Origin of the sequence: Clostridium lamae, from assembly GCF_033043255.1 — a bacterium.
In the GTDB taxonomy this organism is placed as follows: Bacteria; Bacillota; Clostridia; order Clostridiales; family Clostridiaceae; genus Clostridium; species Clostridium lamae.
The window spans coordinates 1-40,690 of sequence record NZ_JASCQJ010000031.1 but is presented as its reverse complement, the minus strand read 5'-3'; the positions used below and the strand labels follow the sequence as shown (position 1 = coordinate 40,690).

General features: G+C 28.7%; 40 protein-coding genes and 2 pseudogenes. 4 read left to right on the top strand and 38 right to left on the bottom strand.

Going from position 1 to position 40,690, the window contains the following annotated elements; genetic code table 11:
• From QK892_RS13540 to QK892_RS13395, 30 genes and pseudogenes are all read right to left on the bottom strand, one after another.
• On the bottom strand, window positions 1-643 hold a 643-nt coding region (locus tag QK892_RS13540), incomplete at its 3' end, for a PAS domain S-box protein (protein WP_317274072.1).
• 110 nt (window positions 644-753) lie between these two features.
• A complete protein-coding gene (locus QK892_RS13535; protein ID WP_317274071.1) occupies window positions 754-1,443 on the bottom strand; it encodes a pseudouridine synthase in 690 nt (229 codons plus the stop codon).
• Between the two features lie 168 nt (window positions 1,444-1,611).
• Window positions 1,612-2,022 (bottom strand): DUF4489 domain-containing protein, encoded by a 411-nt coding sequence (locus tag QK892_RS13530; RefSeq protein ID WP_317274070.1) that lies wholly within the window; start codon window positions 2,020-2,022, stop codon window positions 1,612-1,614.
• A gap of 129 nt (window positions 2,023-2,151) precedes the next feature.
• Window positions 2,152-2,430, bottom strand: coding sequence for an InlB B-repeat-containing protein (locus QK892_RS13525; RefSeq protein ID WP_317274069.1), 279 nt, complete (start codon window positions 2,428-2,430; stop codon window positions 2,152-2,154).
• A gap of 257 nt (window positions 2,431-2,687) precedes the next feature.
• Window positions 2,688-4,214, bottom strand: a pseudogene (locus QK892_RS13520) (leucine-rich repeat protein); the annotation flags it as partial.
• A gap of 192 nt (window positions 4,215-4,406) precedes the next feature.
• The gene (locus QK892_RS13515) at window positions 4,407-5,315 is read right to left on the bottom strand and encodes a macrolide 2'-phosphotransferase (RefSeq protein ID WP_317274067.1); all 909 of its coding nucleotides are present in this window, start codon (window positions 5,313-5,315) and stop codon (window positions 4,407-4,409) included.
• 42 nt (window positions 5,316-5,357) lie between these two features.
• Complete coding sequence (locus tag QK892_RS13510; protein ID WP_394855033.1) at window positions 5,358-6,017, bottom strand: MFS transporter; 660 nt, start codon at window positions 6,015-6,017, stop codon at window positions 5,358-5,360.
• Window positions 5,975-6,613 (bottom strand): MFS transporter, encoded by a 639-nt coding sequence (locus tag QK892_RS13505; protein ID WP_317274065.1) that lies wholly within the window; start codon window positions 6,611-6,613, stop codon window positions 5,975-5,977. Before QK892_RS13505 ends, QK892_RS13510 begins: the two co-directional genes overlap by 43 nt.
• 200 nt (window positions 6,614-6,813) lie before the next feature.
• Window positions 6,814-7,413, bottom strand: a complete 600-nt coding sequence (locus tag QK892_RS13500; RefSeq protein ID WP_317274064.1) for a TetR/AcrR family transcriptional regulator — start codon at window positions 7,411-7,413, stop codon at window positions 6,814-6,816.
• 246 nt (window positions 7,414-7,659) lie between these two features.
• A complete protein-coding gene (locus tag QK892_RS13495; protein ID WP_317274063.1) occupies window positions 7,660-8,145 on the bottom strand; it encodes an AmiS/UreI family transporter in 486 nt (161 codons plus the stop codon).
• Window positions 8,146-8,166: 21 nt separating this feature from the next.
• A complete protein-coding gene (locus QK892_RS13490; protein ID WP_317274062.1) occupies window positions 8,167-9,000 on the bottom strand; it encodes an urease accessory protein UreD in 834 nt (277 codons plus the stop codon).
• Window position 9,001: 1 nt separating this feature from the next.
• On the bottom strand, window positions 9,002-9,616 hold the full coding sequence (ureG, locus tag QK892_RS13485) for an urease accessory protein UreG (protein ID WP_317274061.1): 615 nt from the start codon (window positions 9,614-9,616) through the stop codon (window positions 9,002-9,004).
• 50 nt (window positions 9,617-9,666) lie between these two features.
• Complete coding sequence (locus QK892_RS13480; protein WP_317274060.1) at window positions 9,667-10,392, bottom strand: urease accessory protein UreF; 726 nt, start codon at window positions 10,390-10,392, stop codon at window positions 9,667-9,669.
• Window positions 10,367-10,819: an urease accessory protein UreE gene (locus QK892_RS13475; protein WP_317274059.1), complete on the bottom strand. Its 453-nt coding sequence runs from the start codon at window positions 10,817-10,819 to the stop codon at window positions 10,367-10,369. The genes QK892_RS13480 and QK892_RS13475 overlap by 26 nt, the downstream gene beginning before the upstream one ends.
• 133 nt (window positions 10,820-10,952) lie before the next feature.
• Window positions 10,953-12,668: an urease subunit alpha gene (gene ureC / locus QK892_RS13470; RefSeq protein ID WP_317274058.1), complete on the bottom strand. Its 1,716-nt coding sequence runs from the start codon at window positions 12,666-12,668 to the stop codon at window positions 10,953-10,955.
• The gene (gene ureB, locus QK892_RS13465) at window positions 12,668-12,994 is read right to left on the bottom strand and encodes an urease subunit beta (RefSeq protein ID WP_317274057.1); all 327 of its coding nucleotides are present in this window, start codon (window positions 12,992-12,994) and stop codon (window positions 12,668-12,670) included. The genes ureC and ureB overlap by 1 nt, the downstream gene beginning before the upstream one ends.
• 18 nt (window positions 12,995-13,012) lie before the next feature.
• Window positions 13,013-13,315: an urease subunit gamma gene (locus tag QK892_RS13460; protein ID WP_317274056.1), complete on the bottom strand. Its 303-nt coding sequence runs from the start codon at window positions 13,313-13,315 to the stop codon at window positions 13,013-13,015.
• A 111-nt stretch (window positions 13,316-13,426) separates the two neighbouring features.
• A complete protein-coding gene (locus QK892_RS13455) occupies window positions 13,427-14,167 on the bottom strand; it encodes an energy-coupling factor ABC transporter ATP-binding protein (RefSeq protein ID WP_317274055.1) in 741 nt (246 codons plus the stop codon).
• Window positions 14,168-14,200: 33 nt separating this feature from the next.
• Window positions 14,201-14,929, bottom strand: a complete 729-nt coding sequence (locus QK892_RS13450; protein ID WP_317274054.1) for an energy-coupling factor transporter transmembrane component T family protein — start codon at window positions 14,927-14,929, stop codon at window positions 14,201-14,203.
• A 1-nt stretch (window position 14,930) separates the two neighbouring features.
• Window positions 14,931-15,983 (bottom strand): energy-coupling factor ABC transporter permease, encoded by a 1,053-nt coding sequence (locus tag QK892_RS13445; RefSeq protein WP_317274053.1) that lies wholly within the window; start codon window positions 15,981-15,983, stop codon window positions 14,931-14,933.
• A 199-nt stretch (window positions 15,984-16,182) separates the two neighbouring features.
• Window positions 16,183-16,974 carry an SDR family oxidoreductase gene (locus tag QK892_RS13440; RefSeq protein ID WP_317274052.1) on the bottom strand — a complete coding sequence of 264 codons (792 nt, stop codon included), beginning with the start codon at window positions 16,972-16,974 and terminating at the stop codon, window positions 16,183-16,185.
• Between the two features lie 259 nt (window positions 16,975-17,233).
• Entirely contained in the window at window positions 17,234-19,087 is a 1,854-nt protein-coding gene (locus QK892_RS13435) for an ABC transporter ATP-binding protein (RefSeq protein WP_317274051.1), read from the bottom strand.
• Window positions 19,088-19,090: 3 nt separating this feature from the next.
• Window positions 19,091-20,809: an ABC transporter ATP-binding protein gene (locus QK892_RS13430; protein WP_317274050.1), complete on the bottom strand. Its 1,719-nt coding sequence runs from the start codon at window positions 20,807-20,809 to the stop codon at window positions 19,091-19,093.
• Between the two features lie 288 nt (window positions 20,810-21,097).
• The gene (locus tag QK892_RS13425; protein WP_317274049.1) at window positions 21,098-21,895 is read right to left on the bottom strand and encodes an ABC transporter ATP-binding protein; all 798 of its coding nucleotides are present in this window, start codon (window positions 21,893-21,895) and stop codon (window positions 21,098-21,100) included.
• Window positions 21,895-22,905 (bottom strand): FecCD family ABC transporter permease, encoded by a 1,011-nt coding sequence (locus tag QK892_RS13420; protein WP_317274048.1) that lies wholly within the window; start codon window positions 22,903-22,905, stop codon window positions 21,895-21,897. Before QK892_RS13420 ends, QK892_RS13425 begins: the two co-directional genes overlap by 1 nt.
• 18 nt (window positions 22,906-22,923) lie before the next feature.
• Window positions 22,924-24,066, bottom strand: a complete 1,143-nt coding sequence (locus QK892_RS13415; RefSeq protein ID WP_317274047.1) for an ABC transporter substrate-binding protein — start codon at window positions 24,064-24,066, stop codon at window positions 22,924-22,926.
• A gap of 73 nt (window positions 24,067-24,139) precedes the next feature.
• Window positions 24,140-25,270 carry an ABC transporter substrate-binding protein gene (locus QK892_RS13410; protein WP_317274046.1) on the bottom strand — a complete coding sequence of 377 codons (1,131 nt, stop codon included), beginning with the start codon at window positions 25,268-25,270 and terminating at the stop codon, window positions 24,140-24,142.
• Window positions 25,271-25,302: 32 nt separating this feature from the next.
• Window positions 25,303-26,481 (bottom strand): nitrogenase component 1, encoded by a 1,179-nt coding sequence (locus tag QK892_RS13405; protein WP_317274045.1) that lies wholly within the window; start codon window positions 26,479-26,481, stop codon window positions 25,303-25,305.
• Window positions 26,481-27,752, bottom strand: a complete 1,272-nt coding sequence (locus tag QK892_RS13400) for a nitrogenase component 1 (protein ID WP_317274044.1) — start codon at window positions 27,750-27,752, stop codon at window positions 26,481-26,483. The genes QK892_RS13405 and QK892_RS13400 overlap by 1 nt, the downstream gene beginning before the upstream one ends.
• Window positions 27,743-28,516, bottom strand: coding sequence for a nitrogenase iron protein NifH (locus QK892_RS13395; RefSeq protein WP_317274043.1), 774 nt, complete (start codon window positions 28,514-28,516; stop codon window positions 27,743-27,745). Before QK892_RS13395 ends, QK892_RS13400 begins: the two co-directional genes overlap by 10 nt.
• 207 nt (window positions 28,517-28,723) lie before the next feature.
• Here QK892_RS13395 and QK892_RS13390 point away from each other — a divergent pair, with 207 nt between their 5' ends.
• From QK892_RS13390 to QK892_RS13380, 3 genes are all read left to right on the top strand, one after another.
• Window positions 28,724-29,395, top strand: a complete 672-nt coding sequence (locus tag QK892_RS13390) for a Crp/Fnr family transcriptional regulator (RefSeq protein WP_317274042.1) — start codon at window positions 28,724-28,726, stop codon at window positions 29,393-29,395.
• Window positions 29,396-29,626: 231 nt separating this feature from the next.
• Window positions 29,627-30,238 (top strand): hypothetical protein, encoded by a 612-nt coding sequence (locus QK892_RS13385; protein ID WP_317274041.1) that lies wholly within the window; start codon window positions 29,627-29,629, stop codon window positions 30,236-30,238.
• A complete protein-coding gene (locus QK892_RS13380) occupies window positions 30,238-30,849 on the top strand; it encodes a hypothetical protein (protein ID WP_317274040.1) in 612 nt (203 codons plus the stop codon). The genes QK892_RS13385 and QK892_RS13380 overlap by 1 nt, the downstream gene beginning before the upstream one ends.
• Window positions 30,850-31,011: 162 nt before the next feature.
• On the opposite strand, the gene QK892_RS13375 is transcribed toward QK892_RS13380, so the two are convergent.
• The 5 genes from QK892_RS13375 to vanR form a co-directional block, all read right to left on the bottom strand.
• The gene (locus QK892_RS13375; protein WP_317274039.1) at window positions 31,012-32,820 is read right to left on the bottom strand and encodes an ABC transporter permease; all 1,809 of its coding nucleotides are present in this window, start codon (window positions 32,818-32,820) and stop codon (window positions 31,012-31,014) included.
• Between the two features lie 127 nt (window positions 32,821-32,947).
• Window positions 32,948-33,718: an ABC transporter ATP-binding protein gene (locus tag QK892_RS13370; RefSeq protein WP_317274038.1), complete on the bottom strand. Its 771-nt coding sequence runs from the start codon at window positions 33,716-33,718 to the stop codon at window positions 32,948-32,950.
• 80 nt (window positions 33,719-33,798) lie between these two features.
• Window positions 33,799-34,167, bottom strand: a complete 369-nt coding sequence (locus QK892_RS13365) for a YxeA family protein (protein WP_317274037.1) — start codon at window positions 34,165-34,167, stop codon at window positions 33,799-33,801.
• Between the two features lie 151 nt (window positions 34,168-34,318).
• A complete protein-coding gene (locus tag QK892_RS13360; RefSeq protein WP_394855034.1) occupies window positions 34,319-35,386 on the bottom strand; it encodes a sensor histidine kinase in 1,068 nt (355 codons plus the stop codon).
• A 7-nt stretch (window positions 35,387-35,393) separates the two neighbouring features.
• On the bottom strand, window positions 35,394-36,101 hold the full coding sequence (vanR, locus tag QK892_RS13355) for a VanR-ABDEGLN family response regulator transcription factor (RefSeq protein ID WP_317274035.1): 708 nt from the start codon (window positions 36,099-36,101) through the stop codon (window positions 35,394-35,396).
• 160 nt (window positions 36,102-36,261) lie between these two features.
• Between vanR and QK892_RS13350 the strand changes: the two are divergent.
• Window positions 36,262-36,417, top strand: a pseudogene (locus QK892_RS13350) (LAGLIDADG family homing endonuclease); the annotation flags it as partial.
• Window positions 36,418-36,598: 181 nt separating this feature from the next.
• Here QK892_RS13350 and QK892_RS13345 read toward each other — a convergent pair.
• From QK892_RS13345 to QK892_RS13335, 3 genes are all read right to left on the bottom strand, one after another.
• Window positions 36,599-37,756: a DUF262 domain-containing protein gene (locus QK892_RS13345; protein ID WP_317274034.1), complete on the bottom strand. Its 1,158-nt coding sequence runs from the start codon at window positions 37,754-37,756 to the stop codon at window positions 36,599-36,601.
• Between the two features lie 338 nt (window positions 37,757-38,094).
• A complete protein-coding gene (locus tag QK892_RS13340) occupies window positions 38,095-39,387 on the bottom strand; it encodes a hypothetical protein (protein WP_317274033.1) in 1,293 nt (430 codons plus the stop codon).
• A 157-nt stretch (window positions 39,388-39,544) separates the two neighbouring features.
• On the bottom strand, window positions 39,545-40,471 hold the full coding sequence (locus QK892_RS13335) for a hypothetical protein (RefSeq protein ID WP_317274032.1): 927 nt from the start codon (window positions 40,469-40,471) through the stop codon (window positions 39,545-39,547).
• Between the last annotated feature and the right edge of the window lie 219 nt (window positions 40,472-40,690).

Here is a 40,690-nt window from a genome sequence, read left to right as displayed (position 1 = left end):
ACTTTATTTTATTTTCTATATCTTCATTTATAGATACCTCTAAATTACCTTTAAATATACTATTATCTTCATTTTCACTTATATATGGATTAAATACTTTTCTACTTTCATCATATAAAAGAATGTCTATATTTTTACAATTAAGAACTTTTTTCAAGCTTACTAAAGCAGAATGTAGATATTTTTTAGAATCATCCTCTTCTTTACTTTTATTCAAACACTTAAAAAGATTACTTTCTAATTTTAATTGTAAATTTCTATCTAAACTTATTTCTTCAGCCATACCACATAAAATCTTTTCTTTATCTGTACTGCTATTTAATATGAATTTATGTACTTTATACCATATATCTTGTCCATCTATATTAATATGTTCTTCATTATATGTATCCTGATTTCTTTCCATAAGATTAGTATCTGTTTCCACACATTTTTTTGCCATATTATAATCTCTAATCTCATAATCAGACTTTCCTATTATATCTTCCTTAGGTAAGCCTATATTCTCAGCCCCTAATTTATTTATATATATGTGCTTTCCATCTTTGTCCTTCATCCATACTTGATAAGGTAATTTATCTAAAACTGCTTCTAAGTCTTCTATAGTATAACCTCTAGACGATTTATCCAGTTCTTTATCCACACTGCTTCCCCCTTGATGTCATTTACTAGAATTATAATAATATAAAAAAATTTAATTATCAAGAAAACATTTACTGTAAGCTTACTCTATCTTTTCATATTAAACTTTTTTTAAATTATCTCTATTGATTTTAATCCTTCTATTTCTTCTTTGGTTAATTCTCTCCACTTCCCAACTTTAATTCCTTTAGAAAGTATATTTACTATTCTAATTCGCTCTAACTTAATAACATTATATCCTAATGTTTTACACATTCGTCTTATTTGCCTGTTTAACCCTTGAGTTAAAATTATATTAAATGTATTATTATTTACTCTTGTTACTATACAAGGTCTTGTAACAGTATCTAGTATATTAACTCCTTTTGACATTTTATATATAAACTCATCATCAAAGTCTTTATCTACAGTTACTATATACTCTTTTTCATGATAATTTTCTGAGGATAATATCATATTTGCCAGATCTCCATCATTAGTCATTAATATTAACCCCTCTGAATCTTTATCTAATCTACCAACTGGAAAAACATACTCCTTATAATTTAAGAAATCAATTATATTATCTTTTATTTCTCTTGATGAAGTACAAACTATTCCTTTAGGCTTATTCAAGGCTATATATACTTTTTCTTTTTTCTGTACTTTTTCCCCATCTAATAATATATCATCACTTTCTTCAACCCACTGACCCTGCTCACATAGTTTTCCATTAACAATTATTCTTTTATCTTCAATTAATCTACTTACATCTTTTCTTGAGCAATATCCATAGTTGCTTAATAGTTTATTTATTCTCAAAACAAATATCCTTCCTATTGTGAAAATTATTATACTTATTTTCTTTAGTATCCTAATAATAATACATAATCAATTACATTTTTTCAATTAATACACAATAAATTCCTTTAAAATAAAATAACAAAAAAACCACACTAAAATATTTTAATGTGGTTAAAAGAGTTTCATTTATTTTATAGTTGCTACTACTGTATAGGTGCACCATCCATTATTACTGGAATCACTATCATAAACAAAAAAAGAAAATATTGCATTTGTTAATCCTGTTGTTGAAAAAATCCATTCTTCCCCAACAGGTATTGGACTAGATTGATTATTACAAAACTTAAACACCCTAAAATTTATATCTCTACTAAAATCTATAGAAAATATATTGCTTACAAAATCAATTTTAATAGATAAATTATTCAATGAAGAAGTATTTAAAGTAATGTTTCCAACAGTAAATGTAGTGCCGGACACCATATCTCCAGTAATTACAGCTAATTCAGGATGACCATCTTTTATAATTATTGAATAATCATTTTCTTTATTGTAATTATCACAATCATCATGATAATCACTTGATGATGGAGACATACACCAAGTCCTCCTTTTAATTAACTTATAAATAAATATTAAAATAATAAAAATATAATATCTCTATTATAATTAATATATGCGGTGCATAAGAAAGATTTACCCTTATAAAATTTCCTCACTTCTAATCTAGGTTAATATGGTTGTTGTTATTCTACCCCATATTATTAATTGTTCAAACCTCCACTGTGCATATAGTGTTATATTTTGATTACCCATTATAAAGGTTGAATCTGGATCATATTGTATTCCTGTTCCTGAAACTTCTGTATTCCATCCAATAAAAGCATAATTTACTTTTTTAAGGTTTCCCGTATTTTTTAATACTGTTACATTTTCTCCATTTTGATATAAGTTATTATCTACTGGTACTATGCCACTTGTATTGCCGTTACCATTATAAGTCACCTTATAAACTGGTGCCCACTCTACATATAGAATTACGTCTTGATTCCCAATTATAAAGCTAGTTCCTGGTTCATAGTGTATTCCATTACCATCTGCTTGAGTATTCCACCCAACAAAAGTGTAATTATCTTTTGAAGAAGACCAGTATTACCTAATACTGTGACATTTGTTCCACTTTCATATTGGTTACTATCTACTGGAACTGTTCCACTGTTATTTCCATTACCATTATAGGCTACCTTATAAACTGGTGCCCACTGTGCATATAGAGTTACGCTTTGATTTCCTATTACAAAGGTTCCACCTAGCTCATAGTGTGTTCCACTTCCATCGCTCCTTGTATTCCAACCTTTAAAAACATATCCTATTTTTTCAAGAGAGCCAGTATTATTTAGTACTGTTACATTATCTAGATTTTCATATTCATTACTATCTACTGGAACTGTACCGCTATCACTCCCATTACCATTATAAGTCACAGTATAGGGTGGCCATTGAACATATAAAACTATATTTTCATTTTGTATTATAATAATTTCTCCTGGTTCATAGTGTATTCCGGCTCCATCAGCCTGAGTATTCCAACCACCAAAAACATGACCTGACTTTTGAAGTCCTCCAGTATTGGCAGATACTGTTACACTTTCATTTAACTTATAGGTGTTGTTATCACTTGGTACTGAACCACTTGTATTTCCATTTCCATTATAGGTTACTGTATATAGTGCTTCTGCATTGTATCCATACCAAGGATCAGAAAATCCTGATTTACCATAAATATAGTAAATCTTAAGATCAGAAGCTGCCCCATCAAATACTTGTATATCCATCCCTGGTGCATCTCCTAAGAATTTTACTTCTGATAATTTATTACAATCAATAAAGCCACGATAGCCAATGCTATGCAAATTAATTCCCATAGTTATATTTTCTAAATTGCTGCAATAGGCAAAAGAATAACTTCCAATGGTATTTACACTACTACTCATATTTACACTTGTAAGATTTGTACAATAAGCAAAGGCATAGTCACCAATTGTTCTTACATTATTCCCCATAGTAATACTTGTTAAATTTGTACATCTCTCAAAGGCTGAAGTATTAATCAAATTAACACTATCTGGAATAGTAAATGGTCCTATTTTCCCAACAGGATAACATATTAATTTTGTTTGTAATTTATCATATAAAACCCCATCCAAACTAGAGTAATTTACATTTCCAACATCCACATCTATTGAATTTAGACTAGTACAATTATAAAATGCTGAAGTATCAATATTAGTTACACTACTTGGTATATATATGCTTATTAGGTTACTACAGTCACGAAAAGCATATATTCCAATACTATTTACACTGCTTGGGATGTTTATTTGGCTTATATGACTATAAGCAAAGGCCCAATTTAAAATAGTAGTAACAGTACTAGGAATAGTAAATGAGCCAGTTAATCCAGCAGGATTACTTATTAATATTGTTTGCGACTTATCATATAGAACACCAAAAGAACTATAATAATTAGGGTTGGAAGGATCAACATTTATTGCAAGTAGATTGCTACAATTACTAAAAGCATAACTTCCAATAGTTGTTATACTACTTGGAACAAATAGGCTAGTTATGGTAGTATTATTTTCAAATGCAGCATAACCAATATTACTTACAGGGTATCCCTCTATTGAAGTAGGAATTGATATATTACCTCCTAGACCTGTATAACCAGTAATCCAAGCATTACTACCTACAATTGTATACACATAACCATCCAAAGTTGTAGGCATTTTAATAAACCTCCTCTATTAAATACTTGAGAAGATAATAGTTATCTTAAACTTATAATTTAAAATATATAATCTCATAGGTATTTTATACAGGAGGTATTTATATGTTTCTTATTTCAATTCTAATTATTTACTTTCTTCTTTTATTGATACAATTTTATTTTTTGTAAAAAAATAATTAAACTAATATTTTTAAATATCCCTAACTTCTAATGATTCTTTTGCCATTTGTTCATATTCCTCAACCCCTGAAACTATAGCAAATTCTGCAATTTCAACTGGATATGCTGCAACTAATTCAATTATATGTTCCTTCATCTTAGGCCAATAATATCCTCCAGCTTCTTTATAGGATTTAATAAGAGATTTAAGTCCCTCTTCTCCAAAAGCTTTATAGTGGAATACAAAATCCGCAGATATATCTGCTACTTTTGCTTCTGTCCAATCAATTAATCCTGTGACATTTCCATCTTTATCTATTAGTGTATGTCCTGCATGTATATCACCATGAATAAATCCAGTTTCCTTTGGCCACATTTCATCATCATTTACCCACATTTGCCATCTATTCCATAATGATTTACCTACTCCAAATTTACTTTTCACTAAATTCATACGTTCTTTCATGGACTCTCTTATCTCTTCTGGAGTTTTAACAATCATACCAACTTCTTTAGCCTTATCCTTCGGAATACCATGTAAATTAGCTAGTACCTTTCCAAGAGTCTCATGGAAAGATTCAGGTACATTATTAATATCTATTTCCCAAACATAATTTCCTATTTCATGATCTATTGTCCCTGCTGGTATTCCCTTTAACTTTTTATATGCAATTAATTCTTCTGAATATATTTCCCAGTTTGGTGCCTGAAAAGTATCATTATATTTATTCACCAAATCTAATGCCTGTTTTTCATCTTTAGTTCTTGGCATTACATCTTGACGTCTTGGTACACGCAGGACCCATTCATTACCTTCATAATCGACTCCAAATACTGCTAGAAAATCAAGGCCAGATTCATTAAATACTAAAGTATCTTCTTTAAGATTTAACCCATGTTTTTTGCTTATTTCAATAATTTCTTTTTTTGTTTTACTCATTATTATCACATCCTAATTATTATTTTTTATCTATTCACTATTTTATATTTTTTGAACTTTCAATATAGAAACTAATACTACTGTAGAAGCTAATATTGTTAATATTGTAGAAAATGTCATTGTACTGTGTAAAGTTATATGTTCTAGGGCTAATCCATAAATTAATGTACCTATTGGAATTCCTCCACGTGATAGCAAACCTATAATGGAAAAAACTCTGGACATATATTGAGTTGGGGTTTCCTTTTGAATATGTGCTTGTATAGGAACAATAATAAATGTACTTGCTAAACTTAATAAAAACAAAGTGCCAGCTAATAACATAAAATATATATTTGTACCCCAGCCTTGAAAAAGTGTTATTCTAGGAATCATTAATATTACATAAAAAATCATTGTAATAAATACAAGTGTAGTTCCAAGAATTAAAAATTTTCTTACCTTTTCCTCCCTTCCAAACAATACTCCAACTAGAATACTTCCTAATAATCCCCCTAAAATAATGATCATTTGTATATAACCATATTGTATATCTGTAAAATTTAAAATCATTTTAAATTGTAAGGGTAAAATAATACTAAAAATCGGTTGTACCATAATATAATTGATTAAATAAAATGCACAAAATAGACTAATAATCTTCCTTGCTTTAATAAACTTCAAACCCTGTAATAAATCATGAGAAATTCCAGTATTCCCCATTCTGACTTAACCTCTTCATGTTTATATTTAATCATCATTTCACTAATTGCTGATAATAAGAAAGAAACTCCATTTATAATAAACACTAGCTCTATACCGAATTTTCCATAGAGAGTTGTACCAATTATTGGTCCAATCATAATAGATATAGTTCTCATAGAAGATACTATAGCATTGCTTCTTGTTGCTTCTTCCTTATCTACAAGTTTAGGTAACATACCTCTTGTTGCTGGTTCAAACATTCCATTCATAAGGACTACAAGCACTTGAGACACTAATAATATTGGAAGATATACCATATCTAAATACGCTAATATAGCTAAAAGTATAATGGTAATAGAACTTATAAAGTCTGTTACTACCATAATTGTCTTTCTATTTATCCTATCACCAATGACCCCTGCAAATGGATAAACTATTAAAGTAGGTAAAAATGATAAGAATGAAAAAAGCCCTATAGTAGTAGCTGTTCCTCCTATATCAAGAATATATAATGGCATTATCATCATTTGTATGCTCGTTCCCGTATCTGATACCATTCTTCCAATCAAGTACAGCATAAAATCTTTATTTAACATTTTCTTTTTAGTTTCCATTGGAATGGCACCTCAATTCTGCCTTCTTTTATAGTATTTTCATTTAATTTTATACTTATACTGTTACTGTAATCTTTTGATATCACTTTATAATTTCAATAACAGCAGCTTATTATCTTAATCTTATATAAAAAATATTTCCTCTCATATATAGAAACCTCCTAAATATCTTGATAATTAATACTCAAAGTCAATTGAAATTAAGATAAATTTGTAAGTTCATTGGCTACACCACTAAAAAGAATTTCTTGAACTATTGGATATATATCCTCTCCAATATCCTTTTTATGAATAATCATAGCTAATGAAGCACGAATAACACCTGCAATAACTTCTATATCTTTATTTACTATTCTTCCTAATTCCCTATTCTTTTTTATAAATTCCATTACTGGAGCAATACTTCTTAGATTATTAGCTGAATACTCTGGACTTATCCTCCTAGATACCATGTTATATTCTTCTAAGTTAGTTATTAATCTTTGTGTTAATATATATTTTTCCAATACAGAAGACATTTCATGTAAATAAACCTTTATTGCATCTCGAATATTTTCTTCTCTTTCTACTTTAGGCCAAACTTCCTTTTCAATTTCTTCACCTTCAAAGGCTAATAATTCTAGATAAAGCATTTCCTTTGATTCAAAAAAAGAATAAAAGCTACTTTTTGCTATAAACACTGAAGAAGTTATATCTTGAATAGACGTATTTTTTAAGCCTTTCGATATAAACAGCTCATGTGCAGCATTCATCATATCAATTCTTATATTTTGTTTTTCAAACTCTGTAAATTTCGGCATTTTATTTTCACCTCTAATTAATATTTATTTAAATATAAAAACAATTTGTTTATTTGTTTTTATTATAGTCATATCTAATAATAGTGTCAACTAAAATTTTATGTCAACAACTTGAGATACTACTTAAAATAATATTAGGTTTTTTATTTAACAATAAAAAAGAAGCTATATAATAACTTCTTTTTTATCTATGTAACTTTGGGAATAATTTGTATAAAAATTAATAATTAACTACCTAAAGTAGCATTACCACTTATCAACAAGCATCAAAAATCCTGGTATCCAAGCAGTTATAATTCCTTCAAATATAGCTAAATATGGAACAAACTTTCCAAGATTTTTCTTTAGAATTATTTCTATAAATGCTGTAAGCCAAAGTATTCCCCATAATATCCATATAGTCCCCATTCTCCAATCTGAATCTTGTGTAAAACTAAGATATGCACATGGTATAGTATTTATAGCTACAAATAAGCTATACCAGGCATACGGTCTCTTATCTAAATTAAATATACCGTTTATACCTACAAATAAATATGTAAAACCAAATAATAATCCTGTTCCTACTGCATAGTATTCTCCCTGTATTACATTCACAGTATCAATTACTACTGCTAAAGCCCCTGTAAATATATTCATTATAGCAGCTGATTTTTCATCTATATTGCACAACCTACTTATACCATTATTTATTAGAACTATTCCTACATATAATAATACTATTCCTAACATATGTATTCACGACCTATCTTTTTAATATTTACGTATAGATAACTCTCTAGAGTTTAAAAATTTCTTCCTTATGTAGTTATGACATAACTTTATTGCACTCTCTATATTTTGAGTCAAATTACCTAACACTCTTAATACAAAACCATTTACTTCTAGTTCTGATATACCAAAGTATATTGGTAAATTTAAATTTTTGATTTCATTTCTTAAATTCTCAATTATTTCCATATTGATATTTTTATTTATTACAAGTAAAGTTCCAAAATTTTGATATCCTTCAAAAAATCCTAATTTAGTAACATCATTTTTTTTTGGATTTACTAATAAATTATCTAATAAAACTAACTCATTATTTACATATACATTTGTTTTTAATTGTACATTACTATATTGAAATTCATCTCCTTCTTTTGACCACCCAGATGTAATTCCATCACTATATATAAGTGTTGCACTATCATCCATATAAATATTATTTACTTGTTTATAAATTGCATTTTTATATAGTATTACACTATCTGTTATATACTCTAAGATACTATTTTTCTCTAAATTTATTATAGTTTCTTGTTCCGTTCTCTCATCATTCTCACATTTATATACTTTTGTAGATGATTGAGTTGTTATAATAGCTCTCGAATCTTCCTTTTGTGTAATGCTGTATTTGTATTTTTCTCCTTCAACATATCCACCTCCAAGACCAACTATAAAATAAGTTGAAATTTTTTCACTATCAAGATGAATAGTTGGAGATACTTTTATTAGACCATTAAACCTTTTTTCACTTATAACAGTTTTACCATTCTTTTGCTCTAATACTATATCAAATTCTCCAGCATACTTACTTTTGCTCATATTAGTTGATTCCTTCTAATAAACAATTCTTTTTAATCCACGATAGAACTTCATTCACACCTTCATCTTTTTTTAAATTAGTAAATATAAATGTATTTTCTTTTCTAAATGTCAATGTATCTTTTTTCATAACTTCTAAATCTGCACCAACATGAGGGGCTAAATCTATCTTGTTAATGATAAACAAGTCACTCTTTATCATTCCCTGCCCTGCTTTTCTTGGAATCTTTTCACCTTGTGCTACGTCAATAATATAAATAGAAAAATCAACTAAATCTGGACTAAATGTTGCTGCTAAATTATCCCCACCACTTTCCAAGAAAATAATATCTAAGTCATTAAATCTACTTTTCATTTCTTCTATAGCAGCAAAATTCATAGATGCATCTTCTCTTATTGCTGTATGTGGGCATCCACCTGTCTCTACTCCAATAACTCTATCTTCACTTAGTACAGAATTCTTAACCAGAAACTTAGCATCTTCCTTTGTATAAATATCATTTGTAATAACTGCACAATTATATTTATCTTTCATTACTCTAGTTAATCTTTCTATTAATAAGGTTTTTCCGCTTCCAACAGGTCCTCCTACCCCTATTATTACTGTTTTTTTCATATAACCACCCTTTCATATATAGTTAATTCTAATTATTCAAATTTTGAATTTTAAGACATAAATAATCTAAATTCTAGTACTTCATGATTTATCTGTGACAGCTCAATACCTGGTGTACTTGCACCAAAAAAGCTATAATCTAAATTATTAATCTTTTCATATAAAGCTTTAAAATTCTCACTACATTTTTTAAGAATTATCTGCCCATCTTTCTGTCCTAGCGGTATAGCCCTAACACCATTTTGAATAAGTGTTGAGATTGTACTATACATATGAAAACTTATAGCTTCCTCCTCAGAAAAATTCAAATTATACATAAGCAATCCAAATACTATAGCTGGATGACCAAAAGCTTCCTTTGTATTAATTTTTTCTTCATATTCTTTTAAAATATCAATATTATATAAATCAAGAAAAATATTAATCATTCTTTTTGCTATAAGCTTTGAACCATTTCTAGTTTCTTTAGCTATGGTTTGAACTGTAAGCATTCTATCAAGTTCTAAGATCTTCTCTAACTCATTTTTATTTAAATATTCATACAACATTCTAATTGCTAATCCATCACTAAAAATAAATACATTGTTTAAAAATACATGCAGATACTCTTTTAAACTCTCTGTACTATTAATCTTATTGTTTCTTAAATAAGTCTCCATACCATAAGAATGATTAAAGGAACCTATAGGAAAGCTAGAATCGCATATTTGTATAACACGTAATATGTTTATAATATTATTTTCACTATTTTTAGTGAGTATGTGCGAATTCAACATGTCTAAACGCCTTTTTCAAAGTTATATTTTCTCTAGAATAATTAATATTATCTCTTTTTAATTCCTCTTCTACTAATCTGTCATATTGTATTATCATTTTATCGTCCTCAAACTGTGCTTGAAGATGCCTATTTCCTAAAGCGTGTGCTATCATTCCCATTTCTGTTAAAGTTTTTGGTTTAATAACTAAAACATCTTCACTATTAACTTTCACAACTATAAGTTTATTATCTGCATTATAAAGAATATCTCCATCTTTTAAATTTTCACTGTTTTCAAGCGTTATTCCATATTCTCTATTATGGTCAGATGTAACTCTTAGAATTCTCTTAAGCATATCTTCACTATTCACATATATTGTTTCAATATGATATCCATTTAAGTTATCTATTTCATTAATATTTCCTATAACCTCATTAAAAATCATTCTCTACCTCCTGAACGCCTGCGGCATAATTTATAATGCATAATGCGTAATGCACAATTGCTCCGCAAAATTTATAATGCATAATGCGTAATGCATAATTAATGTGAAAACTCCTTGCGGAGTTTTTTTGAAGTTAGAATAAGAAGTATCTTTGTGCTAATGGTAATTCTTTTGCTGGTTCGCAGGTTATTAACTCTCCATCTACGGTAACATTGTATGTTTCTGGATCAACACCTAGCTTTGGAGTTGCATTATTTAATTTCATATCTTTCTTTGTTAAATTTCTTATTCCTTCTACTGGCAATACTAACTTTTGTAATCCTAATTCTTCTTTTATGCCATGTTCGTATGCGTATTTAGAAACAAAAGTTGCAGAGGTTGGATATTTTGCTCTTCCATATGCGCCAAAACAATCTCTATATATTTCTGGCTGACATGTTGGAATAGATGCATTTGCTTCTCCTATTATTGATTTATTTACCATACCACCTTTTATTACTAAATGTGGTTTTACACCAAAGAATTCTGTATCCCAAATTACTAAATCTGCCATTTTACCTACTTCTACAGAACCTACGTATTTTGATATTCCTTGTGCTAATGCAGGATTTATAGTGTATTTTGCAATATATCTTCTTACTCTATTATTATCATTTTCTTCAGAATCGCCTTCTAAGATTCCTCTTTGCATTTTCATCTTGCTTGCAGTTTGCCATGTTCTAGTAATAACTTCACCAACTCTTCCCATAGCCATTGAGTCAGAACTCATAATACTAAATACTCCCATATCTTGTAATATATCTTCTGCTGCAATTGTTTGTTCTCTTATTCTAGAATCTGCAAATGCAATATCTTCTGGAACTTTAGGATCTAAGTGATGACAAACCATAAGCATATCTAAGTGTTCTGCTATTGTATTTATAGTAAATGGTTTAGTTGGATTAGTTGATGCTGGCAGTACATTAAGTTTAGAAGCTACTTTTAATAAGTCTGGTGCGTGCCCACCACCTGCTCCTTCAGTATGGAATGTATGTATTGTTCTTCCTGCAAATGCTTCAATTGTATGTTCTACAAATCCGCCTTCATTTAATGTATCAGTATGTACTGCAACTTGAATATCATATTCATCTGCTGTTTTTAGCGAATAATCTATTGCTGATCTTGTTGCTCCCCAATCTTCATGGACCTTAAGCCCACAAGCACCTGCTTCAATTTGCTCTGCTGTAACTTTAATATTTGCTCCACTGCCTTTTCCTAAAAAACCAAGATTTATTGGAAATCCATCTGATGATTGCAACATGCGATGAATAGACCACTTTCCTGGTGTCGAAGTAACAGCATTTGTTCCATCAACAGGGCCTGTTCCTCCTCCTATAAGCGTTGTTATTCCACCTTCTAATGCAACATCAACAAGCTGCGGACTTATAAAATGTATATGAGTATCTATACCACCTGCAGTTATTATTCTTCCCTCTCCAGCCAATGCTTCTGTACTTGGTGAAACTATAAAATCTACATCGTCCATAGTATGAGGATTTCCACCCTTACCTATGGCTAAAATCTTTCCATCACGAATACCTATATCAGCTTTATATATTCCTGTATAATCTATAATAGTGGCTCCAGTAATAATCATATCTGCTACCATAGGGTTTTCTCTGCTTTCAATTGCATTTTGCCCCATTCCATCTCTTAAGACCTTACCACCTCCAAATTTACACTCATCACCATATCCTGTATAATCTTTTTCAATTTCAACAAATAATTCTGTATCACCTAGTCTTATTTTATCTCCCTTAGTTGGTCCAAATAATTCTACATAACGGTGTTTATCAATTTGAAAACTCATTACTCTTTACAACCCCTTCCATCTAAATATCCATCAACTAAATTACGTAAACCGTAAACTCTTCTAACTCCTCCAATATCAATTAAATTGATTTCTTTTTTATCTCCTGGTTCAAATCTAACTGCAGTCCCCGATGGAATATCTAGTCTCTTTCCATAAGCTTTTTCCCTATCAAATTTTAAGAAATCGTTTACTTCATAAAAATGATAGTGCGATCCTATTTGCACTGGTCTATCCCCAGTATTCACTACTTCAAGTTTAATTGCTTCTTTTCCCTTGTTATACTCTATAGTTCCTTCTTTTATAATTAATTCTCCAGGTCTCAAATTTATCTATCCCCTTTCTTAACGTATTGGTTCATGTACTGTAACTAATTTAGTTCCATCTGGAAATGTTGCTTCCACTTGAACTACTGGAATCATATCAGCTATACCTTCCATTACATCACTCTTACTTAAAATTTTTGTGCCATAGTCCATTAAATCTTTTACTTCTCTCCCTTCCCTAGCCCCTTCTAAAAGTTCATGGGTAATTATAGCCACAGATTCAGGGTAATTTAGCTTTAAGCCCTTCTCTTTTCTTCTTCTTGCAACATCAGCTGCAACAACAATCATAAGTTTTTCTTTTTCTCTTTCTGTTAAATGCAATTTATTCTTCCTCCCTTTTGTGTTAATTTATCAAGTATTATCTATTATTTGTAATTTGAAAATTAAAAATACATAATTTTTTCTAAATTATGTATTTTAAAATAACTTTTATTATTCTTTTCGATTTACTAATGATAAAGGTAGCTCTAAATTGCTTTCTTCCATAATATCTTTATTACTAAGTATGGAGTATGAATCTCCTTCCTTAATAATTTCTCCATTGCTAAACACTAGCACTCTATCACATACATCTAGTATCATATCTAAATCATGGCTCGCAATAATTATTGTTTCTTTTAAATGTTTTATTAAATTTATAACTCTTCTCCTAGACTTTGGATCTAAATATGCTGTTACTTCATCCATTAAAATTATCTCTGGATTCATGACCATAATTCCTGCTATTGCTACAACCTTCTTTTCTCCACCTGATAATTTATATATCTGCTTATTTCTTAATCCTTCAATTTGAAATTCTTCTAGTATCCTACCTATTTTGAAATTTATATTGTCTTCATCTTTTTTACTACTTCTAAGACCAAAAGCAATATCATCATATACAGTATTCATAAAAAGCTGATTATCTGACTCTTGAAAAACAAAACCTATTTTTTTTCTTACTTCCTTCAAGTTTTTTTTATTAATCAAAATATCATTTACACTAATTTTTCCACTTTCTGCTGTTATAATGCCAGTAAGTAATTTAAGCATTGTAGATTTTCCTGCTCCATTTGAACCTATAATTCCAAGTTTCTCTCCATCACTTACGTCAAAAGATACATCTTTTATAGCCCTATATCCATCTGGATATTTATAATAAATATTACCTACTTCTATTACTCTTTTACTCATAACTCCTCCGAAACTTATATCATAAGCTGATTATTATAGAAAAATTAAAATCACTGTAAATGTAATTAAATATAAAAAGTCAATATATCCTGCTCTTTTATTACTACTAATATATAAATCACCCTCAAATCCCCTAAGTTTCATTGACTCATATACTTTTTCTGATCTATCTATAGTTTTTAAAAGCATTTGTCCTATTATCTGTCCATAATCTTTCATAGTCATAGATTTTTCTCCTATGGTCCTTAACTCATAAGCAGATTTCACTCTATAAAATTCTTCCATTATCAAAATTATATATCTATATAACATTAATATCTGCATTGTTAAAATATTAGGTATCTTTAGTTTTTTAAGACCACATACTAAATTATTAATTCCAGTAGTTACTATCAAAAGAAGTGCTCCTATTAAAGAAAAAATACATTTAAATAGTAGCACTAATGAAAAATAAATCTCTGCATAAGAGAAATCTATAATCAAGTTAATTACTGATAGCCCCATCACAATAGGTAAAACAAATAAAACTTTTTTTAATATAAATTTTAATGGCACTTTTCCAAATATAAATAATGTTGAAGTATAAATTAATACAAATATAATATCTTCTGCTATAAATTCTTTTATAGATAGAACTTTTATTACATAAATAATAGTAACTATTATTTTTATAGATGAATCTATTCTGTGAATTATAGTAAACTTATCTCCTAGTTCATCTATTTTTCTAATATTAAATATAGCATTACTAATATCATTCATCTTATTTATCCTTAAACTTATCTTCTATTTCATTTAAATTTCCATTACTAGCATATAATTTTTTTCTTCTTGTAGATAGATAAGTTATCATGACTATAATTCCTATTGTAATTATAATTCCAACGATACCGGCTGTTATTGTGCCTATAACTCCTTCAGTTACAGATAAATCATCACCCTTAAATCCATAGTCTGGTAAAAATGACGTTTTACTTTGTACTTCAGATACCTTTTCATGAATATTTCCACTAGTGCTTAACTCTTCGCTTCCTGAAGTTTTTAAAATAGACCATTCAAGTCCATCTGGATGTGATGAAGCTAAAAGTGAAATTCCTCCTCCAACAACTAATGCAGCTACCACTATAATAGAAATTATTTTTTTCTTGGTCATTTTATAATTTTTACGTATTTCTGCTTTTTCCAAAATATCTGGTCTATTTTCATATAAGAAATTAAGTACTAATCCTGTTACTATTCCTTCTACTATTCCAATAGCTAAATGTATTGGTTGCATAAAAATAACAAATGTTACAAATGGTAGTTTAGTTACTCCTGATGCTAATGTTTGTAATGCAACTAAAAATGCCCCACATTGTAATCCAATAGTTGAAGCTAAAATTGATGCTGTCATAATTCTTTTTTTAGAATACTGTTTGCTAATTATATTTTTATAAATAAGCTTGTATCCTATAAAACAACTAAAAAAAGCAATATTAATAATATTGCACCCTAAAGCCAAAAGACCTCCATCACCAAAAAATAAAGCTTGAACTATTAGTATTGATGTAAGTGATAAAAAGCCGGCCTCTGGTCCCAAGATTGCTGCAAGCAGAACTCCTCCCCCAATATGTCCACTTGATCCTGTACCAGGTATTGAAAAATTAACCATTTGAGCTGCAAACACAAAAGCTCCTATAACCCCCATTAAAGGTATTTTATTTTGGATATCTTCTTCCTTCCTTATTTTATTAACTGAATAAGCTGTAACTCCAGCTGCTACAACTACCATTGCAGAGCCAACCATAGGAGTTATTAATGCATCAGCCATATGCATTTTTATTCCCCCTGAATATATTATTTCTAAAATATACTTATTCATTTTTACCATTTTATATGCAAATTATTAATTGATAAAAGGATTTAATTCAACTACATTTATTTCAATTATTATTATTCCAAATCATTTATTTACAGAAAAATACACCTATATTTAATCTATAGGTGTATTTTTCTAATCTATTAATTTAATAATTTTACTTTAAAAGTTTTCTCTTATTAAAAGGAGATATCATAAATCTTTTAGCTGATTTCATATTTGTAAGCCAAACTAAGTGTGCATCCTGTTTCGTATTGCTAAGAATTCTAGGAACAAAGAACTCAGCTACTGTTTCAGGATTATCTGCAAGGGTATTAAAAATCTTTTTAAATTTATCATCTTCTGTAACAGATGAAACCTCACCAGTAGGTGATTTTGTAATGAAATCTGTAAGCATCATTCCTGGTGACAATCTACCTATCTTTACAGGTGAATCCTTTAACTCCTTAGCCATCGCCTTTGTAAAATAAGTAAGTGCTCTTTTAGAAGTACCATATAGAATAGTCTGTTCAATAACCATATCATTTGAACCTAAGCCTTCCATATTCCAAATCTGACCTTTTCCTTGCTTAATCATATTTTCAGCAGCAATTTTAGATCCATACATAACACCTTTGATATTTGTATCTACAACTGCATCAATATATTCATCAGGTGTATCCCAAATATATTCACGAGGACAATTTTGCCCAGCATTATTAATCCAAATATCTACACTTCCCCATTTCTCAACTGATTTTCTCCATAAGTATCTAATATCTTCTTTGTTTCTAACATTACAAGTAATATAAATATGTTTCTCATTAAACTTATTAAGTTTTTCTTTTGCATTATCATATGATTCAGGTTTTGATCCAGAAATAGTAACATTACACCCTAGATTTAAAAATTTCTTAGCCATTTCAAAACCTAAACCACGAGTACTTCCTGTTATTACCACATTCTTCATTATTAATACCCCTTTACCTCTTTAATTTATTTTATTATAAATAGCTTTTACTAAATTAGAAATCATATATTTTATGTTATAATTATCACCACTACTTACATCCTTTTAGCCAAAAGTAATACTTTAAGAATTAATAATATTCATTTATTATATACATTTGTTATATTCGTTAAACTTTTTAAAAATCCTTTAGAAATATATATTATAAAAAACTTAATTTACTATAAAACATTTTTAGCGTCAGTTCTATATTTATAATTTATTCATTTCTTTCATTTAACTTTCCCATCTGACTTATTACCATTTGGAAGTAATATCCTTTTTTCTCCATTAAGCTTTTATGATCTCCGCTTTCAAGTATTTTGCCATCACCAATAACCATAATATTATCTGCATCCCTAATGGTAGAAAGTCTATGAGCAATTAAGAAGCTGGTTCTATTTTTCATTAATCGAACTAAGGCATTTTGAATATCCTTCTCTGTCTTAGTATCTACACTGCTGGTTGCCTCATCTAAAATAAGAATTGGACTATCACACAAAACTGCTCTAGCAATAGCGATAAGCTGACGCTGTCCTTGACTTAAATTATCAGTAGTTCCCGAAACCATGGTATTATATCCCTTTGGCAATTTACTTATAAATTCATGCGCATGAGCTATTTTAGCAGCATTAATCACCTCTTCATCAGATGCAGAACTTTGAGAATATCTAATATTATCCATGATTGTTCCTGTAAATAAACATGTATCTTGAAGTACTACAGAAAAGCATTTTCTAAGACTGTTTCTTTTTAAACTTGTTATAGGTTCATTATCTATAAAAACCTCTCCACTGTCACTATCATAAAATCGTGTAAGAAGATTAACTATAGTTGTTTTACCTGAACCTGTTTCTCCAACTAAAGCTACAGTTTCTCCTGCTTTAACCTTAAAATTAATATTCTTTAAAATAGGAGTAGATTTATCATAGGAAAAACATACATCCTTAAACTCTACATCTCCATTTGGAGATTCAAGCTCTATTGCTCCTTCTATATCTTCTTTTTCCTCTAAGGTATCTAAAACTTCAAAAACTCTCTCAGCACCAGCAAGGGCAGATTGTATTGTATTAAACATTCCAGCTACAGAGTTTAGAGGTTGGGCAAATTGCTTTGAATAACTAAAAAAACTAACAACAGTTCCTACAGCTAAGCCATATCCTATAGATAGTATTCCTCCAACAATAGCAACTACAGTAAATATAAAATTATTTATAACATTCATTAAAGGCATCATATAACCAGACCATATTTGAGCTTTACTACTACTTGCATAAAGACTCTCATTGATTTCTTTAAAGTTCTCTAAAATATCCTTTTGTTTTCCAAAGGCCTTAACCATTTTTAACCCTAAAATATTTTCTTCAATAACTCCATTTAAAGCACCAAAACTCTTCTGCTGCGCTAAGAAATAGGCTATACTTCTAGATGCAATTGTTTTAGTTAATAAAACTACTAAAGGAACACATAAAAGAACAACTAAAGTAAGCTTAACATTTAAGTTTATCATTACTAAAAATGAACCAAATAGAGTTAGAATACTTGATATAAGATGTGTGGTAGTTTGAGCTATAGTAGAACTAATATTATCTACATCATTAGTGATTCTACTCATGGTATCACCATGAGATCTGGTATCATAAAATCCTAAAGGTAAACGTTGCATCTTATTAAAAAACTCGGTTCTTAAAGCATGGACTAGTTTTTGAGATACTTTAAGCATAATTACTCCATTAATACTTGAAATAATTAAATTAGATAAATGAAGTACTACTATTACCATTAATATTGTTATAAACATACTATTATCTACAGTTCTAGCACTCATATCTAGGTAGTTAAAAGTCTTTCCAACAAAGTAAGGAATAGCCACAGTTATTAAAGAAGTTATAACTGTTAAAATCATTGCTAATAATATGGTTTTTCCCCACCTCATATATATTTTTACAATCCTTCTTAAGGTACCTTTTGCATTTTTCGGCTTTGCCTTAGGCGAAAATCTATTTGGTCCTCCTGCGCCTACTCTTCCTATTGAAGGCATTTGAACATCTATTTTTTTATATGTTTGTGGCACTTCTTATGCCTCCTTACTACTTTCCATTTGAGTTCTATAAATATCTTTATAAACAGGACAACTTTTCATAAGCTCACTATGGGTTCCAAATCCAACCTTTTCCCCATTATCCATAACAAGAATTTTATCTGAAGACATGGCAGTCCCACAGCGCTGTGTAATAGTGATGATAGTTCTATTATCTTCCAAGGAATTAAGATTATCTCTAACTCTAGCTTCAGTAACTGCATCTAAAGCACTAGTTGCATCATCTAAAATAATTATTTTAGATTTCTTAAGAATTCCACGTGCAATAGAAATCCTTTGCTTTTGCCCTCCTGATAAATTAACTCCTCCTCCACCTAAAAGAGTGTTAAATCCATCTGACATATTCTCTATAAAAGAAGCCTCTGCTTTTTCTGCCGCCAATTTAATTTCCTTACTAGAAGCATTCTTGTCACCCCATTTAATATTTTCACTAATTGATCCTGAAAATAACATTGGTTTTTGAGGAACTATAGAAACATTATCTCTAAGATTATCAACACTTATATCTTTAATATTTTTTCCATTAATTAATATACTTCCTTGATTAACATCATAAAACCTTAATAATAACCATGCTATTGTGGACTTCCCACTACCTGTAGGGCCTATTATTGCAAGATTCTCCCCAGCTTTTAAAGAAAAATCTAAACTCTTAATGGCAGGTAAACCACTTCCATTAGGATAGGCAAATGTAACATTTTTAAATTCCACTATCCCATTTAATTTTGATACTTCTCCAATAGAAGAAAAATCCTCTTCACAATTTATAATTTCATCAATACGAGCATTTGAGGCTTTTGTTCTAACAAAAGTATTAAATATATTAGTTATCATTATTAAAGATGTAAGAATTTGAGCCATATAAATTGTAAATGCTGTTATATCTCCAGGATTAATAAGGTTTAAAGAAAAAAGCCTACTTCCAATGAATAAGATAAGTACGGTTCCGATACCAACAATAAATGTCATAAGAGGTGATGTTAAAGTTATAATTATCTGAGAAGAAATCCCCTTCTCCATTAAATTATCGTTAGTTTCTCTAAACTTCTCTTTTTCCTTATCATAGGTGCCAAAAGCCTTAACTAATCTAACACCAATAAGATATTCCTGCACAACTGAATTAACCTTATCCATAGCCTTTTGAAGTTTATAAAAACGTGAGTAACTAAGTTTCATACTAATAACTATAAGAATAGCAACTAATGCTACAACTCCATAAATAATTAATGAAAGTCTAAAATTAAGAATACTTGCAAGGATAATACTACCTATGCAGGTTATTGGAGCTTTTAAAAAAATACGCATAATTCCATTTATAAATTGAACAACTTGAGAAGTATCATTAGTCATACGAGTAATAAGAGACCCACTTTCAATTTTATCAGCCCCATTTTCTGAAAAGTGTAATATCTTTTTAAACAAATCATATCTTAAATCTGCACCAACTCTTTGAGAAACCTTAGATGCAAGAATACTTCTAGTTATGGCAAAACAAGCCCCCAGTAATGTAACCATAAGCATTAAAGCTCCCCAGTAATAAACACTTGAAAGACTACCTCCATATATTCCTGAATTAATTATATTAGACATAAGCGTTGGTCCTAGCAAATCACATATTGACTCCAGGGCTACGCAAGTAACAGCAGTTAAAAAAGGAATTTTATATTTTCTAATGTATTTATTATATAAAGTCAATTTTTCATCTCCTCTTTTATTTAATATTTTATTTTATTTTATATTATACTCTTTAATTTATTCTCCTTGGTAAAAATATTAAAAAAATGTATATAATATGATTATATAAAAAAAATTAGAGCTAGTATCACCCTTGCAAGTGCTACTAACTCTAATTTTCTTTATATCTTAAAATAACTTTATCTTTACTTTCCTCTAAAAATATATTTAAATAATCAACTTTTTAAAGCAAAACTCCTCTATTACCTTCTCACTTTCTTCTCTTAAATAATAATCATGGGTATATAATTATCTAGCTGTTGCAATAGAAATAGGAAATACTGATGTATACTTTTTATCAGAGTGATAAAAGTCTTCTATTTTAACATCCACACTGAATGCTTTACCTAAATTTTCTTCGGTAATAACCTTATTTGCATCTCCAAATATACTACTACCATCACGATTAAGAATCAATGACTTATCTGAGATAGAAATTGCATGATCTGGATAATGAGTATTAACTATAGAAGAAATACCTTCTTCATCACGAAGACTCTTTATAGTATCTAACACAATAAGCTGATTTCTAAAATCTAAATTAGATTCAGGCTCATCTAAAATTAAAAGCTTTGGTTCTGCAGCTAAAGCTCTTGCAATTAGTACCATTTGTAGTTCTCCACCACTTATTTTACTACAAAGTTTTCCTTTTAAATATCCAATCCCAATACGTTCTATACATTTTTCTGCTATTTTTCTATCTTTCTCCCCTGGTTGTTCAAGCATTTTCAAGTGACTATTTCTACCTAATAGAACCATTTCATCTACAGTATAAGCAAAAGCAGAAAGTTTTGCTTGTGGAACATATCCAATTTTTCTCCACACTTCACTATGCTTCATATGTTTTATATTCTTTCCATCTATTAAGGTTTCTCCACTTTTCCAATTTAATAATCCTAGTGTACATTTTAATAAAGTAGTTTTTCCTACTCCATTTGAACCTAAAATAGAAACAATTTCTTTTTCACAAGCACTAAAATTAATATTATTTAGTATTTGTTTACCATTTGAGTATCCAAAACATCCATTTTTCACTTCAAAATTCATTAATGAATACCTCCTGTCTTTCTAAGTAAAATAATAAAGAAAGGTGCCCCTACAAATGCTGTCAAAATAGAAATAGGTATTTCAGAAGCAATAGCACTTCTTGCAATAGTATCAATAACTACCATAAATATAGCTCCAAACCCTATACATGCTGGAATAACACTTTTATTATTATTACCAAATATCATTCTAGAAATATGAGGAATTAAAAGCCCTACCCATCCAATATTTCCACATATAGATACTACAGAAGCTGTAATAAGTGCTGCTGACATAATTGTAAATAATCTTACTACCTTTACATTTACTCCAAGAGATTTTGATTCATCTTCATGTAAAGATAACATGTTCATTTTCCATCTTAAAAGGAAAATTATAATTATCCCTAAAATTATAAGTGGTGCACCAATTATTAACTCGTCAAAACCTACTCCTGATAAACTTCCCATAAGCCAAAAAGTAATTTGTGGTAATGTATCTTGTGGATCTGCAACATATTTTATTAAAGATACCATAGCCTGGAATAATGAACTTATAACCATTCCTGCAAGAATAATCATAATCATAGATCTTTGACCTTTTATTTTACTTATAAAATACACAAGTCCAATACAAGCTATTCCTACTATAAATGCACACATTTGGATACCAATAGAACCAAAACCAAGTATAATACCTAAAGCTGCGCCAAAAGATGCACCAGTAGCCACCCCTAGTGTATCAGGGGTTGCTAATGGATTTGAAAATAAACTTTGGAAGGCTGCTCCAGATACAGCTAGTCCACTACCAGCTAATGCAGCTAGTAATACTCTAGGTAATCTTATATTATATATAACAGTTCTTACATTAGGATCTACTTCTCCTGCTAAACTTTTAGGAAGTAGTGTATTAATTATATCGCCTAAACTGATACTATATCTCCCAATACCCATAGCACCTAGCATAGTAATTATAAGTACTGTACTTATAACTATTACCCAAATACTACTTTTTATATATTTTTTATTCATTTAATTACCTCCAAGTTTCTACAGGCCATCTGCACTTTCTCTTGAAGGATTATACATACTTTCAATTTGCTCATTTGTCATGTCGATATTGTGATAATCTTTATAGTAAGACTTTGTAACTTCTTCTATATTAATATCTTCAAAAAGCTCAGGATATATAGTTTTTGCAAACCATTGTAATGTTACAGGTGTATCTGCACCTGGTGTAAATGTACGATATAATCCTAAAGGCATTTTATATACTTGACCATTTTGTACTGCACTTACTGTACTCCAGTCCTCTCCATCTATAGTATTATTATATAGGTCTTCTGGTTGTACACTTGTGAAGTTAGTTATAATTATGACATCAGGATTCCACTGATATACTTGTTCCATATTTATATTTATAGCATTATTTCCTGTGATATCCTGCGCTACATTAATACTTCCTGTTGCATCAGTCCAATATTGTCCAAAGAAATTCTGACCTGAAGTAGTTATAGTTTTATCATCATATTTATATAAAATTAATACTTTCTTTTTATCTTCTTCTGCTATAGTAGATACTCTTTCTTGAATAAGTTCATAAGCTTCTTTACTATACTCCGATACTTTTTCAGTTATTTCACTTTTTCCAAAAATCTCATCAAATAAATTATTCCATTGAACGTAAGTTTCTACTACATCATAATCCCAATTTGAAACAGATAGTGTTAATGCTGGTATTCCTGCTTTTCTTATAGTTTCAGCTTGATCCTTAGGTACTCCAATAACTATGTCTGGGTCTAACTTTAGAAGTTCTTCAATATTTATTTCAGAACCATTAATAAAATCTGTTTTAGCTTCTAAAATTTCAGGATAAACTTCACTTAAAAGTCCACTTTCTGCAGCACTCATTGATGCTGGATGAAGACCTACAATCTTCTCTGCACCACCTAAATAAACACTAAGTACAGATGCTAATGGTAATGTATTACCAACTACAACTCTATCAATTTTTGTAGGAATCTCTACTTCTACGCCTTCGTGATCAACTACAATCTTAGTAGCTGATTCTTCTACTTGTGTTTCTCCTTTATTACTCTCTTCAGCTGTATTTGCACTTTGACATCCTACTGAACTTAGTATAAGTGAGCCTGTTAAAATAAATGATAATAATTTTTTATATTTTATTTTCATTTTATCCTCTTTTCCATCTTTTGTTTAATTGATATTTCATCTTTATTTATAAAGTAATTTTTAATTTTTAATATTATGCACCAGTAGCACTTTCTCTTGGAGGATTATACATATTTTTAATTTGTTCCTCTGTCATATCAATATTATGATAAGTTTTATAATAATCTTTTGTAACATCTATTATATTTACATCTTCAAAAAGCTCTGGATATACAGTTTTAGCTAACCATTGTAATGTTACAGGAGTATCTGAACCTGGTGTATATGTTCTATATAAACCTAAAGGCATCTTATATACTTCACCATTTTGTACTGCACTTATTGTACTCCAATCATCTCCACCTATAGAGTTATTGTATAAATCTTCAGGTTGAGCACTTGTAAAGTTAGTCATAATTATAACATCTGGATTCCACTCATAAATTTGTTCCATATTAATAGCTATAGCTTCAGGTTCTACAGAATCTTGTCCTACATTAATAGCTCCTATTGCTTCAGCCCAATATTGACCATAATGGTTAGGTCCAGATGTAGTTATAGTATTTTCATCATAGTTAAATAAGAATAATACTTTTTTCTTATCTTCTTCTGCTATAGTAGATACTTTTCCTTGAATTAGTTCATAAGCTTGTTTACTATACTCCGATACTTTTTCAGTAGTTGTACTTTCTCCAAAAATTTGATCAAATAATTTTATCCATCCATCATAAGTTTCTAATACATTAAAATCCCAATCTGTATAAGATACTGTTACTGCAGGTATTCCTGCTTCTCTTAAAGTTTCAGCTTGATCTTTTGGTACTCCAATTACAACATCTGAATTAATTTTTAAAAGTTCTTCAACATTAAATTCAGAACCATTTACAAAATCTGTTTCTGCATTTAGTATTTCAGGATAAATTTCTCCTAAAAGTCCATTTGCTGCTGCTGACATAGCTGTTGGATGAAGTCCTACTATCTTTTCAGCTCCACCTAAATAAACACTAAGTACTGATGCTATTGGTAATGGATTACTAACTACTACTCTATTAACTTCTGTAGGTATTTCTACCTCTGCTCCCACATGGTCAACTATAATCTTAGTAGTCGCCTCTGTTGTTGATTCTTCTTTACTTGTACTTTTTGTACTTTGGCATCCTGCAAAACCAAGTAAAAGTGTTGCTACTAAACTAAGTGATAATAATTTTTTAATTTTTATTTTCATTCTAAACCCTCTTTCTTTATGTAATTAGATTTTTATTTTCTATTCCAATTGTTACCCATATAAACCCATTTTTTCTTATTAGTAAGCTTACTAGAAATTGCATACTTAGGTAATTCTACTAGCTTTACTCCATCTTTCTTCTCTCTATATTGAGTTAAAATCGGATCAGCAACTAATAGTGTGCAATTTTCCATATTTATAAAATTCATAATTTCATCTTCATCTTCTGTATACTTTACTTCTACATTAGACATACCTGTATCTTTTCCGAACATTGAAACTACGTGTACATTTTCGTATCCTTGTGCTATTAATTCCATTCTGATAGAAGAAGCAATAATACCATCCTCTAATATAACAGCATCACCTTTATTACTTCCTATTACATTAATAGGCTGCTCTGATACTTCCATACTTTTTCCATCTTCAAATACTCTTTCAAGACAATTAAAATAATGTTCTGTTCCAAGCTCTCCAACAGGTATACCTGCTAAATATGGCATATTATATTTCTCTTCTAAATCTTTTGCAATTACTGCACCTGACTGTGTAATAGCTAAGTTTACATCTGCCTTATAGAATGATAAAAATTGATCCATATCATTAGACATTGAAAGAATACTAACTACTTCATATCCTTTTGATTCTAGTAATATTTTTAACTCTTCTAAGTTTTCTTCGCTAATATCTAACGGTGTTGCACCTACGATATTTACTTTCTTTCCACTTCTATCAACATTACGTGCAAGCTCTGCTTTCTTTGGTAATACATAATAATCAAGTAACTTAGTAACTCCCATTACTACACCCTCTTTATGACTCCCCATCATCCCTGCAGTAGCAAAGCCAAAGGCTGGAATTCCAAGACGTCTTTCTATATCTTTTGCTACACCATTAAAATCAAATCCAATTATTAATGGTACTGGACTTCCTAAAATTGCAACAAACTTAGGTTTCATATCTTGTGCTGCACGAACTATTTTATCAATGTATACTTCTTCGTTACCCATAATAGCATCATCTCTACGAAGTGAAGTACAGTACACTAATTCTTTTGAATCATATGATCTTGGTTCATCAAATCCTACATAATTACCTGTACAACCAGAAGCATCATGAATACATAACATTCCACCTAGCTCATAAAGTGCTGAACCTACACCTGAATAATCTCCTGCAAAAGGAGGAAGATATCTATATAATCTTTTCATTACACTACCGCTCCATATTCATCTATCATTTTTTCAAGGTCTGCTTTTTCTTCTATAGACTTTTCAAGCATTTCCATAAGTTTTCTTACTCCATTATATCCATACATTTCTTCCTCAGCAGATAAATTTACTACATAATCACTTTGTCGTAAGTATGCACCCTCAAAGCCAATTGCAATCATATGTGTATCTTCATTGTTACGAACTGCACTTTTATGATGTGCTGGTTGTATTATATTAATATCTTGATGATTATTTAATATATATTCATAAGCTTCTTTATCTGATGGAATAGCCTGTTGAGCAATTACTTCAGTTACGTTAAATCCATATTTAAGTAAAGTCTTTGCTAAAGTAAATGGACGAACAGCTGCACTATTAGAAACACTTACTGGAATATTGTTTAGTTTCTTTACAACTCTTTCAATTACAAGCTTAGTTTCTTCTTCTTCTTTTTCTATATCAAACTTTGGATTATCTACTTTAATATGATTTTCAGAAAGCATTTTTCCTAACGTTTCATAATTTTCACGAATTTCATCTATATCATATGTAACCATTGCATCAATAGTCTTTGTTTTATAAGTCTTGTCCATATAGTCTGATGCAAACTTTGCTTGAGGCTTAAGTAGTAAGTTATACTTACTTCTTCCCATCTCACAGAAATCTTCATATTTATCATAATCTGCAATTTGTCTTATTGATATACCATAATCTCCAAAAAACTCAAAGGCTTCACAATCTTCTTCAATACTTGAATAATTACCACAAAGATTTATAGCATCTTCTGTAGCACAATTATCAGTCTTAATAGTTGAGAACATTGATTGTATTGTTGTTACTAAAGGTGGTCTATTAGTATCTGAAGCTATAGGGTTCATATGGCATGAACGAACTGTTACTCCTTTATGAGTATCTTCTATTTGCTTTGCAATAGAATCTATATCTGTACCAATAAAATCATTTATACAAGGAACAAATAAGAATAATACTTTTATACTTTTATCTTTATTAAGTAACTCTTCTGCTACTTCTAAAATTAAATTATCATACCCAATTACAACATCTGCAGATGTAACTGGTAAGTAAGATGTTCTATTTTTATGACCATGTTGCATAGCTCCTAATGCACCATGTCTAAAACATGCAGAAGGACAAATAAATAATAGATGACTTTCTGGAATAAGTGCTGCTATACGTATTAATCCCCAGCCACCATGTCCTGGTGAGCAATAATTTAAAGTACTTTCAAAACAGTGATTTACACACATTTGTCCATATTCTCCTTTGTACATATTTCAATAACTTTTCTGGCAAGTTCTCTGTAATCATCAGCAATATCTGAATTAGGTAAAGCTTCTATAACAGTTTGTCCATTTTCTTCTGATATTTGAACTGCTTCACTTCTACGAATTTTTTGAATAACGTTATGTCCTTCTTCTTTAGCAAACTTTTCTACTAATTCATCTTCATTATCTACTTTTCTTTCATTAAGAATTACACCAGAAACCTTTGCATATCCTCTATTTTTAAAATTATCAACAGCTCTAGAAATATTAGATGCTGCAAATAATGCCATCATTTCTCCACTAGTTACAATAAATACATTCTCTGCATAACCATCTCTTATAGGCATAGCAAACCCACCACATACTACGTCTCCAAGAACATCATATAGTACTATATCTGGCTTATATACTTCAAAAGCATTTAATTCTTCTAACTTTTGAAATGCTGCTATAATACCAAGTCCTGCACATCCTATACCTGGTGTAGGACCTCCAGCTTCTACACATAATACTCCATTATAACCTTCATGTACTATATCTTCTAATTTAACTTCTCTACTTTTATCTTTAATCATATCTAAAACTGTATTAATCTTTTTATTATTTAATAAGTTTTTTGTAGAATCCGCCTTTGGATCACATCCTATTTGCATTACCTTATATTTTTCAGAAAGTGCTGCTGCTAAATTAGATGTTGTTGTTGATTTTCCAATTCCACCTTTACCATAAATGGCTATTTTTATCATTATATTCTCCCTTTCCTCTTGCAAAAATGATATTTTTACCTATAATATTTATTATGAGTTTTTTGTAATAACCATAATACGAAAAATACTTTATCACGACAAATAATACTTGTCTGTTGCATATGCAACATTTTTATATTTAATTGATAATAATTTTTAATATCAACCGAATCAATTCAGTTGATTTTTTTCGGAGGTCTATTGATAATGAATTTCACTATTGATTTATTAAGTAAAAATGTTTTATTCAAAAACATCCCCAATGAGAAAATACTTTCTATCATAAATTCTAGTGCTTGCAGTATAAAAACTTTTAATCCTAAAGAAAATATTTACGAAGTTGGTGAAGAAATTCATTCTACTGGAATTATACTTGATGGAACTGTGGATATTCTTCAGATATCTATAGCTGGAGATGAAATTATTGTTGATCGTCTTACCCAAGGAGACAGTTTTGGTAATGCATTTTCATGTGTATCTGATATTAATAACTTAAATTATATTAGAAGTGATGAATATTCAACTATTTTATTTATAAATATATTTAAGCTACTTAGAGAATGTAACTTTATCTGCGAATATCGTCTGTGTTTATTTGAAAACATCATACACTCATTAGCTGAAAATAATATTATTCTTAATACAAAAATACAAATTATGTCTCAAAAAACATTGCGAAATAAACTTATTACCTATTTTGAGCTATTATCTTTACAAAAAGGTTCAAATGAGATAACTATTCCATTTAATAGAGAGCAATTAGCATGCTACCTTGGTTCAGAACGTAGCTCTATATGTCGTGAACTTACAAAACTAAAAGAAGATAATATCATTGATATAAATAGAAATAATGTTATACTTCTTTCCCAAGATATTTAATAATTATAATATTTTTGAGATATAAGATATTCATACTTGACAAATTATTAACTAATAAATATTATTAAACAGAAGATTATTGATATTGAATATCAATTTAAACAAAACTTAGTTATAAAGAAATCTAAGAAGAAAAACGCATATTACAGCGTCAAATATATAATTGATACGAAAGGAGATCGTTACTGCAAAACTATTAACATTATATAAGTTTTCAGTAACGGATTAATTATGGAATTAAAAATTTTAGAACTTAGTGCATCTCATGCGTTTGGTCTTGAGGTCGTTGAAAAAAATAATGAATACATATCAGTAATTGATGAATATGAACTTGAATCAACTGATTTATCTAATTACAATGTTTTACTAATTGATTACTTTGCTGATCAAGAATACTTATATAAACATAAGGACATCATTGAAAACTTTTTAAATGATGGAAAAGTAATTGTATTTTGTGGTCACTTATTCCGTAAATGGTTACCAGGCTGTTCATTATTTATGCCTAAAAAACTAAATAACTATAAAGATTATTTAGTAGAAACAGTTCCTGGCTCACCTTTATTTGATGGTGTTGAAATAGAAGATATGGTCTTTAATAAAGGTGTTGCAGGTTTTTTTGCACGTGGCTATTATTATCCACCAGAGAAGGCTGAAGTTTACTTGACCTTTACTGATGGAAAAGTTATTTCTTATATAGATCGCAATACAACAAATGGAACAATAATCGTTCATGCTGGTAGAAGTATTTTAGGCTACACAAATTCCCAAAACACAACAAAGAAAATTAGTGAACAGGCACTTACTTTATTAAAAGAAGAAGTATGCGGAGGTAAAAAATAATGAGAAAAATAGCAGTAATTTATAGTGGACATGCACCCCATTATCGTACTTTCCATGAGCCTAAATTTGCTCAATACATAGACAAGCTTATATACTTACCAGAATTTGAAGATGCAGACCTTTCTGAATTTGATGTATTAATTGTACCTTCCCAGCTTAATTCAAACTTATTACTTAAAAATGCTGAAAAAATTCGTGAGTTTGCTGATAATGGTAATATAGTTGTTGCCCTTGGCCCACAACCATGGGAATGGATACCTAATCAAAAATGGGAAGATCGTCCAACAAACTTCTGGTGGTGGCTTGAAGAAAATCCAGACAGTGGATTAAGAGTTAAGAATGAAGATCATCCATTCTATGACTATTTCAAATTAGAAGATTGCACATGGCATCACCACGGTGTATTTTGGCCACCAGCTCATGCAACAACATTAATTACAAAAGAAGATAAAGGTGTTGTATTATATATTGATGAAAAATCAACTAATGGAACTTGGATTGTTACAAGCTTAGATCCTGATTATCATTTTGGTTCGTATTTTATGCCAGCAACGGAACGTTTCCTTGAAGCGTTATTCCCATGGTTAAGTCTTGGAAAACTTACAAAATAAATAACTCTATTATTACATATTAATAAAGTGGCTAAAGAAAACTATAGAAAAATTAAAAATCCACGATATCACTATCGTGGATTAATTAATTGAAGCCATAAGGCATATTTAAATTAATGTAATTATTTTTTTATATTATTCCTTTAGAACCTTACCTAAAAACTACTTCCTACTAATAATCTTATAATAAGAGTGAACTGTTAGAAAGTAATATAAACTATAGATAATACCATACACACCTATACTTATTAATTGAGGAATTAAGATTTGGTATGGAATCAAGTTAGATAAAGATTTCAAAGCAAATAGACTATGTAAAACACCTACAACTAGCGGTATTATAAAAATGAACCTCACTTGTTTTGCTATTGTCTTTTTTATCTCTTTTTTCGTTACTCCAATTTTATGAAGTATAGAATATCTAACACGATCTATATTCGCTTCTGTTATTTGTTTAAAATAAATTACTGACCCTGTTGCAAGTAAGAATACAAGACCTAAAAAAATACCAATAAACATTATTAAGCCAGTTACTTCAATTTGCTTTTTAAATCCTGTGTAAAAATCATTGAAAGATTGAACACTTAGATATTCTCCTACAGGCATTATACTTTTTAATTTTTCTGTTAATGATTTGGAATTAATTTCATTCTTAACATTAATATTCTCAACAATTCGCACACCATTACCCTCTTTGGCTTTTTCGTAAACTTTATCTGGAACAATTATAATTAATTCATTTAAATTAGTTATACTACGTCCTTCTGCCCCTTTAATTGTTAATTTCTTCATCTCATTTTCAATTGGAAACACTGCTTTATTTCCCTTATATATTGGGCTAAACTCATACCCCTTAACATAAGCATCATCATATACAAAAGCTTCTTCATCCCTTAAGTTTATTTTCTCTGTCCCCATTTCTTTTGAAAGGCTATTAAATAATGACTGAGACAAAAGATAATAATATTCTGAAATAATAAAATTAGCATTTCCAACACTATCCTGCTTCTCTCCTTCAAAGATACCTTTGACAGGAACCATTTCTATATCAAATTTATTAGTTACTGGATTAAAATCTTTTTCCTCATTTAAAATAACATTTACTCTATTCTCTAATTCTATATCATTTTTTTCATATGAATAACTATATGGTGTAAGTTTCTTAGCTTGTATAAATGTATTGTAATATATGGAAATAGACGTTCCTACAGATGTTAATGTAACAGCACTTAATATCGCAATTGTTGCAAGTGATTTTGCATTTCCTTTGATACGATATAGAAGCTGAGATGTTGCTATCATATTTATTCCACGATAAAATACTGACTTCTTTTTTCTTGCTCTTTTCAAAATAAAGACTGTAAAAAACTTAAATAATAAATATGTTCCAATAACTGTTGAGAGTACAATATAGAGTGCAGCCCCAAGGAAATTAATATCCCTTTTAAGAAATTCTAAAAATATTAATGCTAGAAAATACCCAGATCCTATTAAAATTACTGAAATGAATGCAATAATAACGGAATCTTTTGGCATAGTCTCTCCTTCTTGTTCAGCATTAAATAATTCTACTAACTTAAACTTATAAATCAAACGATAACCTTGAATTGATGTATATAATACAATTACTAAAAAGATAAATGCTGTATCTATTATTGCTTTCGGTGATATTTCAAAATAAACATTTAATTTTAACCCCATTATTTTCATCAGTAAATCAAGAAATAACTTAGATAACAAACTTCCAAGTAGAATACCAATTACTAGTGATATCAGTCCAATTAACATATTTTCATAAAACAACATTTTTCCAATTTGCTTTTTTTGAATTCCTAAAAGAGAGTATAATCCTACTTCCTTCTTACGTTTACGTACAAAAAATCCATTTGAATAAATAATAAAGACTGCAACAAATATAATTAACATAACACTAGAAATACTAAAGGCATCATCAATATTTGAATTTTCCACTCCTTTTACCACTTGAGAATTGTACTGCAATGCCTTGAATATAAAATAAATAACTATACTAAAAATCATAGACAAAAAGTATATAAAATAATCCTTGAAATTCCTTTTAATATTACGAAAGGCAATACTAGATAACGTCATTTGCAGAACCTCCTGAGATAGTAGACATGACATCTACTACTTTTTTAAAAAATTGCTTACGTGATAACTCATTTCTTTGTAATTCTTCATATAATTCTCCATCCTTAATGAAAATTACGCGTTTACAATAGCTTGCAGCGAATGCATCATGGGTTACCATCAATATAGTTGCCTTATTATTTTCATTTAATGATTCTATAGTTTCTAGTAAATCCGTTGCTGATTTCGAATCAAGTGCTCCAGTTGGTTCATCTCCAAAAATTATACTGGGATTTGTTACAATAGCACGTGATGCTGCACAACGTTGTTTTTGTCCACCTGAAATCTGATATGGATATTTATCTAAAATATTATTGATTCCAAACTTTTTTGCAATTTCAGATACACGAGAATCTACTTCTTTAGCTTTTACATTAGATAATGCAAGAGGCAATGCAATATTCTCTCCTACTGTTAGTGTATCTAATAAATTATAATCCTGAAAAATAAACCCTAAATTGTTACGACGAAACAATGCTAGCTTATCATCATTCATACTTACTACATCTTTTTGATCAATTAAGATCTCTCCTTTTGATATATTATCAATTGTAGAGAGAACATTTAACAAAGTTGTTTTACCTGATCCTGATGGCCCCATAATTCCAACAAATTCTCCCTCATTAACTTCTAAGTTAATTCCTTTTAATGCTGTAAAATTACTTCCTCCTGTATTATATACTTTTGAAATATTCCTAGCCTCTAACACTTTTTTCATCTTTTATAATCTCCCTTTCTCTAATGCTACTATAAATTCTTCTTTCGATATTTTGATAAAACCACTCTTGCGTAAACTTTTTATTTCAACTCTAATTTTTCTTTTACTTCTATAGGAATTTGATCTAGTTGTACTTCTTCATAGTATTTTCCATTCTTTCCTTTAGAAGAAACTAATAAATAAGCATCATGACGTAAATTCTTTGGTGCATTAATTATAATTTTTTGTTCCTCACCAGCAATGTTGTAGCCTATAAACTCATATTCATAACAATCTTCCTCTGGCCTAACTTTATCTTTACCCAAATACTTACCATCTGCTTTTACAATTGTGTAATAACTATCTGTTGTAATAAATGGGTTAAGTCTATCAGCAGTCATACTACCACTAAACAAGAATACGCCTACACCAACCGCTAAAATTATAAATAAACTAATGACTTTCTTCATAAAAAAACCTCCATATTTTAATTAAATATTATTTTTCAAAACAAAATGCTCCCTGCTTCGATAATCCAATTATATCGAAGCAAGAAGCATTCTATTTTCGTTTTTCTATAAGAAAAACCTACTTTTATTCAAAGAAATTCTTACGATTTTCCTACGAAGGTGTAGGAATAAAAACTTCAAACTCAATTATGTCATTTTCACTAAAGGCTGTAATAGTACCTTTATGCAATTGAACAATTTCTTTTGCAATTGCAAGCCCCAGACCAGCACCCCCAGTTTTAGAAGTTCTTGCAGTATCTAAACGATAAAATTGCTCAAAAATGCGATTTAGTTTTTCTTCTGGAATAGCATTGCCATAATTTCTAAATTTCAACTTAACACCACTCTCATCTTGAAAAATAGTAATTGTAATGCTGCTACCTTCAAAACTATAATTAATAGCATTACGAATTAGGTTATCAAACACCCTCTCCATCTTTTTTACATCGCACTTAACCATTACATCAGATTGAGACCTTAAATCAAATTTAAGATTTTTAGGTATTAGCATTGGCCTAAATTCATATGAAATCTGTTCTAACATTCTTGTAAGATTCACCTTACTCAATTCTAAGGTAAGATTTGATAAACTAAATCTTGTAATCTCAAAAAATTCATTAATTAAATCTTCTAATCGTTCTGCTTTTTCTAAAGAAATAGAAAGATATTTTCCCCTTAACTCCTCTGAAATCTGCTGCTCATCTCTTAATAAAGTCAAATAACCAATGACAGAAGTAAGAGGTGTTTTTAAATCATGAGCCAAATATATTACTAAATCATTCTTCCTCTGTTCTGCCTCTTTTGCAATTTGCTCTTTTCTAAGTACATGTGCTCTAATATCATTCATCTGATCTTCCATCTCTTTTAATATAGGTGGAAAATGAATAACCTGTTCATTTGAATTAATAAGAGAATTACTTGAATCCGCTACTATTGTAATATATCTAATTGTCTTAATCCAATACCTGCCAAGAATAACAAAGCATCCAAGAAACCATATAATTATAAAGAAGATAGGCTTATTGTAATCAATAAATCTAAAAAACTCATAATGTGCAAGACTTTTAAGAGGATAAATAACTAAATACCCCATAGCTATTAAAGCTACAGAAAATATTGTACTTTCTAAAACAAAACGCCCAAATACATGGAGAAATATACGCCTTTCAAAATCCTTCATATTAATCTTATTCAATTTGATAACCAACTCCCCACACTGTTTTTATAAACTTAGGATTTCTAGCTGGTTCATTCATCTTTTCACGTAACCTACCAATGTGAGCCATAACTGTATTGTTATTATCAAAATACTTTTCTCCCCATACTGCCTCAAATAACTCCTCTGAAGAGACAACTTGACCTTTATGTTCACATAAATGCCATAGAATAGAAAATTCTATTGGTGTTAATGATATCTGCTTTCCAAATAAGGTACATTTATGGGTACCCTTATTAATAATTAATCCGTCAAAATCATATTCGTTACAATTTTCAGATAAATCTACATTTACTTCTTTAACCTGATTATAATTTGTATATCTTCTAAGCTGTGTTCTTACTCGAGCCGATACTTCTAATGGGTTAAATGGCTTTGTAATATAATCATCTGCACCTATTGTTAACCCCATAATTTTATCCATATCTTCACTCTTAGCTGTTAGCATAATAACAGGGAAAAAATACTTTTCTCTAATCCTCTGACAAATAGTAAAACCATCTATATCTGGAAGCATCACATCTAAAATAGCTAAATCCAATGACTGTGAGTTAATACACTCAAGTGCATCTTTCCCATTATAATATTTATAAACCATATGACCTTCATTTTTTAGGTAGACTTCTATCAAGTCAGCAATTTCTTTCTCGTCATCAACCACTAAAATTCTTGAACTCAAAAATTAACGCCCCTTTCCTATTAGTAGTTTTATATTAACATACAATTTTAATTCTAGCATTAAACATATAGTTATTTAAGAAATACAAAATATGCATTTCTTAATTTTATTTAAATTATCTTTCAGTATAATTCACATACTACTATTTAGGAGGGATACTATGACTAATACAGAAATATCTTATATAGCTGGAATTATTGATGGTGAAGGAAGTATAATGTTACAAAAATTTCATTCTAATGAATTTCCTGCACCTTGTGTATCAATTGCTTCAACTTCATTAGAACTATTAACGTGGATTAAAGAAACTATCAAAAAATTGTACATATTCTTTTGAGATGCTAGAATCCAAAGAAAATTTCTATAATTAATTTCTATCCATAATACAATAAAAAACTACAGACCTAGATCTGTAGTTTTATTAGAATGTATCAACATCTTCTATGTTGAATATGATATAGCTTACTCTTAAATATTTAATAATTATCTACAATCAATTATTTGTTGGTCCTTAATTTACTTAAAGAACTTTTTATAGAATCTATACATTGTTTTTGTACTCTATAACTTGTTGATGACACGCCTCCAAACTCCCCAAACTTTACATTTTTCATCCCCTCTATTATTAATAGATATATATTATGATAATCATCATTGCTTATTTTTCTATTAAAAACATTTTGATTTAATAAATAATCATAAGTTAATGTTAATGGTATTAAAAAACTAATTAGAAAACTATGACTTCCTTCTTGTTTCTTTTTTGATATAAATTCTTTAGAAAATATACTTTCTATGTTTTCAATAAAGCATATTTTTCTATAAAATTCTAAAAATCCTATCATAAATTTTTTAGTTTCTTCTTTTTGATGTTCCAACTTATCTCCTTCTAGTCTTTTCATATGTGTCATAAATCTCTCTACATAAAAAGGTGTATCATTCTTTCCTTCTATTAATCCAGAATAAGCATATCCTAGACATGCATATAAATAATAATTAATAGTTTTATCCTTCACTCGATTTTCTGTACATTTAAATATCTGTTTAAATATATTAACTTTATATAAGTCATAAATTAAACTATCTTTAACCCATAAAGAAAATTTTGATCTATGCATAACTTCATTTAATTCTTGCTTAGATAAAGGATTAGTAGCCTGATTAAATCTAGTAAAAACTTCGTACTCTAATTCTTCATTTTTAGATACATCTATAATTTCCACATTTATTTGAGTTTTATAGTCGAGCTTATTCTTTATGTTAGCAGGTAAATCTTTATACTTCTTCCCATCTAATAAATCTTTTAAAATAGTTAATTTAGTCAATCCGTACTGATTATTTTTATACCTATACATAGCTCTTAATCTATGAGAACCATCTATTACATTCAATAATACCTTATCCTTTTCTGTATTTAATGATAAATAAATAATTGGAATAGGTATATTTAATAATAGTGATTCTATTATGCTTGATTCCTTTTTCTTATCAAATTTATACTCCCTTTGATAATCTGGTTCAACTACAATTCCATTATGTTTATTTTCATTACCTAATTCTATCAAATTACATACCTGCTCAAAATAATAAGTATTTTTAGTTACAGAACATTTCCACTTGTCTAAATCAAGTCCATTATTTATTGTATTCTCCATAAAACCACCCCATAAAAATTATATGTTTATAATTATTTAATTATGTTAATGAAATAATACTTCTGTTTTATTTATAATAATAAAATTCAATCTATTATATATTTATCATTAATTTTATAGCTTTATTATTTAAAGCTTTTAATATGATTTATATTATTAGCTATATCATTATTATGAAAAGAATATTTACAAGTAATAATCACAAACTATTATTTAGGAGGTGTACTATGTTAGAAACAGAAAAAGCTTATATTGCTGGAATTATTGATGGTGAAGGGAGTATAATGTTACAATAATTTCATTCTAATGAATTTCCTGCTACTTGTGTATCAATTTATTCAACTTGTGCTATCATAATGTTTCCAAATGAAATTCTTACAAGTTTTCATTTTACCATTACAAGCTCTTTGAATTGATTGTACAGTAACATCGTAGAATTCAGATGCTTCTTTAATATTAGGCCATACTCTGATTAAGTTTTCAGACAAATCAAATTGTAAAACCTGTTTTGATTTCTTAGTTTGATCATAATACCACTCATTATTTTCAACATACTCCCATATAAATCCATGACATGACTTTCTTTCTTTATTACAGACCTTTCGTATCGCTTTAGCTGTTGTTTTATAGTATGTTGCAATCTCATTAGCACTATTCCACATCCTAATAAACCTTCCATCTAATTCATATTGTTTTATCTTCTTCTCACAAAGTTTTTTAGATATATTTAAACTTGTTTCACTTCTTGATTTATGTTTATTATTTATTGATTTTTTATTTTCCAATTTTCTCTTGTAATCTTCTAAATAAAACCAATTATATCCCTTGTAACAATTATTACCATCAATATTTCTACAACATTTTGATATAGAATATAATTCAAAATCACCTTTTATTTTATTTATATTGCATATACTAACACACTTGATATCTTTACTAACCTTGACTATTTTTTCATATCTTACATATGATCTTATTGCTTTTATATCGTCTATATACTCTATAAACTCATCCCATTTTTCCTTTTTCCTTTTCATATATATAGTTGCCCCTTGATAAATGTTTTCAACTACTTCTCTGTATTTTCTTCCTGAAAAACTAATTTGATAGCTTTCTGGTGAGTGCTTGTTAATTATTACTCTTTTATCAGATTCAAAATAATTTTTTAGTCCATTTAGAAAATTATATGTTCCAATAAACTTTATTTCACATACCATATGCCCTACTTTTCTCCCCTTTTTAGTTTTTAAATATGTTGATATACATCCATCACCATCCATATATCCTCTAATAAAATCTCTAAGTAAATATTTAGGTACAATATCATCTGTTGGAAACTTTAAAATTTTTGATTTTCTTGGAACACATCCTAGTTTAATTAAATCTTCTCCAATTTTTTTACTTAGTACGTCTAATCTGATATATCCTCTTGAATCAATCTTAACTTCTCTATTTGATTTCAAATCCTTTACAAATTCCTCTATTAGATATTTATCTATTTTATTAACTACTATATGAAGATATTTAGAGTCAGACACACATCCATCAGCATATAAAAATCCTAACCAATAAGCTTTTCTTTCTGTATCAATTTTATTAAAAAAATCATTATCTTGATAATATTTTTTCATAGCATCACCTAATATTTTCTATAATAATATTATTCTTTTATAAAAATATTATTATTATGTAATTTCATACTAAAAAAGCCGTGAATTTCTTCACGACTTTTTATGGTGGAGACAATCATGACCTTTAAAATACACAGTTTAAATTATTAATTTTCTATTATACAAAATTAAGTGCACTTTCTTCTATACTAAACCCACTTTCTATTAGATCATTATCACACTCTTCTATAATGTAATCTGGTATAATTTCATAATCAAATGGGTTTAATTGAAATAAATAGTCATTGTCTACATGATACGTTTCATTTACAAATTTTTTTATAATATCATTAGAGCTATTTTCATTTTTAATAATTCTATAAATTTGAAGTTTCTCATAATTGTTTTTAGACTGATTGTAAGCCTTTATTAAAAGTTCATTACTTAATAATTTATCTAGTTCAGTATCGTAATCAAAATTTTCAATAAGTTCTCTTATTTTCTGTGTTGCTTTTTCTATTTCGCAATATTCCATTACAGCTTCCTGTTTTATTTCTCCTATCTTCTTACTAATAATAGGCTCTTTTCTTTTATGAAATAAATTAGATAATAAATTCCATTCCAATCCCTTAGAATCATAAATTTCATATAATCTTCTTAAATAAATTAGCTTATTAATATTATTATCTAATATTAATATATTTTCTTTCGCTATTTCAATAAACGTTTTTATACTATTGTAATAAATTTCTTTTTCAATAATATTTCCTTTTTTATTATATATAAAATAAGCATTGGTTTTTATTTCATTAAATTTAGATGTAAAATTTTTCACCATATCTACTATTGGATCAAAATCATGTGTTAACATTAATACTGTATTATTTCTAAAACTATTTTCTCCTTTAAATAATTTATTAATTATTGCATATTTCTTATTCTTATCAAATGATGAAATAGGATCATCTAAAATAACTAAGTCTGAATTTTTACTTATAGTTTCATACATAAATAGAATTAAAGCAAATGCGTTCTTCTCTCCGTAACTTAAATATAAATTTGCATTATTTAATTCCTTAGAGCAATCTTTATGTTGAAATATCATCTTATACTCTTCATTTTTAGATATTATATTTACTTCATATTTATAACCTGCATACTTTAAAAAATTATTTATTTCATTTTTATATTTTTCTATCCTTTTTAAAATTAATTTTTTTTTTTATTTATAGTAAATTACATTTTCTTTTTGAGGGATATGATGAAGATCTATTTTATTATTTTTTATAAATGTTGGAAAATAATAATTTTCATAAAAACTACC

Excerpts from the sequence above, each read along its gene's own strand:
- QK892_RS13530 (WP_317274070.1), bottom strand. The coding sequence starts at position 2,022 with ATGTCTCCATCATCAAGTGATTATCATGATGATTGTGATAATTACAAT.
- QK892_RS13515 (WP_317274067.1), bottom strand. The coding sequence starts at position 5,315 with ATGAGTAAAACAAAAAAAGAAATTATTGAAATAAGCAAAAAACATGGG.
- QK892_RS13510 (WP_394855033.1), bottom strand. The coding sequence starts at position 6,017 with ATGGGGAATACTGGAATTTCTCATGATTTATTACAGGGTTTGAAGTTT.
- QK892_RS13505 (WP_317274065.1), bottom strand. The coding sequence starts at position 6,613 with ATGGAAACTAAAAAGAAAATGTTAAATAAAGATTTTATGCTGTACTTG.
- QK892_RS13500 (WP_317274064.1), bottom strand. The coding sequence starts at position 7,413 with ATGCCGAAATTTACAGAGTTTGAAAAACAAAATATAAGAATTGATATG.
- QK892_RS13495 (WP_317274063.1), bottom strand. The coding sequence starts at position 8,145 with ATGTTAGGAATAGTATTATTATATGTAGGAATAGTTCTAATAAATAAT.
- QK892_RS13490 (WP_317274062.1), bottom strand. The coding sequence starts at position 9,000 with ATGAGCAAAAGTAAGTATGCTGGAGAATTTGATATAGTATTAGAGCAA.
- ureG (WP_317274061.1), bottom strand. The coding sequence starts at position 9,616 with ATGAAAAAAACAGTAATAATAGGGGTAGGAGGACCTGTTGGAAGCGGA.
- QK892_RS13480 (WP_317274060.1), bottom strand. The coding sequence starts at position 10,392 with ATGTTGAATTCGCACATACTCACTAAAAATAGTGAAAATAATATTATA.
- QK892_RS13475 (WP_317274059.1), bottom strand. The coding sequence starts at position 10,819 with ATGATTTTTAATGAGGTTATAGGAAATATTAATGAAATAGATAACTTA.
- ureC (WP_317274058.1), bottom strand. The coding sequence starts at position 12,668 with ATGAGTTTTCAAATTGATAAACACCGTTATGTAGAATTATTTGGACCA.
- QK892_RS13455 (WP_317274055.1), bottom strand. The coding sequence starts at position 14,167 with ATGAGTAAAAGAGTAATAGAAGTAGGTAATATTTATTATAAATATCCA.
- QK892_RS13450 (WP_317274054.1), bottom strand. The coding sequence starts at position 14,929 with ATGAATGATATTAGTAATGCTATATTTAATATTAGAAAAATAGATGAA.
- QK892_RS13445 (WP_317274053.1), bottom strand. The coding sequence starts at position 15,983 with ATGCATATGGCTGATGCATTAATAACTCCTATGGTTGGCTCTGCAATG.
- QK892_RS13440 (WP_317274052.1), bottom strand. The coding sequence starts at position 16,974 with ATGAAGAATGTGGTAATAACAGGAAGTACTCGTGGTTTAGGTTTTGAA.
- QK892_RS13425 (WP_317274049.1), bottom strand. The coding sequence starts at position 21,895 with ATGAATTTTGAAGTGAAAAATGGATGTTTTGGATACTCAAATGGTAAA.
- QK892_RS13420 (WP_317274048.1), bottom strand. The coding sequence starts at position 22,905 with ATGAATAAAAAATATATAAAAAGTAGTATTTGGGTAATAGTTATAAGT.
- QK892_RS13415 (WP_317274047.1), bottom strand. The coding sequence starts at position 24,066 with ATGAAAATAAAATATAAAAAATTATTATCATTTATTTTAACAGGCTCA.
- QK892_RS13410 (WP_317274046.1), bottom strand. The coding sequence starts at position 25,270 with ATGAAAATAAAAATTAAAAAATTATTATCACTTAGTTTAGTAGCAACA.
- QK892_RS13405 (WP_317274045.1), bottom strand. The coding sequence starts at position 26,481 with ATGAAAAGATTATATAGATATCTTCCTCCTTTTGCAGGAGATTATTCA.
- QK892_RS13400 (WP_317274044.1), bottom strand. The coding sequence starts at position 27,752 with ATGTGTGTAAATCACTGTTTTGAAAGTACTTTAAATTATTGCTCACCA.
- QK892_RS13395 (WP_317274043.1), bottom strand. The coding sequence starts at position 28,516 with ATGATAAAAATAGCCATTTATGGTAAAGGTGGAATTGGAAAATCAACA.
- QK892_RS13390 (WP_317274042.1), top strand. The coding sequence starts at position 28,724 with ATGAATTTCACTATTGATTTATTAAGTAAAAATGTTTTATTCAAAAAC.
- QK892_RS13385 (WP_317274041.1), top strand. The coding sequence starts at position 29,627 with ATGGAATTAAAAATTTTAGAACTTAGTGCATCTCATGCGTTTGGTCTT.
- QK892_RS13380 (WP_317274040.1), top strand. The coding sequence starts at position 30,238 with ATGAGAAAAATAGCAGTAATTTATAGTGGACATGCACCCCATTATCGT.
- QK892_RS13370 (WP_317274038.1), bottom strand. The coding sequence starts at position 33,718 with ATGAAAAAAGTGTTAGAGGCTAGGAATATTTCAAAAGTATATAATACA.
- QK892_RS13365 (WP_317274037.1), bottom strand. The coding sequence starts at position 34,167 with ATGAAGAAAGTCATTAGTTTATTTATAATTTTAGCGGTTGGTGTAGGC.
- QK892_RS13360 (WP_394855034.1), bottom strand. The coding sequence starts at position 35,386 with ATGAAGGATTTTGAAAGGCGTATATTTCTCCATGTATTTGGGCGTTTT.
- QK892_RS13345 (WP_317274034.1), bottom strand. The coding sequence starts at position 37,756 with ATGGAGAATACAATAAATAATGGACTTGATTTAGACAAGTGGAAATGT.
- QK892_RS13340 (WP_317274033.1), bottom strand. The coding sequence starts at position 39,387 with ATGAAAAAATATTATCAAGATAATGATTTTTTTAATAAAATTGATACA.
- QK892_RS13335 (WP_317274032.1), bottom strand. The coding sequence starts at position 40,471 with ATGATATTTCAACATAAAGATTGCTCTAAGGAATTAAATAATGCAAAT.